Source organism: Photorhabdus aegyptia, from assembly GCF_000612035.1.
GTDB classification, from domain to species: Bacteria; Pseudomonadota; Gammaproteobacteria; order Enterobacterales; family Enterobacteriaceae; genus Photorhabdus; species Photorhabdus akhurstii.
On record NZ_JFGV01000005.1, the window covers coordinates 1 to 57,671 of the forward strand.

General features: G+C 50.7%; 11 protein-coding genes and 1 pseudogene (1 of these 12 running past the window's edge). 6 read left to right on the top strand and 6 right to left on the bottom strand.

Annotation, left to right across the window (positions count from 1 at the left end; genetic code table 11):
• Both BA1DRAFT_RS02475 and BA1DRAFT_RS02480 read right to left on the bottom strand, forming a co-directional pair.
• A partial coding sequence (locus BA1DRAFT_RS02475; RefSeq protein WP_036775846.1) for a DNA-binding protein occupies window positions 1-236 on the bottom strand: 236 nt, incomplete at its 3' end.
• A 39-nt stretch (window positions 237-275) separates the two neighbouring features.
• Complete coding sequence (locus tag BA1DRAFT_RS02480; RefSeq protein ID WP_036775847.1) at window positions 276-503, bottom strand: helix-turn-helix domain-containing protein; 228 nt, start codon at window positions 501-503, stop codon at window positions 276-278.
• A gap of 151 nt (window positions 504-654) precedes the next feature.
• Between BA1DRAFT_RS02480 and BA1DRAFT_RS21170 the strand changes: the two genes are divergently transcribed.
• Entirely contained in the window at window positions 655-1,302 is a 648-nt protein-coding gene (locus tag BA1DRAFT_RS21170) for a helix-turn-helix domain-containing protein (protein WP_051560624.1), read from the top strand.
• A gap of 192 nt (window positions 1,303-1,494) precedes the next feature.
• Here the strand turns inward: BA1DRAFT_RS21170 and BA1DRAFT_RS02490 are convergent, their stop codons facing one another.
• The 4 genes from BA1DRAFT_RS02490 to BA1DRAFT_RS02505 all read right to left on the bottom strand — a co-directional run bounded on the left by BA1DRAFT_RS02490 (window position 1,495) and on the right by BA1DRAFT_RS02505 (window position 11,488).
• Window positions 1,495-5,727 (bottom strand): TcdA/TcdB pore-forming domain-containing protein, encoded by a 4,233-nt coding sequence (locus BA1DRAFT_RS02490; RefSeq protein WP_235200947.1) that lies wholly within the window; start codon window positions 5,725-5,727, stop codon window positions 1,495-1,497.
• Window positions 5,728-5,793: 66 nt separating this feature from the next.
• Window positions 5,794-7,983 (bottom strand): type I secretion system permease/ATPase, encoded by a 2,190-nt coding sequence (locus BA1DRAFT_RS02495; protein ID WP_036775849.1) that lies wholly within the window; start codon window positions 7,981-7,983, stop codon window positions 5,794-5,796.
• Window positions 7,983-9,368, bottom strand: coding sequence for an HlyD family type I secretion periplasmic adaptor subunit (locus BA1DRAFT_RS02500; protein WP_152544263.1), 1,386 nt, complete (start codon window positions 9,366-9,368; stop codon window positions 7,983-7,985). The genes BA1DRAFT_RS02495 and BA1DRAFT_RS02500 overlap by 1 nt, the downstream gene beginning before the upstream one ends.
• Window positions 9,368-11,488 (bottom strand): type I secretion system permease/ATPase, encoded by a 2,121-nt coding sequence (locus tag BA1DRAFT_RS02505; protein ID WP_036775852.1) that lies wholly within the window; start codon window positions 11,486-11,488, stop codon window positions 9,368-9,370. Before BA1DRAFT_RS02505 ends, BA1DRAFT_RS02500 begins: the two co-directional genes overlap by 1 nt.
• Before the next feature lie 720 nt (window positions 11,489-12,208).
• Between BA1DRAFT_RS02505 and BA1DRAFT_RS23415 the strand changes: the two genes are divergently transcribed.
• The 5 genes and pseudogenes from BA1DRAFT_RS23415 to BA1DRAFT_RS02525 all read left to right on the top strand — a co-directional run.
• Window positions 12,209-12,376: a hypothetical protein gene (locus BA1DRAFT_RS23415; RefSeq protein WP_157297547.1), complete on the top strand. Its 168-nt coding sequence runs from the start codon at window positions 12,209-12,211 to the stop codon at window positions 12,374-12,376.
• 1,596 nt (window positions 12,377-13,972) lie between these two features.
• A pseudogene (locus tag BA1DRAFT_RS24775) lies at window positions 13,973-19,066 on the top strand (amino acid adenylation domain-containing protein); the annotation flags it as partial.
• Complete coding sequence (locus BA1DRAFT_RS02510; RefSeq protein WP_477707058.1) at window positions 19,052-36,028, top strand: non-ribosomal peptide synthetase; 16,977 nt, start codon at window positions 19,052-19,054, stop codon at window positions 36,026-36,028. The pseudogene BA1DRAFT_RS24775 and the gene BA1DRAFT_RS02510, both read left to right, overlap by 15 nt.
• Window positions 36,029-37,306: 1,278 nt before the next feature.
• Window positions 37,307-53,677: a non-ribosomal peptide synthetase gene (locus BA1DRAFT_RS02515; protein WP_036775855.1), complete on the top strand. Its 16,371-nt coding sequence runs from the start codon at window positions 37,307-37,309 to the stop codon at window positions 53,675-53,677.
• 1,074 nt (window positions 53,678-54,751) lie between these two features.
• On the top strand, window positions 54,752-57,671 hold the 5' end (the start) of the coding sequence (locus BA1DRAFT_RS02525) for a non-ribosomal peptide synthase/polyketide synthase (RefSeq protein ID WP_036775858.1). Its footprint extends 33,476 nt past the window's final position; the window shows 2,920 of its 36,396 coding nt (coding positions 1-2,920); its start codon is at window positions 54,752-54,754; the stop codon falls past the right edge of the window.

Consider the following 57,671-nt stretch of genomic DNA (forward strand, 5'->3'; position numbering starts at 1 on the left):
TGACGTTGTTTTATTTCAAACTGGCGATCGTTAATTTCTATCGTGCCTTGTTTTTTCAGTATTGCGGCACGGGCCACGGGAGGCAGGCAATTTATCGGGTATTCAAATGATTTTGAACCTGAGCGTGTGCGACGCTTCTCGCCTGCCAGCTTATCCAGATTTGCACGAATGTTATGTTGCATGCTGGGAAAGCCAGGCAAACCAATACACTCTTTAGCAGTAACCCAAATATCCATCAGTTCACACTCCCAAAATGAAGAGGATTGCTCCCGTAATTATTCTTTTGCATGGTTATAGCGACTCGGCCAGATAACTGAGGGGTCAACCCCAATTGCCTGGGCAATCAATCTTTCTCCCTTGGGCCAAGGGCGAACTAGCGCATTACGTAAAGTATCCTTAGCCAAACCAGCGCTGACAGACAATGCGCGTAGATTTGTGCCGCGTTTTTCTAATGCCGCGCGGATATCTGCGCGATGCCAATCTGCTTGCTTGCTTGTCTGCATTGTGAAATCCTTATAGGTTTATCGGCGCGGATAATCGCTATTGATTATCGGTGTGAGTATGAATATAAGGCATAAAAAACCGAATGTAAAGCCAAGTTCGGTTTTTTATGCAAATTGGTTTTTATAGAGCTTTTTCAGGGGGAACAGTTCAATGGTCGGCTCTTACAAAGAAAAAACTGACGATAAAGAGAATAAACTGAATCGGATTATTCCAGATGAGCGAATAATCCGTTTTGGTGAGCGTTTACGTGAAGCTATGAAAGGAGAGTCGAACAATTCATTTGCAAAGCGTTGCGGCATGTCCGAAAGGGTAATTAGGAATTATTTAGATGGTTCAACGTATCCATCAATTGACAGATTGGCTGTTCTTGCCAAGGCAAGTAACACCTCATTGGAGTGGTTAGCAACAGGACAAGATAATTCGATTAAAAATACCGATTCGGTTTTATGTACGAAGCGTAATGAGCAATCATCTCCTTCGCCAAAACAACAGCAGGCATGGTCTGAGATTTTAGAAAGAATGACTCCAGAAGAAAGAGAATCAATTATTGACAGGGTTTTCAGACAAGGCATTAGCACACTACTAGTACCTCCCCAGACAAGTACTCAACAACAAGAATCGCAATTTCCTTGGCCGGAAGATCTGCCTACTAAACTGGGGGTGTCTAACCACTCATTGGCGTTTGCTCAACTGTATGCATCTTTAACTGATGAACAACGACAGAGATTTTTGGAGTCTATCAATGACAAAGAACACATCCCGGCAAACCACAACAAGATGAGCAGCAAAGCAGGTTAACATGGGCTAAAGTAGCCTATGTTTTAAAACGTATTTAAAGATGTTTTAAATGGCTGATAGGGCGTATCCTGGTTTTATTAAAATAAGTGGCGCAAAAGCAACAATCACAAAAATTTTCTCATCTTAGTTAGTCTGCCCGTTAGGGCAGGAATAAACTTATCACACTCACTCAACACCGCACCAGCGCTGAATTTACACCCGTGAATTCCCGTTTATTTTGACCAATTCCCTATTCTTTTTGTTTCTCATTACTTGTGGTTCAATACACCGGGAGGCATCCTTGTAACCAATGCCGCTGCGCACCTCGATCGCCTGACTACGGTCATGGACCATCTTTGGAAAGTCGCCGATCCAGAAGAAGTAATTGATTCTCCCTGAGCCGGTAGAGCCAGAATGGGTGCGGTAAATATATTGACTGTCGAAGTCGATCTGATTCTTGCGCAGATCTAGGGTTTTGATCACAGCCCCGGGCAGGGGTACCAGCACTTTCTTCTCGTTGTCATACCGATAGCCATTGCCTTTGTAGGCATCGTCGAGCGTGTTGAAGTAACGGCCTACTGCCTTGGCATCCTCGGCGACCGCGCCAAAGGCTTGCGCCAGTGCCGTAAAGCCTACCGCCAGCCCGCCAAGGATCACGCCAGCCCCACCGAGTACCGCCCCAGCTGTCGAAGCGCCCATCAACCCGGCGCCCACTCCGGCGGTACCGGTGACGAAGCTGGCTGAGTCGAACGCTAGCTGGGTACCGAATACGGCCTTCTGCACATCGTTCTCAGCATGGGCCAGCTCATAAGCATCCAGACCGACCATAGCGCCTCCAAACAGCACCCCTGCGCCTTCGTTAACGGTGTGCCCCAGGATGGAGGTAAAGTCCTTGAGTGAGGTTTCGGCGGCCATCACTTCACCGCGCAGCGCCGTGCGCACCAGCGCAGTGACCTTGGCTATATCCTGCACGCTACCATGAGCCATCTGGACAAAGTTGAGGTAGCTGTGGACCTTGAGCGCAGTGGCTAGATCAGGCGAAGCGATCCCACGTGCCGCATCGTTGCGGTTCTTGTCGGCAAACCATTGGATCAGCGTCTGTATTGCAAACCCGGCGTTCAGCCCATCAACTGGAGCTGCCTCGCCGACACTGTTTTTTGGCCGTATCTGGCCATGTTCGAAGGTGAAATGTTGGCTTAGAGTGAGCATATGTTCATCAACGAAGCGGCGGAATTCGGTAAAGGTGGCATCGCCGCTGCTCACCCAACGGGTCTCCTCGGGTTGGTCGCGATTGATGAACTGGACTCGGTAGCGGCCTTCGCCTTGGTCTTCGGTATTACTAATCACTGGCATCCAGCGCTGGTCAAGGTTGTTTTCTTGGGCGAGCTGTGTACTAGCCTCGGCGAACCTTGCTCCCCACTGTTCGGCATCGAGGGTCGCCAATGCAGTGTGCAACCGAGCGTCCTTGGCAATCCGTACTTGGGCGTTAACCGCCTGTTCAACCTGCCGCCGTTGCTCTATGACCGTGGTTAGTTCATCGGGGCGGGTCAGGTCGGCCACGTTCAGGTCGTTGCCCACCGGCACTTCGGCCATCTTGCCGGTATCGATCTCCACCAGGTTGAAGATAGGGGTCAACTCGCCGCCAGGCGAACCGTAGTGGGCGGCCAGTTTGCGCCCCACCAAGTGATTCTTCATGGCCCGGAAGAAGCTGACTGCATCGTTGAAGGCAAAAATCCCGACATTTGGGTCATAGAAATAGTAACGGTGTCCTTCGGGTCCGACCGTACTTCCCACCATCATCGAGTGATTTGGGGTATTGAGCGCGAACATTGAGGTCTTGGTTGCCCCTTTTAGCAGGGAAACTACTTCGGACAATTTAAACTGTCCCTTTGCTGTTGACGCCTGTACGGCTTCAATATTATTGGAGTGTAGTTTGATCAGGCTGTTTTTCAGCAGTGTGGAACTGCTTGCGTGGGGATCGGCGGCAGCCAAAAAGAGTTTTTCCACCAGATTGTTGATACCCGCTTCGCCGCTGTTAGCCAGCGCCACCGCCATCGCTCTGACCAAGGGATAGCAACGGCCGCCGGATTTGTCGCCGACCAGCGACAGGTAAAAGTCCTGTGGCGCCAGACGGTCGAAGCTACTACCGATGCGATGAAAGTCCTCGCTGTACACCGCCGTCCACTTCAATACTTTGTCGATATACTCTGCCTGGCTGGTTTCAGTGATGTGAACGCTCAAAGCGCCTTGCTGCTCGGGAGTGAGCTGGCCTTTGAGAAACAGGCTCTTCATCTCCAGGGCTGACATTCTGTCGTACAGCCCGGGGATGTTGATATCGCGGAAGTGGCGCTGACCATTGGTAAACGCGGTGCCGTGCACACGATGTTGGTAAGTTTCGGCGATCGCATAACGCTCGCCCACGCTACTGGTATGTTCCGGTCCACTGTTCTGGACGGGTGTATTGTCGATCCGCACCACGGCAGCCATGCCGTCCTTGGACTTGATCTGCTGCCATAACCAGCTTTGTTCGACGAAGCCCGCTTCACGCAGAATCGTATCGTATTGCGCTTTGTAGTACTCCAGAGTGATATTGATCTGTTTTATCTGTTGGTCAATCAGGTCGTGCCGAGAGCTAGTGCGCCGCTCTTCATAAAGTTTGTCTCGCTTGTCTGCCAACTGTTTGGTATCAGCGTTCATCTTGTCGTAAACTTCGGCGCGTAGTTTGCTCCATGCAGCAATTGCAGGATGATCAGGAGAAAACTCACCCTCTGTGTATACACCATCGGTGATCCCTTCGACTGATACCCCGAATTGGGCAGCTACTTTTTTTAGTCGTTGGTGAATTTGTTCACGGTAAGTGACGAACTGAGTTTGGTTGCGTTCAATCACTTGACTGTCTGCGACTTGAATCGAGAGTGGCTCCTCGTTGTCGCGTAACTTTAGCCGAAGCATCTGGCCGTCTTGCCGATACTCTTGGCGCTGGAGCGCCAGCTGCCATTCGTCATTGACGTACTGCATGTACGCCACGGCGAGGTTTTCGGTGGTGGCTGCTGCTTGGTAATCTTTGTAGTCCACTGCCATCACCACGTTATCGTATAGCAGCGAACTGTTGATTCGACCGTCGTGGTAGACCCGGTAGGTATTGGCATCGAGGTTGGTCACTACTACCGAACCGCCCGATAGCGTTCCGGTAAACAGAAAGCTTCCTGCGATCGCATGTTTAGGAATGTCTACGTAGGCTGGTGACGCATTGGCTTGGTTGGCGCTGTCGTAGCCGAGAAAATACGCGGGTATGCTGTTAGCGCCTTCTGTTGCTACATCATTATTAGCGCTTCGATCGGTGTAGTCGAGCTCGTACAAGCCTGATCCGATTTTCACTAGCTGGACGTTCCCTTCTGCCGGGAGGTTCCCCGACCTGATCAATGTCTCGGCATTGATGATGTTGGATTTGGCGAACAACACAGGATCGGCGGCGAACTGATGGATATCGGCGCTGCCTCGACGAGGCTCAGAATCGCCATTCATGGGCACCAGCTTCCCTTTGAGTTCACTATCCCGTAGCGCTTGTGAGAGCAGCGCCGGGTTGTGTACATCGTATCCGCGCGTCTGCAAAGTATGCGCCAGGGCCTTCTCGATCGGAATATCGGTCAGCAAGGACTGTGTACCTGCTGCCGCAATCAGTTGTGCTCGGGACTGACCATGACTGCTCGATCCGCCCGCGGCCGTTTCAGAGTAGGAAATGCCTTTGCCCACGCGATACATACCAGTTGGAGTGTGTTCGACAAAGGCTGTCGCCGGTAACAGTTCGTTAAGCTTTTTACTGATAGTTTGGGCATGCTCGATCCCGGCTCTGGAAAGGTAGATAACGGCTTGGTCGGTACGGCTGCCCAGATTTTTCGGCCCCATGATCTTGGCCTGTTCCAGCCAGCCGCGATTGTCATCATTGAACAATTGGGTCAATGCCCGGGCAAGCACGTTGAAATGCACCTTGCTAACGTTGATGGTCAGCCGCGCACCAAGCTTGCCGCGGGCGCTATAACGTTGCGCAAAATCCTTGGGCAGCATTCGGAAAGCTTCAGCATTGTCCAAGGCGTCATCAGTTTGCGAAGCCAGAGCTGTTTTCTCATTGCCTTGTACCAAGATGTCGACTGTCGTGGCGCGTGTCGCCAGTGCCTTGATATAACCGACAAATGCCTGTTGCTCGCTTTTATCGAGGCTACTGATACCGACCGGCCTGTCATTACTGTAGCGCCGATAAGCGTTGCCCTCTAGCGTCTGTTCCAGCGTTTTCTGTTGCTGGAGAAGCTGAGGACTCCACTTGCGACCGTTTTCACGGAACCCTTTCTTGATCTCTTGGATCAGCATTTGGATCTTCGGTTTGCTCTTCATCTCTTTAAAGGTCGCCTGCGCAGATGCAAGCAGCGACTGGTAGCTGTTACTAGGCATGATGGTTCTCCTTAGGAAAATCCTACTTTGGTATTTACGGGTTACAACGCTTCATGAATGGCTGGATTACGGTGGACACGGTTGGTCGTTTGCGAGCTGAGAATCTTTCATCTGTAAGGTCCACAGCCGGGTATAGAGTCCGTCTAGAGCGAGTAGTTGCTCGTGGCTGCCCTGTTCGACCACTTGACCTTGGTCGATCACCAGAATCCGCTGGGCATGGCGCAGGGTATTAAGACGATGGGCGACGCTGATCACTGTACGGCCCTGAGCAATGCGCTGTAGGTTAGCCATCACCGCTGCTTCCGACTCGTAGTCCAGGGCGCTAGTGGCCTCATCCAGTAGCAGTATCCCCGGATTGGTCAGCAACGCTCGGGCCAGGGCGATGCGTTGGCGTTGCCCACCGGAAAGCTGGCCGCCACGTTCGCCGACTTGGGTTTCATAGCCTCGGTCCAGCGCGTTGATAAAACTATCGGCGCCGGCCAGAGTCGCTGCTTCATACACCTCCGCATCGCTGGCTTGGGGTCGGCACAAGCGGATGTTCTCGGCGATGGTGCCGGCAAACAGCACGCTTTCTTGCAGTACTATGCTCATGTTGCGGCGCAACGCTGCCGGATCTGCGATCGCCAAATCGATTCCATCCACCAACACTTGGCCGTGTTGGGGCACATAGAGGCGCTGCAACAACCGGGCCAGGGTGGATTTACCTGAGCCGGACGGACCTGTGATGCCGACGAATTCGCCGGGATGAATTTCGATGTTGAGGTTGCGTAACACCTCCTGACCATCCTTGTCATAGCGAAAGCGCACGCCCTTGAAGCTCACTCCTCCCTGTAACTTGGGTACGGAGGCCAGGCCGCCATTGCCACTTTCCCCCTCCTCATCAAGAATGTCGCCAATCCTGCGCATTGAGATCAGGGTGTGCTGGAAATCCTGACAGATCTGGGCCAGACGCAGAATCGGTTGGGTCACGTGTTCTGAAAGCATGTTGAAAGCTACCAGCTCCCCTGGGCTGAGTTTGCCCTCCATGACCAGAGTAACGCCCCACCACAGCAGCAGGGCGGAGGTTAGCTTCTGGATTAGGTCGATCCCCTGACCGGCCAGAATCCCTACCACTTTGGCGCGGAATGAGGCGCGGACGAAAGCGGATAGCTGCCGCTCCCAGCGGTGTAGGAAGCCGGCTTCGGTGGCGCTGGTTTTGATGGTTTCGATGCCGGTGACCGACTCGGTAAGGAAGGCGGTGTTGTCGGCCCCTAACTCGTATTCCCGTAATACCCGGGTACGCAGTATGGGTCCGATACATAGCCAGAACAGGAAGTAGAGCGCCAGGGAACCGAGTACCAGCCAGGTTAGCTCGGTGGCGTAGAGGAACATCACGGCTACAAACAGGCCAACAAAGGCCAGATCCAGTACCATAGTCAGCGCCGAACCGGTGAGGAATTGACGGATCTGGTTCATCTCGCGCACCCGGGCGATGATCTCACCGGTTTGACGTTGCTGGAAATAGCTCATAGGCAGGGATGTTAGGTGCTGATAAAGGCGGCTGGATAGCTCGGAGTTGACCTTGCTGGCGAGGTTGGCGAATAGCCAGGAACGAAGGAAACCATAAACGGGCTCGAACAAAGCTAGGGTCAACATGGCGATTCCTAGTACTTGTAGGCTGGATAGACTACGGCTGACCAATACCCGATCGATCACGTTTTCGAACAGTATGGGAGTCACTAGGGCGATCACTTGTAGCATCAGAGACACCAGGATCACGCTCCTGAACTGGCTGACATGCTTACGGATGGAAGGCACGAACCAGCCGAAGCCAAATTTCTGCCGTTTCGGCGGTTCGGTCGCTTCCGCCAGCAGCACGGCGCCGCCTTGCCAATGGCTAACGAGGACGGACCGGGGATAGCGACATGTCTTGCTCGCGCTTGGCTGATACAAGGTAACTAACTCGCCCTCGACTTTTTCTAGCACCAGCCAGCCCTGTTCCGTATCCAGCAGGATAGGAAGAGGCAGAGTGTTGAGACGGCTCATATCTGTGGTGATGTGGCGTGCCCTCAGGCCGATCCACTGGGCGCAGCGACACAGGTCCTGGCTGTTCGAAACCCCTTGGGCGCGTCCGAGACGGTGGCTCAGTTGTTCCGGTTCCACCGCCAAGTTGAAATGGCGGGCGGCATGAGCCAGAGCCAGTAGGCCGCCATCCGTTACAGCCTTGGATTTGTCGACGATGATCGGTTCCGACAGAATAGATTCGATGGTTGACATTATCGTTCCCTCAATGCTTCAGACTGGTACTGTTGCAGTGGGCTGAGTAGGTAGTCGATCACCCGCCGCTCACCAGTGCGGATTTCGGCGGTGATACTCATGCCTGCTTGGAGCGGTACCTCATGTTCGTCCATTGCGATGGAGGAGCGTTCCATCTGGATCTGTGCGGGGAATATCAAGCCTAGTTGTTCATCCTTGACCGCATCCTTGGAGACGTGGGCGACCTTACCCCGTATAGTGCCATAGCGGGTATAGGGAAATGAGTCGACTTTAATCTCCACCGGCTGGCCCGCGTGCACGAACCCCACATCTTTGTTCAACACCATCACCTCGGCCTCCAGGGGGGTATCATCGGGCACGATCACCATTAGCTGTTGGGCCGATTGCACTACGCCTCCCAGCGTGTGGATCGCTAACTGTTGCACCACGCCGTCGACCGGCGCCCGCAGGCTCTGTAACCGCTGTTTTTCGCCGGCCTTTATCAATTGCTGTGTCATGACCGCGACGGCGGTTTGAGCTTCGTTCAACTGGTCGTAGTATTCCCGGCGGGTCTTGGTCAGGTAGCGGTTCCGGCTCTCCTCTAGTACCTGATATTGCGCCTTGAGGACGGCCAACTCGGCGTACTGTTGAGAAAGGATGCGTTCGATCTCTAGTTTCTCCTTCTCCTGTTCTAGTAGCTCGACTTTTGGCAGTAGCTTGTTGGCGGCCAGGGTACGACGAGCCTCAAGACGCACTTTGATATTGGTTAGTAGTTTCTCCAGCTCAGTGATATCGGCGTTACGCGCACTCTGGTTCGCTTGGTTGACGTTCATCTCTCCGTCCAGACTTTCTAAATTGGCGACCATCTCTTTCCAGATGCTGACCAAGTGCTCTCTAGCTAGCTCGACCTGTGCCTGCGGTATACTTTCCTGTACGGCGAAATGCTCAGTAGGGGTTTCGGTTAGCAGGGCCTGTAGTCTGGCCAGCTCCAACCGCTTGAAGTTTAGTTGCTCCTGCCGCTCTTTCAGCTCGGCCTCGACTCCTATGGGGTTGAGTTTGATCAGTACATCTCCGGCCTTAACCTTTTGTCCGTCACGTACATGAATCGCCACAATCTCGCCGGGCTCAAGGGACTGGATCACCTTAGAGTGGCTGGACACCAGCAGCCGGCCAGTGGCGTTGGCATGAATATCTAGGCGACCGACAATGGACCAGAGTAGAACCACCAGCAGAAATAGGGTCAATGCTATCGCTGTGCACCTTGCCCAAGGAGCGGGAGGGCGTTCAACGATCTCCAGATAGCCGGGCTGAAACTCGTACTCGTCGCGGGTGCGTTTCATCGCTTTGGGGGCGTTACGCTCCTGACGCCAGGCTCGGAGGACGGTTTTTAGGTGCTTGAATGACATCATGCCGTCTCCTTTCGTAATTCTTGTTGCATCTGCCACAGCTTGGCATAGCAGCCTCCCTTAGCCAGCAACTGGTGATGGTTGCCTGATTCGGTGATAAGGCCCTGTTCCAAAGTAATGATGCGGTCGCAGTGACGCACCGTGGACAGGCGGTGGGCAATGATGATGACGGTACGCCCTAGAGCGATCTCGGCCATGTTGGCTTGGATCAGCGCCTGGGATTCGTCATCAAGGGCGCTGGTCGCCTCGTCGAAGATCAATATCTTGGGGTCGGCCATTAGCGCTCGGGCGATGGCAATGCGCTGGCGCTGTCCTCCCGATAGGGAGCTGCCAGCCTCGGCCAGAACTGTGTCATAACCCAAAGGTAGTTGCAGGATAAAGTCATGTGCGCCTGCCAGTTTAGCGACTGTCATCACCTTCTCCAGCGAGGCGGAAGGATCTTTGAGTGCTATGTTGTGGCGCACGCTACGGTTGAACAGATAGTTCTCCTGTAGTACCACCCCAATCTGGCCGCGCAGGTAGCCGGGATCTAGCTGGTGTAGAGGAATGCCGTCGATTAAGATCTCCCCTTCGTCCGGAGCGTAGAGCTTCTGTAATAAGCAGGTCAGCGTACTCTTACCCGAACCGGAAGGGCCGACTATGCCTAAGTTCTCGCCGGATCTGATATGCAGGGTAACACCCTGCAACACTGGGGCTTGATGGGGCTGGTAGCGGAACACTAGGTTGCGTATTTGTAGATCGCCAGAGAGTGGTTGTTGAGGACGGATGTTCCCCTGCTCCTGCTCGACGGGCAGGTTGAGTATGTCGCCGAGCTTATCGACAGCGACCCGGGTTTGGACAAACTGTTGCCACAGGTCGATGAGTTTGGCGATGGGTTGGTTGACGTGGGATACCATCATGTTGAAAGCGATCAGTTGGCCTATGGTGAGTTCCAGAGAGATCACCATGTTGGCGCCCAGCCAGATAATCCCGACGCCGGTCGTCTTCTGTAGCAGCATAACTCCGTGGCTGATAAAACTATTAAGGGTCTGGGTGCGGAAACCGGCTTCGACCATGTTCGCAGTCTGGGATTCCCAGCGCCGTTGCATCCTGGGTTCTACCGCCAGGCTCTTGATGGTTTCAGCGCCGCTGACGGACTCGTTCAGGAATGAGGTATTGAGGGCTGCCGTTTGGAACTGTTGTTCGATGCGCTGTTGCAGTGGTTTGGAGCTCAGCCAAGCTAGCAGAAAATAGAGTGGCAACACCGCCAGTACCACACAGGTTAGGGACGGCGATAGCCAGGCCATTACCCCGAAGAAGACAAAGGTGGAGGCTAGGTCCACGCACAGGGTTAGCATGGAGCCGGTCAGGAAGTCACGAATGTTGTCGAGCTCTTGCACTCGGGTGATGATAGCGCCTACCTGACGGTGTTTGAAGTAGAGAAGGGGCAGGCCGAGTAGGTGCTGGAACAGCTTGATCCCCAAGGTGATATCGATGCGGTTGGCGGTGTGGGCAAAAAGATATTCGCGCAGTCCCCGGAGCACCACTTCGAACAGCCCAACCACCACCAGCACGATTACTAGTACGTCCAGGGTAGATAACGCCTTGTGCACCAACACCTTGTCCATCACCACTTGGAAAAACAGGGGAGTGACTAGGGCAAGTAATTGAAGCATCAGGGAAAAAAGCAGCACCTCGCCGAGGAGGCGGCGATGATGGATAAACGCAGGTATAAACCAAGAGACATCGAACCGGAGGGAAGCTTCCCCTAACCGGATCACTTCTCCGCTCCATCTGGCTTCTAGCTCGTTGATGGGGAGTATTTCGGGTGAAACGGCATGAGGAGATTGGATCAGGGCCTGATCAGTGGAAAGGCGAGCTAATACAACAAATCCTCCCTGTTTGTCGCGAAAGGCCAGAGGCAGGAGCTTGGGAGTTAATCTGGAGAATTTTAAGCGGCACAATGCCAGATCAACATCATGTGCCTTACCGTACTCTTTTATTGCAGGTTTCAGTTTGCCGTGAGAGAGCAAAGGCTGTGGTTCCTGAGCCTCACCTTTAGCTAATTGTAATAATAATCGGCAGCAGTTAAGAGCCGATGGCAATGTATCGGCATTGCCGGATATATTTTCCCTATTCATTATAATTTTCCCTCACGTGATACCGTTCTCACGTTATTGGCATAAAAAAAATCTCTCCGCAAGATGATGTATTGCAGAGTCAATTAATAATAATCTGTATTAATAGCACGGGCTTTAATTCGACTATATGTCATTTCCATAGGTGGGTGCAAGTTAAAGCTAATGAAAGTTGCGATTAATTAATTGATATTATATTAAAAAATAGGAATGAAAATAAAATATCTCATTTTGGATCATAAGATGAATTATTTATTTCATTGTGGGAAAATTAGTGTCAAAAAAATGTTAATTGCTCGTTGCTAATTTCTCGTTATTAATCTGGCCTATAGCATTCAGTGTCTGAATATATTGAATTGATATTAAACATATCCGTTTTTATTTTCTATGGAGAGCGAAAATTAAGAAAGAAATATTGGTGATGGCTGTCAGGAATGACCATTTTCAAATTTCTAATAAATTCGTTTAGGTTATAAATGACCCTTTACTACTAACTGTTTTGCAACCTCCTCAGTTACCTTGTCGAAACAGCCAGAGAGTGAACAGAACTCAGTTGGGTAATGAATCAGCAGATTTGCATGCTGATCTGGTCACACGCAAAAATTGGAAGTAGACGAGCATCATTCATAACGTTGCATCAGAATCTTCTCCCGCTGTTTTTTTGTAATGGATGAAAAGCCAGAGTCTGTGAGCATAGAGTCGTCGTTGGGCTGGAAACGGGTAATGCCTGATACTTCTCTTGAGCTGATTGCGATACCCGGTAGCTATTTTAGTTTGTTAGAGAATAATGAGAATAAAACTGTTTTAGTTCAGGCTTTGAATAAGGCGTTAGCAATTAGTTATTCAGTTGTAAAGCGGAAGTGTAATACTGATATTAGTCAGGAATATTGAATAATTTAACCTTGATATGATAATCCAGTACATGTTGTTTATACCGGATTTTTCTTAAAACAGAATAATGAAAGAGATTATTTTAATAATCCTGTTTAACCAGAAAAAGCATCAGGGAAACACCAATGCTGCACCATATTTTTTCCATTCCCAATAATAATTGTCTTTTGAAAACTATCTATTTTATTATTTTTCTGATTAGTCAGATTGTTATTGAGAAAACAACTTATAGAAAATAAGACAAGTCTGAAAATGCGTTTTAATTGTAATGTCAACTTTGTTACTTTGTTGTTAAATACAAACACTTAAGTAATAAAATGAAAATATATAGTATTATGCTGTAGGTTGAGGCTATTGCATTTGAAGGACATTTGTGAGAGTTTGTTTTTTAATTGATATAGAGGGAGTTTTGAATAATCATTTAAATGCATAACAGTATATTATCTACCTATTCCATATTCATAATAATGACCTGAAATAATACTTATTATGATGGAGCTAATTTGGTTTTAATTTATATTGATCTGTTTTTGGCATTTGCCTTAACAGTTACATCTTTGGTTGTATAATTTAGTATCGTCCAATAAAAATTTCAGAGATTAATTTAATTTATCTAAGGAAATAGGAAGGATTAAATATCTTATTTCAGATAATAAGATGAATTATTTATTCCGTTGTCAGGAAAATTAGCATTGAAGAATTGTTAATTAATAGTAATTAGCCGGGCTATGACATCCAATATCTGAGAATTTTGAATTGATGTCAGGCATGCCGGTTTTTATTTCTTGGGAGCAAGAAATAAAAGAAAAACTCTTGCGATAACTGTCATTCAAGACAGTTTCCAAATTCCGAACAGGTTCGTTGAGGTAGTAGTAAATGAAAGATAGCGTTGTTAAACAAGAAAAAATTGTTAAAGCTGAATTCCTCTCTCAGACATTAGAAAACATAACCAGTGCGAATGATATTTCACAACAGACTCAGAACGTGAAGAATATCCCCAAGGCATTGACACCGAGTGAATTATTCTGGTGCGAACGTCTTACTATGTTTGAGCCCCTTCAATTACCTTTTGAAAGCGCCGGGAACCAGACAGAACCCAGATGGGTAATGAGTCCTTGGCAGCCACCACTACCCAAAAACGATGAAGGGGACGCATGGCGGACCCTATTACAAGCATTCGTTATTTATCTTGCGCGTTTGACTCAGCAGACTGAATTCCAAATTGGTTGGTGTGTGAATGAGACAAAAGATAAACCGGATATGTTGACGGATTTGTCACCGGTGGCGCCGATGGTTGTTGAGGTGGCGTTTGATAAGCCTTGGTGCGCGGTAGCTGACAGGGTTGATGATGAACTTGCCCGGTTGGCGCAGCACCATACATTTAGTTGTGATCTCCTTTCTCACTCTCCCGCACTACGAACTATTCCTGAGTTAACAACAAGTCGACCGTGGCGGATCGCTGTCTCTGTGATACAGGATGACAGCCAGTATGATCAGAAGGCGCGCGGTGAATTGCTAACTCTCCAGATAAATGCTCAGGGCGGTTTTCGCTGGATCTATGATGTAAATCGTCTGAGCGCCGAAATTGTTCAGCGAATGAGCGAACATTTACAGGTGTTGATATCGTCGAAAGTGAAGGGGGATGAAACTCCTATCAGGCAGCTTAATTTGTTGCCTGAGGCTGAACGTACGTTGTTACTGGAAACCTGGAACTCGACGGAAACCGCGTATCCTGACACGTTATGTATTCATCAGTTGTTTGAACAACAGGTAGAGAAAACTCCTGACGCGATAGCGTTAGTGCATGAAGAGCAAACCCTTAGCTATGCTGAGTTAAATGCCCGCGCCAACCGACTGGCTCATCAGTTGATTGCATTGGGTGTCGTACCGGACCAACGGGTGGCGATTTGTGTGTCACGTTCACCGGCAATGGTGGTGGCATTGTTGGCGGTGCTGAAAGCGGGTGGAGCTTATGTGCCGCTGGACCCGGTTTATACGGGTGAGCGTCTGGCACATATTCTGACTGATGCTACTCCGGCTATTTTACTGGCGGATAACACCGGATGTGATGTACTGGGAGAGGCGGTGTTGGCAGGCTTGACGGTACTTGATCCGAATATCCTGCCTGATAGACCGGACAGTAACCCACAAGTACCGGCATTGACCGCACAGCATTTGGCCTATGTGATTTACACCTCCGGCTCAACCGGCACGCCGAAAGGGGTGATGGTGGAACATCGTAATATCCAGCGTTTATTTGACGCGACTGAATCCTGGTATCACTTTAACCAGCAAGATGTTTGGTGCCTGTTCCATTCCATTGCGTTTGACTTCTCGGTGTGGGAATTATGGGGAGCTTTACGCTACGGCGCTAAACTGGTTTTGGTACCGCACGCGATTGCCCGTTCACCTCAAGAACTGCATCAATTCGTGTGTCAGCACGGTATCACGGTGTTGAATCAGACTCCTAGTGCTTTCAAAGCTTTTATTGCTAGTTATGTCGCCAATCCATTACCGGACTGCTTGCGTTATATCATCTTTGGCGGGGAAGCCCTCGATCCCAGTATTCTGAAGCCGTGGTATGCCCTGCGTGAAGAGAAATCACCTCAGTTGGTGAATATGTACGGCATCACGGAGACCACAGTTCACGTCACTTACCGGGAATTGGATCACCATGATGTCGCGCGGGTAGTAAGTCCTGTTGGCACCCGTATTCCCGATTTAACACTCTATTTGTTAGATAAATATGGTCAGCCGGTGCCGTTGGGGGCGGAGGGGGAGTTATATGTTGGTGGTGCTGGTGTGGCCCGTGGTTACCTTAATCGCCCTGAATTGACCGCTGAACGTTTCCTTATCAATCCGTTTAGTGATAAACCCGATACACGCATGTACCGCACTGGGGATTTGGCTCGTTATCTGCCGGATGGCGATTTGGAATTTATTGGTCGCAATGACCAGCAAGTGAAAATTCGTGGCTTCCGTATTGAACCAGGGGAAATTGAAGCCCGATTGATGGAATATCCTGCGGTAAGTGAATCTGTAGTACTGGCGATGGGAGACGGGCAGGACAAGCGTTTGGTTGCCTATGTGGTAGCGCGGGCTGATGATGAGTTGGTCAATAGTTTGCGTGAACATTTGCGTGTTCGGTTGCCTGACTACATGGTACCGTCGGCTTTTGTACGTCTGGATGCTTTTCCGTTGACCCCGAACGGTAAGTTGGATCGCCGGGCGTTACCGGTGCCGGGAGTGGAAGCTTTTGCTCGTCAGGTTTATGAGGCGCCACAAGGTGAGATGGAAATTACGCTGGCCGCTATCTGGCGTGAGTTGCTAGGGATCGAGCAGATAAGTCGCCATGACAGTTTTTTTGCGTTAGGTGGTCATTCATTGCTCGGTGTGCAGATGATTGAACGTTTGCGTAGTTTGGGACTAACACTGGCCGCGCGTGACCTATTCCAATTCCCTGTACTATCAGAATTGACCCAAACATTAGGACAGCATCAGGCCGTGGTGGTGCCGTCGAACGTTATTACTTCGACGACGACGGAACTCACACCGGCGATGTTGCCGTTGATTGATCTGACTCAGACTGACATTGACCATATTGTTGAACAAGTACCGGGCGGGATCGCCAATATTCAGGATATCTATGCTCTGTCGCCGTTGCAGGACGGCATTTTGTTTCATCATCTACTGGCAAAGGAAGGCGATCCCTATCAGTTGGCTTATCCGATGATTTTTGCTGACCGGGAATTGTTGGACCACTATCTGGCCGCGGTACAACAAGTCATTGATCGCCATGATATCCTGCGGACCGCGTTTATCTGGCAGGGATTATCCGCACCGGTTCAGGTGGTTTGGCGTCAAGCGCCTTTATCAGTTACTGAACTGACATTGAACCCGGCTGATGGCCCAGCCGGTGAGCAATTGGCTCAACGTTTTGACCCGCGTCGGTATCGCTTTGAACTGAGTCAGGCCCCGTTGTTGCGGTTTGCGGTGGCGCAGGAAACCGATGGTCGCTGGCATGTACTGCAATTACAGCATCATTTGATTGGTGACCATACCACGATGGAAGTGATGAAGCGGGAAATTCAAGCGTATCTTGCCGGACAGGGGGATGACCTACCTGTTCCCGCACCTTTCCGCAATTTGGTGGCTCAGGCTCGGTTGGGAGTAAGTCAGCAAGAGCATATTCATTTCTTTACTGACATGCTGGCTGAGGTAGATGAACCGACGTTACCTTTCGGGTTGACGGAGGTACATCGTGATGGTTCGTTGGTGATGGAGTCGCACCGGATGCTGACGCCTGAACTGAATGACCGTTTGCGTCGTCAGGCGAGACGTTTGGAGGTGAGTCTGGCGGCGTTGTGTCATCTGGCTTGGGCGCAGGTGTTGTCGCGTGCTAGTGGTCAAAAGAAAGTGGTGTTTGGTACCGTACTATTTGGACGGATGCAAGCGGGGGAAGGTGTTGACAGTGGAATGGGGCTATTTATCAATACCTTGCCATTGCTGCTAGATATCGATGATACCCCTGTATGGGACAGTGTACGGACAGCACATAGCCGGTTGGCCGGGTTATTGGATCATGAACACGCTTCGTTGGCACTGGCTCAACGGTGTAGTGGTGTACAAAATGGCGTTCCACTTTTTAGTTCTCTACTCAACTACCGGCATAACACATTACCCGTGGTTTCGGGTGAAATCATCAGTGGCATCGAATTCCTTGGGGAACAGGAGAGGACTAACTATCCGTTAGCGCTATCGATAGAGGATTTTGGTGACGCACTGGGGCTGACCGCTCAGGTAGTTCAATCGTTTAGTCCAGAAAGAATATGTGGTTATATGCAACAGGCGTTGGAAAGTTTGGTGGAAGCCCTTGAGCAGGCTCCGGAGACACAGGTACGGACCCTGAACATCTTGCCGGAAACGGAGCGCACACTGTTACTGGAAACCTGGAATGCCACGGAATCCACCTATCCTGATACGTTATGTATTCATCAGTTATTTGAACAACAGGCGGAGAAAAACCCGGATGCCACCGCATTGGTGTATGAAAATCAAACTCTTAGTTATGTGGAGCTGAATGCTTGTGCTAACCGACTGGCTCATCAACTGATTGCACTAGGGGTAGAGCCGGATCAGCGAGTGGCGATTTGCGTGTCTCGTTCACCGGCGATGGTGGTGGGATTGTTGGCGGTACTAAAAGCCGGTGGAGCCTATGTTCCGCTGGACCCGGCTTATCCGGGCGAGCGCCTGGCGCATATTCTGACGGATGCCGCCCCAACTATTTTGCTGGCGGATGATACTGGGCGTATAGCGTTGGGTGAGAAAGCACTGGCAGAACGAACTGTGCTCGATCCAAATACCCTGTTTGATCGGCTGGACAGTAACCCACAGATACCGACATTAACTTCACAGCATTTGGCGTATGTGATTTACACCTCCGGTTCGACCGGTACGCCGAAAGGGGTGATGATCGAGCATCGTGGTGTGGTTAATCTGGCTTTGGCACAGGTGACTCGGCTTGATGTTCGGGTAACCAGCCGGATGTTGCAGTTTGCCTCATTTGGCTTTGATGCCAGTGTCTGGGAAATCATGATAACGCTGAGCAGTGGAGCCGGTTTGATTATCCCTACTGACTTGGTTCGTCAGGACCCTCATCGTCTCTGGCGTTACTTGGAAGAACAAGCGGTGACGCACGCTTGCCTGACACCGGCCCTGCTTCGTGATGGTACGGATTTGCCGACGATAACAACCATGCCGACATTGGTACTGGCGGGTGAAGCACTCAGTGCGGCGTTGTTCCAGACTCTGCGTGGTCGGGTAAACTTGTTCAATGCGTATGGACCGACAGAGATGACGGTTTGTGCCACAACTTGGCATTGTCCGTCAGACTATACGGATACAGAGGTGCCTATCGGGCGCCCAACGGCCAACACGCGGGTTTATCTGCTGGATGCTTGTGGGCAGCCAGTACCATTGGGAGGTGTGGGTGAGCTGTATATTGGCGGAGTAGGTATTGCCCGCGGCTATCTGAACCGACCTGAACTGACTGCTGAGCGTTTCCTTACCGATCCATTTAGTGATGCGTTGGATGCGCGGATGTACCGTACCGGAGACTTGGCTCGTTACTTGCCGGACGGCAATCTGGCGTTCCTGGGCCGTAATGATCAGCAGATTAAAATCCGGGGTTTCCGGATCGAGCCGGGGGAAATTGAGACGCGTCTGGCAGAGCATCCGGCGGTGCGTGAGGTTACTGTGTTGGCGCTGGGGGAAGGGCAAGATAAACGGCTGGTGGCTTATGTGGCGGCGGAAGCGGCTGACGGGCTGGTGAACAGCCTGCGTACTCATCTGAGTGGAATGTTGCCTGACTATATGGTACCGGCGGCTTTTGTGCGTCTCGATGCGTTCCCACTGACCCCGAACGGTAAGCTAGATCGTCGTGCGCTACCGGCACCGGACAATAAAGCTTTTGCCCGTCAAGTTTACGCCGCGCCCCAGGGAGAAATGGAAATAGCGCTGGCGGCCATTTGGCGTGAATTACTGGGGATTGAACAGGTCAGCCGGTATGACAGCTTTTTTGCCTTGGGTGGTCATTCACTGATGGCGATACGAATGGTTGAACGCCTGCGTCATCTTGGGTTGACGTTAGCGGTGCGTGATCTATTCCAGTCACCGGTGCTGTCTGAACTGGCGCAAACCCTGGGGCAGCATCAGGCTGTCGTGGCGCCAACGAATATGATTACACCAGAGGCAACGCAAATCACGCCGGCGATGTTGCCGCTGATTAATCTGACCCAGCCTGAAATTGATCTGATTGTCGAACAGGTACCGGGTGGTCTCGCTAATATTCAGGATATCTACGCCTTGTCGCCGTTGCAGGATGGTATTTTGTTTCATCACCTGTTGGCAAATGAAGGTGACCCGTATCTGTTGATAGGTCAGATGGCTTTTGCTGACCGGGCTCTGTTGGATCGTTATCTGACGGCGGTGCAACAGGTGGTTGATCGGCACGATATCTTACGGACGGCTTTTATCTGGCAGGGATTATCCGTACCCGCTCAGGTGGTTTTGCGTCGAGCCGCCTTATCCGTGACGGAACTGACATTAAACCCGGCTGACGGTCCGGTCAGTCAGCAGTTAACCCGGCGTTTTGATCCGCGTCAACATCGTCTCGATCTGAGTGAAGCGCCGTTATTGCGTTTTGTGGTGGCACAGGAAACCGATGGTTGTTGGTTCCTGCTGCAACTGCTGCATCACCTGATTGGCGACCATACCACGCTAGATGTGATGAACCATGAAGTACGGGCATACCTTGCCGACCAAGGAAACCGTCTGCCAGCGCCAGTCCCTTTCCGTAATCTGGTGGCTCAGGTCCGGTTGGGTATCAGTCAGGAAGCACATACTCGTTTCTTTACTGATATGTTAGCGGAGGTAGATGAACCGACCTTACCGTTTGGTTTGGCGGAAGTGCATCGTGATGGCTCACAGGTGACGGAATCGCACCGGATGCTGACGGCAGCCTTGAATGACCGTCTGCGTAATCAGGCAAGACATTTGGGGGTCAGCCTGGCGGCGTTGTGTCATTTGGCTTGGGCGCAGGTGTTATCACGTACCAGTGGTCAGGAAAAAGTAGTGTTCGGCACCGTGCTGTTTGGGCGGATGCAAGCGGGAGAGGGGGCAGACAATGGCATGGGACTGTTTATTAATACCTTGCCGTTACGGTTGGATATCAATGATACGCCAGTACGTGACAGTGTACAGGCAGCGCACACCCGACTCGCCGGACTACTAGCACATGAACATGCCTCACTGGCGCTGGCTCAGCGTTGTAGTGGTGTGAAGGGTGAGATCCCCCTTTTTAATAGCTTGTTGAACTATCGGCATAATACCTTACCGGCAATGTTGGATGACAGCATCAGCGGTATTGAATTTCTGGGTGGACAGGAGCGGACTAACTATCCGTTTATGCTGTCGGTGGAGGATTTTGGTGACGCACTGGGGCTGACTGCTCAGGTGGTACAACCGTTTGATCCGGAAAGGTTATGCGGTTATATGCAACAGGCGTTGGAGAGTCTGGCGGAGGCCCTTGAGCAAGCACCGGACATGCCTGTTCGGGCGTTGGAAATCCTGCCAAAAGTGGAGCGCACGCTGTTACTGGAAACTTGGAACGCCACGGAAACAGTCTATCCTGAGGTGTTATGTATTCATCAGTTGTTTGAACAACAGGTGGAGGCAAACCCGGATGCGACAGCATTGATGTATGAAAATCAGACTCTCAGCTATGCGGAATTAAATGCCCGCGCTAACCGACTGGCCCACCAATTGATTGCTCTGGGTGTTGTACCGGACCAACAGGTGGCGATTTGCGTGTCTCGTTCACCGGCAATGGTGGTGGCGTTGTTAGCGGTGTTGAAAGCGGGTGGAGCCTATGTACCGTTGGACCCAGCCTATACGGGGGAACGTCTGGCGCATATCCTGCGTGATGCTGCTCCGACTGTTGTACTGGCGGATAATGTCGGACGTACGACATTGGGTGAGAAGGCATTGGCAGAACGGGTTGTACTTGACCCGAATGCCCTACCTAGCCAGCCGGATAGCAACCCGCAGATTCCTGGGTTGACCTCCCGTCATTTAGCGTATGTGATTTACACCTCCGGCTCTACGGGTGTACCTAAAGGGGTGATGATTGAGCACCGCAATACAGTTAACTTCCTGCACTGGGCACAACAGGCTTTTGTGGCCGAAGAAAGCCGAGAAACGCTTTTTTCAACGTCGATAAATTTCGATCTGTCCGTTTTTGAATGTTTTATGCCGTTATCTCGTGGTACGGCAATTCATTTGGTCGATAATGCCTTGTCATTGATACGGCATGTTTTGCCGATAACATTGCTCAACTCAGTACCGTCTGCGATGAAGCCTTTATTGCAGGCTCAGGCGCTGATAGCGTCGGTTCATACCGTCAATCTGGCAGGTGAACCGCTTAAAAGCGCCTTAATTGAACAGATCTTCGAAGAAACTCAAGTACAGCGGTTATGTAATCTCTACGGGCCTTCCGAAACGACAACGTACTCTACTTGGTTGCCAATATGGCGGGGTGACAGGGTTGTTGAAAGTATTGGGCGTCCGATAGCCAACACCTGCCTTTACTTGCTCGATAGGCATGGTCAACCTGTGCCATTGGGCGTGGTAGGTGAAATTTATATCGGGGGCGCGGGAGTAGCGCGCGGCTACCTCAATCGCCCTGACTTGACGGCTGAACGTTTCCTTATCGATCCGTTTAGTGATGTACCGGATGCCCGCATGTACCGCACCGGCGATTTGGCCCGCTATCTGCCGGATGGCAACCTGGAATTTCTGGGGCGTAATGACCAGCAGGTTAAAATCCGCGGTTTCCGTATTGAACTGGGTGAAATTGAGGCTCGGTTGGTGGAACATCCCGCAGTGAGTGAATCTGTGGTGTTGGTACAAAATGAAGGGCAGGATAAGCGGCTGGTTGCCTATGTGGTGGCAGAAGCTCATGACGGGCTGGTAAATAGCCTACGTACTCATCTGAAAGCCACTTTACCTGACTATATGGTGCCAACGGCTTTTGTGCGTCTGGATGTCTTTCCGTTAACCCCGAACGGTAAATTGGATCGTCTGGCGCTGCCGACACCGAACAACGAGGCTTTTGCCCGTCAGGTTTATGTAGCGCCGCAAGGAGAAATGGAAACTACATTGGCGGCTATCTGGCGAGAGATACTGGGGATTGAACAGATCGGCCGATACGATAGCTTCTTTGCACTGGGTGGTCATTCTCTACTGGTGGTACGAATGATTGAAAGCTTGCGTAAATTGGGATTGACGCTGGCGGTGCGTGACTTATTCCAGTCTCCGGTACTGTCTGAACTGGCGCAAACACTGGGGCGGCATCAGGTCGTAGTGGTGCCACCGAATGTCATTACGCCAGCGGCAACGAAAATCACGCCGACAATGTTGCCACTGATCAATCTGACCCAGCCTGAAATTGATCTTATCGTCGGGCAGGTGCCACGCGGTATTGCCAATATTCAGGATATCTATGCGTTGTCGCCGTTGCAGGATGGTATTTTGTTTCATCACTTGTTAACGAAGAAAGGTGATCCGTATCTGTTGATGGGTCAGATGGCCTTTGCTGATCGGTCTCTGTTGGATCGTTATTTGGAGGCTGTTCAACAGGTGGTTGATCGGCACGATATCTTACGTACCGCCTTTATCTGGCAAGGATTGTCAGTCCCGGTACAGGTGGTTTTACGCCAGGCCACCTTGTCGGTGACTGAACTGACATTAAACCCGGCTGACGGTCCGGTCAGTGACCAGTTAACCCGGCGCTTTGATCCACGTCAGCATCGTCTTGACTTGGGGGAAGCGCCGTTATTGCGCTTCGTGGTGGCGCAGGAAACCGATGGTCGTTGGCTCCTGTTACAACTACTGCATCACCTGATTGGCGACCATACCACGTTGGACATAATGAATCGTGAAGTGCGGGTCTATCTTGCCGGACAAGGGAATCGCCTGCCGGCGCCAGTCCCTTTCCGTAATCTGGTGGCTCAGGTCCAGTTGGGTATCAGCCAGGAAGAACACGCTCGTTTCTTTACGGGCATGTTAGCGGAGGTAGATGAACCGACTTTACCGTTTGGTTTGACGGAGGTGCGTCGTGATGGCTCGCAGGTGACGGAATCGCACCGGATGCTAACGGTTGCCTTGAATGACCGTCTGCGCAGTCAGGCCCGGTGTTTGGGTGTTAGTGTGGCGGCGTTGTGCCATTTGGCTTGGGCGCAGGTGTTAGCGCGTACCAGCGGTCGGGAAAAAGTGGTATTCGGCACCGTGCTGTTTGGGCGGATGCAGGCAGGTGAAGGGGCAGACAATGGTATGGGGCTGTTTATTAATACCTTGCCGTTGCGGCTGGATATCAATGATACGTCGGTACGGGATAGCGTAAGAGCAGCCCATAGCCGGTTGGCGGGATTGTTGGTGCATGAGCACGCGTCACTGGCGCTGGCCCAGCGTTGCAGTGGTGTGCAAGGGGAGATCCCTCTCTTTAGTAGCTTGTTGAATTATCGACATAATACATTGTCAACAACGTCAGATGAACTGATAAACGGTGTTGAATTTATTGGTGGACAGGAGCGGACTAACTATCCGTTTGTGTTGTCGGTAGAGGATTTTGGTGATGCATTGGGGCTGACCGCTCAGGTGGTACAACCTTTTGATCCGGAAAGCCTATGCGGTTATATGCAACAGGCGCTGGAAAGTTTGGTGGAAGCGCTGGAGCAAGTTCCAGACATGCCTGTTCGGGCATTGGAAATCCTGCCGGATGCGGAACGTACGATGTTGTTAACAACCTGGAACGCGACGGAAACCGTGTATCCTGAGGCGTTATGTATCCATCAGTTGTTTGAACAACAAGTGGAGAAAACCCCGGAAGCGACGGCATTGATAGCGGCAGACAAAATCCTGAGTTATACGGAACTGAATACCCGCGCTAATCGGTTGGCTCGTCAGCTCATCGAACACGGGGTGTGTCCCGGTGATCATGTTGCGCTCCTGTTAGAGCGTTCGATGGAACTGGTGGTGGCCCAATTGGCGATTCTCAAAGCCGGCGCTGTTTATGTGCCGGTTGATCCCAGTGTGCCGGATGAGCGGAAAAACTGGCTGATAAGTGATTGTTCCGCTAGGTTGCTAATCACCGATATACAGACTGATATTCCGGCTAATCTGGCTGTGCCGCTACTTCGTCTTTCGGATGAATCAGGCACTGACAGAGAGCAGGAGTGTCTCAACCTTGAATTACCGCATTCCAGCGCCGAGTTAGCGTATATCATGTACACCTCCGGTTCTACCGGTACACCTAAAGGAGTCTTGGTGCCGCATCGTGCGGTGGTCCGACTGGTCATCAATAATGGTTATGCCGACATCGGACCGGATGATCGGGTTGCCTTTACAGCTAATCCCGCTTTCGACGCCAGCACGTTTGAAGTTTGGGCTCCGTTGCTCAACGGTGGTGCTTTGGTGGTGATTGACCGCGCCACGTTATTAACACCTCAGGAGTTAGTACGAGTTTTACAAGCTGATCGCATTACGGTTCTGTGGTTGACTATCGGATTGTTTAACCGGTTGGTAATAGAGTTATCTCCGGTTCTGCCGCAGATTAAGATCTTGATTTTCGGGGGAGATATACCCGATTTACATGTGATTGCTCAGGTTCTGGATAATCGTCCGCCACAACAATTATTACAAGCTTATGGCCCGAGTGAGGGAACCACCTTTACCACGATATATCCTATTGAGGCGTTAGCGCAGGGAACGACTCGGATCCCTATTGGCCGGCCGATAGCCAACACGCGAGTTTATTTGTTGGATGCGTATGGTCAGCCGGTACCATTGGGGGCGACCGGAGAGATTTATGTCGGGGGAGATGGCGTAGCCTTGGGTTATTTCAATCGCCCTGAATTAACCGCTGAACGTTTCCTTATTGATCCGTTTAGTGATAATCCAGATGCGCGCATGTATCGCACCGGGGATTTAGCCCGCTATTTGCAGGATGGCAATCTGGAATTTTTGGGGCGTAACGATCAACAAGTTAAAATTCGCGGTTTCCGCATTGAACCGGGAGAAATTGAAGTCCGGTTGACAGAGTATGCATCGGTGCGTGAAGCGGCTGTGCTGGTCTTAGGTGATGGGCCGGAAAAACGGCTAGTGGCCTATGTGGCGGCGGAAGCTCAGGAGGGGCTGGTGAACAGCCTGCGTGCTCACCTACAAGCTACTTTGCCTGATTATATGGTGCCGACGGCTTTTGTGCGGCTGGATGGTTTTCCGTTAACCCCTAATGGTAAGTTGGATCGTCGTGCGCTACCGGCACCGGATAGTGAAGCCGTTGCCCGTCAGGTTTACGCAGCGCCCCAAGGGGAAACGGAAATGATATTGGCAGCGATTTGGCGTGAATTGCTGGGTATAGAACAGATTAGCCGGCACGATAGCTTCTTTGCTCTGGGCGGTCATTCTCTGCTTGCTGTGCGCATGATTGAACGCCTGCGTCACTTGGGGTTGACCCTAGCGGTGCGTGACTTGTTCCAGTCTCCGGTGCTGTCTGAACTGGCGCAAACCTTGGGGCAACATCAGGTTGTAGTGGTGCCGCCGAATGTCATTACGCCAGCGGCGACGAAAATCACCCCGACGATGTTGCCGCTGATTAACCTGACTCAGCCTGAAATTGATCTTATTGTTGGGCAGGTGCCGGGCGGTATCGCCAATATTCAGGATATCTATGCGTTGTCGCCGTTACAGGATGGTATTTTGTTTCATCATCTGTTGGCAAACGAAGGTGACCCGTATCTGTTGATGGGTCAGATGGCCTTTGCTGATCGGTCTCTGTTGGATCGTTATTTGGAGGCTGTTCAACAGGTGGTTGATCGGCACGATATCTTACGTACCGCCTTTATCTGGCAAGGATTGTCAGTTCAGGCACAAGTGGTCTTACGTCAGGCCACCTTATCGGTAACTGAACTGACACTAAACTCGATTGACGGTCCGATCAGCGACCAACTAGCTCAGCGTTTTGATCCCCGTCATTATCGTCTTGACCTGAGCGAAGCCCCGTTGTTGCGCTTTGTAGTGGCACAGGAAACTGATGGTCGTTGGATCCTGTTGCAACTACTGCATCACCTGATTGGCGACCATACCACGCTGGAAGTGATGAATCGTGAAGTACAAACTTATCTGGACGGACAGGAGGACAGTTTGCCTGTACCGGCCCCTTTCCGCAATTTGATAGCGCAGGCCCGGCTGGGTGTCAGTCAAGCGGAACATATCCGCTTCTTTACCGATATGTTAGCGGAGGTGGATGAACCGACCTTGCCATTTGGTTTGACGGAAGTGCATCGTGATGGCTCGCAAGTGACGGAATCGAACCGGATGTTGACGGCCGGGTTAAATGGCCGTTTGCGTAATCAAGCGAGACATTTGGGCGTCAGTCTGGCAGCGCTGTGCCATTTGGCTTGGGCGCAGGTGTTGTCGCGTACCAGCGGTCAGGAGAAAGTGGTGTTCGGCACGGTGCTGTTTGGACGGATGCAAGCAGGGGACGGTGCTGACAACGGCATGGGGTTGTTTATCAATACCTTACCGTTGAGGCTGGATATCAATGATACGCCGGTACGGGACAGTGTGCAGGCAGCCCATACCCGACTGGCCGGGTTGTTAGAACATGAACATGCTTCACTGGCGCTGGCTCAGCGTTGTAGTGGCGTGCAGGGTGAGATCCCCCTCTTTAGTAGCCTGTTGAATTATCGACATAATGCATTGTCAACAACGTCAGATGAACTGATAAACGGTGTCGAGTTTCTTGGCGGACAGGAGCGGACTAATTATCCGTTTATGTTGTCGGTGGAGGATTTTGGTGACGCATTGGGGCTGACCGCTCAGGCGGTACAACCATTTGATCCGGAAAGCTTATGCGGTTATATGCAGCAGGCACTGGAAAGTTTGGTGGATGCCCTTGAGCAAGCCCCGGACATGCCCGTTCGGGCATTGGAAATCTTGCCGGAAGCGGAACGCACGTTGTTATTGAAAACCTGGAACGCCACGGAAACCGTATACCCTAATCAGTTATGTATTCATCATTTGTTTGAACAACAGGTGGAGAAAACCCCTGACTCGATAGCGTTAGTGTATGAAGAGCAGACCTTCAGTTATACCGAATTAAATACCCGCGCCAACCGGTTGGCTCATCAACTTATTGCGTTGGGCGTCGTACCGGACCAGCGAGTGGCGATTTGCGTGTCTCGTTCACCGGCAATGGTGGTGGCGTTGTTAGCGGTGCTGAAAGCCGGCGGGGCTTATGTACCATTAGATCCGGCCTATCCGGGTGAACGTCTGGCGCATATCCTGCATGATGCCGCACCGTCAGTGGTACTGGCGGATGAGGAAGGATGCGTTGCACTGGGCGAAGAAGCGCTTGCTGGATTGACGGTACTGGACCCCAATATTTTGCCTGATCAAGTGGACAATAATCCTCAGCTACCTGCGCTGACTTCCCGGCATCTGGCCTATGTGATTTACACCTCCGGCTCCACTGGGATGCCAAAAGGGGTGATGATTGAGCACCGGAATACGGTTAACTTCCTGCACTGGGCACAACAGGCTTTTGTGGCCGAAGAAATCCGAGAGACGCTTTTTTCAACATCGATGAACTTCGACTTGTCCATTTTTGAATGTTTTATGCCGTTATTCCGTGGTGCGGCGATTCATTTGGTGGATGATGTCTTGGCATTGATGCAGCGTGTTCTGCCGGTGACCTTGCTCAATTCAGTCCCCTCTGCGATGAAACCATTATTGCAGGTTCAGGCACTGATGGCGTCGGTTCATACCGTTAATCTGGCGGGTGAACCGCTTAAAAGCGCTTTAATTGAACAGATTTTCGAAGAAACGCAAGTACAGCGGTTATGTAATCTCTATGGGCCTTCCGAAACAACAACCTATTCTACTTGGTTGCCGATACAGCGGGATGACAGGATTATTGAGAGTATCGGCCGTCCTATAGCCAACACCTGCCTTTACTTGCTCGATAGGCATGGTCAACCTGTGCCATTGGGCGTGGTGGGGGAAATTTATATTGGGGGCGCGGGAGTGGCGCGTGGTTACCTCAATCGCCCTGACTTGACGGCTGAACGTTTCCTGAACGATCCCTTTAATGATAAACCCGATGCACGAATGTACCGTACCGGAGATTTAGCCCGCTACTTGCCGGACGGCAACTTGGAATTCTTGGGCCGTAACGACCAGCAGGTTAAAATCCGTGGTTTCCGCATTGAACCGGGTGAAATTGAATCCCGGTTGGTGGAACACCCGGCGGTAAGTGAATCAGTGGTATTGGCACAAGGGGAAGGGCAGGAGAAACGGTTAGTCGCTTATGTGGTAGCGGAAGCCCATGAGGAGCTGGTGAATAGTCTGCGTACCCATTTGAAGGCCACTTTACCTGACTATATGGTGCCATCAGCCTTTGTGCGGTTGGATGCGTTTCCATTAACACCGAATGGCAAGTTGGATCGTCAGGCGCTGCCGGCACCGAACAACGAGGCTTTTGCCCGTCAGATCTATGAGGTGCCGCAAGGAGAAATGGAAACTACATTGGCGGCCATTTGGTGTGAATTACTGGGCATTGAACAGATCAGCAGGTACGATAACTTCTTCACTCTGGGCGGTCATTCTCTTCTATCAGTACGGATGATTGAAAGCCTGCGTAAATTGGGGCTGACGTTAGCGGTGCGTGACCTATTCCAGTCGCCGGTGTTGGCTGATTTGGCGCAAACATTGGGGCAGCATCAGGTTGTGGTGGTACCGCCGAATATGATTACACCAGTAACGACGGTACTCACGCCGGCGATGTTGCCGCTAATTAACCTGACCCAGCCTGAAATTGATCTTATCGTCGGACAGGTGCCATTCGGTATCGCCAATATTCAGGATATCTATGCGTTGTCACCGTTGCAGGACGGTATTTTGTTTCATCATTTGTTGGCGAATCAGGGGGACCCGTATCTGCTGGTTGAACAGATGATTTTTACTGATCGGTCTCTGTTAAATCGTTATTTGTCCGCGGTTCAATGGGTAGTTGATCGTCATGATATCTTACGTACGGCTTTTATCTGGCAAGGATTATCTGTACCGGCTCAGATAGTTTGGCGTCAAGCCACTGTCTCCGTGACGGAACTGGCCTTGGATCCGACTGACGGTCCGGTCAGTGAGCAGTTAACCCGGCGCTTTGATCCACGTCATTATCGTCTCGACCTGAACGAAGCACCGTTATTGCGCTTTGTAGTGGCGCAGGAAACCGATGGCCGTTGGACCCTGTTGCAACTGCTGCATCATCTGATTGGCGACCATACCACGTTGGACGTAATGAATCGTGAAGTGCAAGCGTACCTTGCTGGACAAGAGAATCGCCTGCCGGCGCCAGTCCCTTTCCGTAATCTGGTGGCTCAGGTTCGGCTGGGGATGAGTCAGGAAGAACACGCCTGTTTCTTTACTGACATGTTAGCGGAGGTAGATGAGCCGACCTTGCCGTTTGGTTTGACGGAGGTACATCATGATGGCTCGCAAGTGACGGAATCTCACCGGATGCTGACGGCTGCCTTGAATGATCGTCTGCGCAGTCAGGCCCGGTGTTTGGGTGTTAGTGTAGCGGCGTTGTGCCATCTGGCCTGGGCACAGGTGTTGTCGCGTACCAGTGGACAGGAAAAAGTGGTATTTGGCACTGTGCTGTTTGGACGGATGCAGGCAGGTGAAGGGGCAGACAATGGCATGGGGCTGTTTATTAATACCTTGCCGTTGCGGCTGGATATCAATGATACACCGATACAGGATAGCGTAAGAGCAGCGCATGGCCGGTTGGCGGAATTGTTGGTGCATGAGCACGCATCGCTGGCGCTGGCTCAGCGTTGTAGTGGGGTGCAGGGTGATATCCCCCTCTTTAGTAGCTTGCTGAATTATCGACATAATGCATTGTTAACAATGTCAGATGAACTGATAAGCGGTATTGAGTTTATTAGTGGACAGGAGCGAACTAACTATCCGTTCGTGCTGTCGGTGGAGGATTTTGGTGACGCACTGGGGCTGACCGCTCAGGTAGTACAACCGTTTGATCCGGAAAGGCTATGCGGCTATATGCAACAGGCGCTGGAAAGTTTGGTAGAAGCGCTTGAGCAAGCTCCGGGAATGCCCGTTCGGGCCCTGAATATTTTGCCGGAAACGGAATGTTCATTGCTGTTAAGAACCTGGAACGCAACGGAAACCGAATATCCTGACCAATTGTGTATCCATCAGTTGTTTGAACAACAGGTGGAGAAAAACCCGGATGCCACAGCATTGGTGTATGAAAATCAAACTCTCAGCTATGCCGAACTGAATGCCCGCGCCAACCGACTGGCCCATCAGCTGATTGCGCTAGGTGTAGAGCCGGACCAGCGGGTGGCGATTTGTGTGTCACGTTCTCCGGCAATGGTAGTGGGATTGTTGGCGGTGTTGAAAGCGGGTGGCGCTTATGTGCCGTTGGACCTAACTTATCCTGACGAGCGTCTGGCGTATATTCTGATGGATGCCGCGCCGACTATTTTACTGGCGGATAATGCTGGACGTACAGCATTGGGTGAGAAGGTACTGGCAAAACAGGTTGTGCTCGACCCAAACACCCTGTTTGACCAACCGGGCGGCAACCCAAAGAGATCAATGCTAACCTCACGGCATCTGGCGTATGTGATTTACACTTCTGGTTCGACTGGTGTGCCGAAAGGGGTAATGGTTGAACATCGAGGGCTGGTCAATCTTATCCGGGATAAAATCACCCAATTCGCTATTCACTCTGGTAGCCGGATGTTGCAGTTTGCTTCATTTGGCTTTGATGCCAGTGTCTGGGAAATCATGATGGCGCTGTGCGGTGGCGCTACTTTGGCTATTTCTGTTGATATCGTTCGTCAGGACCCGCGCCGCCTCTGGTGTTATCTGGAGGAACAGGCGATAACACACGCCTGTTTAACACCGGCCCTGCTTCGGGATGGTGCTGATTTACCGATGATAACGATAAAACCGACCTTGATTCTGGGAGGTGAAGCCCCCAGTGTGGCGCTGCTCCGGGCATTGTGTGGTCGGGCAACGCTATTCAACGCGTATGGGCCGACAGAGATAACGGTTTGTGCCACAACCTGGCATTGTCCGTCAGACTATATGGATACAGAGGTGCTTATCGGGCGTCCAACGGCCAATACGTGGGTTTATCTGTTGGATGCTGATGGTCAGCCGGTTCCGTTAGGATGTGTGGGAGAGCTGTATATTGGCGGCGCAGGTGTTGCCCGTGGCTATCTGAATCGCCCTGAATTAACTATTGAGCGTTTCTTGGCGGATCCGTTTAGTGATATGCCGGATGCTCGGATGTATCGCACCGGCGATTTAGCTCGTTACCTGCCGGATGGCAATTTACTGTTTGTCGGTCGTAATGATCAGCAAATTAAGATCCGCGGCTTCCGGATTGAGCCGGGGGAAATCGAAGCTCGGCTGATAGAACATTCGATGGTGCGAGAAGCCACAGTGTTAGCGTTAGGTGATGGTCATGACAAGCGTCTAGTTGCCTATATGGTAGCACCAGAGGATGACGGGCTGGCGAACAACCTGCGTACTCACCTGCAAACTATTTTGCCAGACTATATGGTGCCGGCAGCTTTTGTGCGTCTCGATGCGTTCCCACTAACCCCGAACGGTAAGTTAGATCGTCGTGCGCTACCGGCACCGGACAGTAAAGCGTTTGCCCGTCAGGTTTACGCCACTCCCCAGGGAGAAACGGAAATGGCGCTGGCCGCGATTTGGTGTGAATTGCTGGGGGTTGAACAGATAAGCCGGTATGACAGCTTTTTTGCCCTGGGAGGGCATTCGTTGCTTGCTGTACGTATGATTGAACGCCTACGTCACTTAGGGTTGACATTGGCGGTGCGTGATCTATTCCAGTCGCCGGTGCTGTCTGACTTGGCGCAAACCTTGGGGCAGCATCGGGTTGTCGTGGTGCCGCCGAATGTGATTACGCCAGCGACGACGGTACTCACACCGGTGATGTTGCCATTGATTAATTTGAACCAGCCTGAAATTGATCTTATCGTCGGGCAGATACCGGGCGGTATTGCCAATATTCAGGATATCTACGCGTTGTCGCCGTTGCAGGATGGCATTTTGTTTCATCACCTGTTGGCAAATGAAGGTGACCCGTATCTATTGATAGGTCAGATGGCTTTTGCTAACCGGTCTCTATTAGATCGTTATCTAGTGGCTGTTCAGCAGGTGGTTGATCGGCACGATATCTTACGGACGGCTTTTATCTGGCAGGGATTATCCGCACCCGCTCAGGTGGTTTTGCGTCAAGCCGCCTTATCCGTGACGGAACTGACATTAAACCCGGCTGACGGTCCGGTCAGCCAGCAGTTAACCCGGCGTTTTGATCCGCGTCAACATCGTCTCGATCTGAGTGAAGCGCCGTTATTGCGTTTTGTGGTGGCACAGGAAACCGATGGTCGTTGGTTCCTGCTGCAACTGCTGCATCACCTGATTGGCGACCATACCACGCTGGAGGTGATGGACCGTGAAGTACACGCTTATCTGGAAGGACAAGAGGGCAACCTGCCTGGCCCGACACCTTTCCGCAATTTGATAGCGCAGGCCCGTCTGGGTGTCAGTCAAGCGGAACATATTCGCTTCTTTACCGATATGTTAGCGGAGGTGGATGAACCGACCTTGCCGTTTGGTTTAACGGAAGTGCATCGTGATGGCTCGCAAGTGACGGAATCGCACCGGATGCTGACGGCAGCCTTGAATGACCGTCTGCGTAGTCAGGCTCGACGTTTGGGGGTCAGTCTGGCGGCGCTGTGCCACTTGGCTTGGGCGCAGGTGTTGTCGCGTACCAGCGGTCAGGAAAAAGTGGTGTTCGGCACCGTGCTGTTTGGACGGATGCAGGCAAGCGAAGGTGCTGACAATAGTATGGGACTGTTTATCAATACCTTGCCGTTACGGTTGGATATGGATGATACCCCGGTACGGGACACTGTACAGGCAGCGCATACCCGACTCGCCGGACTATTAGAGCATGAACATGCCTCACTGGCGTTGGCTCAGCGTTGTAGTGGCGTGCCGGGTGAGAGTCCTCTCTTTAGTAGTTTGTTGAATTATCGACATAATGCATTGTCAGCAACGTCAGATGAACTGATAAATGATCTTGAATTTATTAGCGGACAGGAGCGGACCAACTATCCGTTAGCGCTATCGGTGGAGGATTTTGGAGACGCTCTGGGACTGACTGCTCAGGTGGTACAACCGTTTGATCCGGCAAGGCTATGTGGTTATATGCAACAGGCGTTGGAAAGTCTGGTAGAAGCGCTTGAACAGGCGCCAGAGACACCGGTGAGGGCATTAAATATTCTGCCGGAAGCTGAGCGTACGTTATTGTTAACAACCTGGAACGCTACGGAAACAGTCTATCCTGAGGCGCTATGTATTCATCAGTTGTTTGAACAACAGGTGGAGAAAAATCCGGATGCGATAGCGTTGGTGTATGAAGATCAGACCCTCAGTTATACTGAATTAAATGCCCTCGCTAACCGACTGGCCCATCAATTGATTGCTCTGGGTGTTGTACCGGACCAGCGGGTAGCGATTTGCGTGTCACGTTCTCCGGCAATGGTGGTGGGATTGTTGGCGGTATTAAAAGCCGGAGGAGCTTATGTGCCGCTAGATCCGGCCTATCCGGGTGAACGTCTGGCGCATATCTTGATTGATTCCACTCCTGTAGTCGTGTTGGCTGATGGTATTGGACGGGAGGCACTCAGTGAAACAGGAGTGGCGGAACGGATTGTACTCGACCCGAATATCCAATTTAATCAACCGGACAGAAACCCACAGGTTACGGCGTTGACGCCACAGCATCTGGCGTATGTGATTTACACCTCCGGCTCAACCGGGCAACCGAAAGGCGTAATGGTAGAACATCAGGCTGTTTATCAGCGTAGTTTGGGTTTTAGTGAGACCTATGCAGTGACGGCGCAAGACCGGGTACTACAATTTTCCTCTTTTGCGTTTGATGCTTCAGTAGAAGAATTCTTTTCGTCATTATGTCATGGCGCCACGCTGGTTATCCGGAATGATAGTTGGCTGACTTCGGTGCCGGTATTTATCTCTTTAATCCGGCAACATGGTATTACAGTGATGTCTCTACCGACTCTATTTTTGTCTGAATTGGCGGTTGTCGGCGGTACATCACGGCTTCCTGAGTGCCTCCGGTTAGTCATTATTGGTGGCGAGGCGGTGAAAAAAAGCGTCATTCAGGCGTGGTTTGCTCAAGAAACCTACCATCCACGGTTGTTAAATACGTATGGCCCAACGGAAAGTACTGTAATTGCAACCAGTCGGGAGATATTATCACCAGAAAATGATCGTTCAATTGGTCGGCCGGTTAAAAATACCTGTATTTACCTGTTGGACAGATACGGCCAACCGGTGCCATTAGGTAGTATTGGCGAGATATATATTGGTGGTGTTGGCGTGGCGCGTGGTTATCTGAACCGACCTGAATTGACCGCTGAACGTTTCCTTATCGATCCATTTAGTGATAAGCCGGGTGCACGAATGTACCGTACTGGGGATTTGGCCCGTTACCTGCCGGATGGCAATTTGGAATTCTTGGGGCGTAACGACCATCAGGTGAAAATCCGCGGTTTCCGCATTGAACCCGGTGAAATTGAGGCTCGGTTGGTGGAGCACCCGGCGGTGAGTGAATCTGTGGTATTGGCGCAAGGGGAAGGGCAGGAGAAACGGTTGATTGCTTATGTTGTGGCACAGGCGGATGAAGGACTGGCTAACAGCCTACGTACTCACTTGAGCGCTATTTTGCCTGATTATATGGTGCCGTCGGCTTTTGTGCGTCTGGATGCCTTCCCGCTAATGCCGAACGGTAAGCTGGATCGTCGTGCGCTGCCGACACCGGACAATGAAGCGTTTGCTCATCAGGTTTTCGAAGCGCCACAAGGCGAAACGGAAACTGTATTAGCGGCGATTTGGTGTGAATTGCTAGGGGTTGAGCAGATTAGCCGGCATGACAGCTTCTTCGCGTTGGGCGGTCATTCCTTGCTCGCTATGCGAATGGTAAACCTTGCCGCGGGTCGTGGTTTAGTTTGTACATTGAATGCTGTGTTCCAATTCCCGGTGCTGACTGAACTGGCTGCAAAAATCACTTCAGATTTATTATCTCAGCCACAAAGTGAGGCTATATCGGTGCGACCTGACGGAACAGGGCTGCCGTTGTTCTTTGTTCCCAGTGGCATGGGTGACCACTCCTATGTCTTTGGGTTAGCTCAGCATATCCAGTCAGGTTATCCAATTTATGCTTTGCCTTGGCCGTCCATCCATGAGGAGCCGATGTCAACGATGGAGGAGCAAGCTGCCAGAATGGTCACTTTGATGAAAACTGTTCAACCGGTAGGCCCGTACCAGATATGCGGTTACTCTTCTGGTGGGATATTGGCTTACGCTATTGCTCAACAGCTTTTGAATGCCGGAGAAACGGTTAATTTCCTGGGCTTGATTGATACGCCTGCGCCTCATTATTTTAGGAAAGAGTCCATACAGCCCAAATATCACTTCTTTACTGATCTGGCCCGGCGGTCAGGGGAGGAATTCCCAGAAGAGATTGCGGCGTTGTATCGGCAAATTGATGAGTTGAATTTGGTGCAGTTTATTGCAGCGGCGCAGGAACTGGCGTTATACCCTGCAAATCTGTGTGCTGATGTGATCGCAAAACGTTGGGAACAGATCGCGCGTTATGCACAAATAGTTGCCAATTATGAGCCGTCGACATTAGCAATAACGTTGCATCAATTCTATGCGGTAGACCCTTCCCCTGCGATTTCTTTTGTGACGGATGAAAAACCAAAGTCCATAAGCATAGAACCGTCGTTGGGCTGGGAACGGATAATGCCTAATACTTCTCTTGAGTTGATTGCGATGCCGGGTAACCATTTTAGTTTATTAGAGGATAATGAGAATAAAACTGTTTTAGCTCAAGCTTTGAATAGGGTGCTGGCAATCAGTTTTGAAAAGGAGGTGGCGTGATACTAATAAGTAAGGAATATTGGATAATTTAACGTTGGTGTGACAATCCGGTATATATTGTTTATACCGGATTGTTTTTGTTTTAAAACAGAATAATAGAATTGATAATTTCCATATGGGTTATTTAATCAAGTTTTTTCTGTCATCGATAGTAATTTAATCTAATCTGGCTTTGTTTTTTACTGATTTTCTTTGCTATATATAAAAATATATTTCATTGTTGTTTTCATGAATGATTAAGAATAATTAATGTAAAATATTGAAAATAGTCATATATTTTCCATTGTTAATATTGACCAATATCATGTCTATATATTTCTTTGATATGTTGAAATTAAACTATAAATTAATAAATGTCGCAGGGGTAAAGTAAATTACCGTGTAGAACGATTTACTTGGGGGATATTGTCCTGTAATGAATGATTCATTACATAGCTTATTGTTTTATAGCATTAATGTTTATTGTAAGATAGTGTGTAATAAAGCCATTTCTAGTTTTAAATTGTTTCTTTATGGTATTAAACATAGTCATATTTATATCGGCTTTATAATCTTATTATTATAAAACAATATAATGAATTTAATTTGAATTTGTATTGGTTCGTTTACGATATTTACATTAACGATATTATTTATTTGTTGAAAAATAGTGCGTTATGAATTACTTTAACCCAGACTTATATCTTCAAATAATTGAATATATAGGAAGGCTTGTAAATGTTGAATAAGTTACATTTGTAATTGAAATATTAGTTAATTATTAAGGTAAAGAATTTATTTTATAGGTAATTATCAAAGTAAACTTTTTTGATAATTGAAGGTTAATTTATTCATTTTATCTTTATAATTTTTTAATTTATTTTTGAAATGATTTTAATTAGATATTAATAGAGAATTAGATAAAATACAGGAGTGATTTAGTATTTATCCATAATTAAATAAAGTTAACGATTCCATCTTAAATGATGGAATTCAATGTCAGCCAATTAAAATTGCAGTCAATTAATAGAATTTATCTAAAAAACAGGGACAAAAATAAAATATTTTATTCCGGATTATAAGATGAATTATTTACTCCGTTGTCAGGAAAATTAGTGTCAAAAAATTGTTAATTAGTTGTTGTCAACCGGACTGTAGCATCCCGTATTTGAATGTCTTGAATTGATGTCAGATGTGTCCGTTTTTATTTCTTGGGGGCAAGAAGTAAGAAAGAAATATTGGTAATGGTTGTCAGAAATGACAGTTTTCAAATTTCTAACAGATTCGTTGAGGTAGTAAATGAAAGATAGCATTACTCAAGCAGGAAGTGCTTTTAAAGCTGAACTCCTCTCTCAAACATCAGAAAATATAACCAACGTAAATAACATTTTGCCACCGACTCAGAATGTAAAGAATATTCCCCAGACGTTTACATTCAGTGAATCATTTTGGTGTGAACGTCTTGCTGCTTTGCAACCCCTCCAATTACCTTTTGAAACCGCCGGAGAACAAGCGGAACCCAGTTGGGTAATCAGTGACTGGCAGCCGCCGTTGCCAAAAAATGGTGAAGAAGAGCCACTACGAACGTTGTTGCAGGCATTCGTTATCTATCTTGCGCGTCTGACTCAACAGACGACATTCCAAATTGGTTGGTGCGTGGATGGAGTAAACGATAAGTCGGCAGATTTGGTGCCGGTGGTGCCAATGGTCGTTGAGATGGAGTTTGATAAGCCCTGGCATGTGGCAGCGAACGGGTTGGATGGTGAGTTGGCCCGGTTGAGCCGGTACCACACATTTAGTCGAGATCTCCTCGCGCGCGCTCCTTCATTGTGGGCTATTCCGGTGTTGACAACTCATTGTCCGTGGCGGATAGCCGTTTCTGTCATAGCGGAAGATAGGCCGTGTGATCAGGTGCCACAGGGCGAATTACTGACGCTGCAAATCAATGCGCAGGGCGGTTTTCGTTGGATCTACGATGAAAATCGCCTGAGTACGGAAGTGGTTCTGCGCATGGGTGAACATTTACAGGTGCTGGCAGCGTCACAAAGACAGGGAGAGGAAATCCCTATCTGGCAGCTTAATTTGTTATCTGAAGCTGAGCGTACCTTGCTACTGGAAACCTGGAACGCCACGGAGACCCCTTATCCTGATCCATTATGTATTCATCAATTATTTGAGCAACAGGCAGAACAAGCCCCGCACGCCACGGCGTTGGAATATCAACAACAGACCCTCAGTTATGCGGAATTGAATACCCGTGCTAACCGATTGGCTCATCAACTGATTGCATTGGGCGTCACACCGGACCGGCGGGTAGCGATTTGTGTGGAGCGTTCCCCGATGATGGTGGTGGCATTGCTGGCAGTGCTGAAAGCCGGTGGGGCTTATGTGCCGCTGGATTCGACTTATCCGCGGGAACGTCTGGCATATATCCTGAGTGACAGTGCGCCGTCAGTGGTGCTGGTTGATGAAGCTGGCCGGGCGGCGCTGGGCGAACAGGCGCTGGTAGGCATGACGATACTGGACCCGAATATCCAACTTAACCAGCCTGACAGCAACCCGCAGATCCCGGCGTTGACGCCACAGCATCTGGCCTATGTGATTTACACCTCCGGCTCTACTGGGCAGCCGAAAGGGGTGATGGTGGAACATCAGGCAATTTACCAACGTTATCTGGGTTTTAATGACACCTATGCCGTCACTGCGCAAGACCGGCTATTGCAGTTTGCCGCGTTTGCGTTTGATGTTTCAGTGGAAGATTTCTTTTCGTCATTATGCAACGGGGCCACACTGGTTATCCGGGATGATAGCTGGCTGGCTTCGATACCAGAATTTGTGGCCTTAACCCGGCAATATCGTATCACGGTGATGTCACTGCCGACTTTATTCTGGTCTGAACTGGCAGCCAGAGATCCTGGATTACCGCTGCCGGATTGTCTCCGGCTCATCATCATTGGGGGTGAGGCGGTGAAAAAGAGCGCCATTCAGGGGTGGTTTAAACAGGCAGGCCACCGGCCCCGGTTATTGAATGGTTATGGCCCGACAGAAAACACCGTGACGGTAACTTATAAGGATGTGCTATCCCCGGAAGATGCCCGTTCTATCGGCCGACCGGCTAAAAATGCCCGTATCTACCTGTTGGGCAAATATGGCGAACTGGTACCCGTAGGTTGCGTGGGCGAGATGTACATTGGCGGCGTGGGTGTGGCTCGGGGTTATCTCAACCGGCCAGCGTTGAGCGTGGAACGTTTTATGCTGGATACTTTTAGTCCGGTATCCGGCGAACGTATGTATCGTTCTGGGGATTTGGCCCGCTATCTGCCGGATGGTGACCTTGAATTTCTGGGCCGTAACGATGAGCAGGTTAAAATCCGTGGTTTCCGAATTGAACTGGGGGAAATTGAAACCCGCCTGACGGAACATCCGGCGGTACAAGAGGCGGCGGTGCTGGCATTGGATGGCGATCAAGGCAAACGGCTGGTGGCCTATGTGGAGGCGGAAGCGAATGAGAGATTAGCGGCTGATTTGCGTGAATACCTGAGCGCCATTTTACCTGACTATATGGTGCCGGCGGCTTTTGTGCGTCTGGATACCTTCCCGCAAACTCCGAGTGGCAAGTTAGATCGCCGGGCGTTGCCAGCGCCAGGGGAAGACGATTTTGCCCGTCAGATTTATGAAGCTCCACAAGGGAGGGCTGAAATCACCTTGGCGGCTATCTGGCGTGAATTATTGGGCATTGAACAAATTAGTCGGCATGACAGTTTCTTTGCGTTGGGTGGTCATTCCCTACTCGGCGTGCAGATGATTGAGCGTTTGCGTCACTTGGGTTTGACGCTGACGGCGCGTGATCTGTTCCAGTCGCCGGTGCTGTCAGCATTGGCTCAAACGTTGGGACAGCATCAGGCTGTGATAGTGCCGCCTAACGTCATCACGCCAGCCACCACGGCTCTAACGCCGGAGATGTTGCCGCTGATTGATTTGATTCAGACTGACATTGACCGCATCGTCGAGCAGGTACCGGGGGGAATGACGAATATTCAGGATATCTATGCGTTGTCGCCGTTACAGGACGGTATCCTGTTCCACCACCTGTTGGAACAGGAAGGCGACCCCTATTTGGTGCTCTATCCGGTGGCTTTTGCTAACCGCTCTTTGCTGGATCGTTATCTGACGGCAGTACAACAGGCGATTGATCGCCATGATATCTTGCGGACGGCTTTTATCTGGCAAGGATTGTCAGTCCCGGCGCAGGTGGTCTTGCGCCGGGCACGGTTGTCTGTGGCAGAGCTAACCTTAGATCCGGCTGACGGCCCAGTCATTGACCAGTTAACCCGGCGTTTTGATCCCGCGCAGTATCGTCTTGACTTGCGTCAGGCGCCGCTACTGCATTTTGTTATCGCCCAAGAAACCGATGGCCGTTGGTTCTTACTGGAATTACAACATCACTTGATCGGTGACCATGAAACGATGGAAGTGATGCACCGTGAAGTGCGGGCCTATTTTGCCGGACAGGGGGAGCATCTGCCGGCGCCGGTGCCGTTCCGTAATCTGGTGGCCGAGGCCCGGTTGGGAGTGAGTCAGGCAGCGCATACCCATTTCTTCACCGATATGTTGGCGGCAGTGGATGAGCCAACGTTGCCGTTTGGGCTGACAGGTGTGCATCGTGATGGATCTCAGAAGACCGAATCTCACCGGATGTTAGCTCCTGAGTTAAATGATCGTCTGCGCAGTCAGGCTCGGAGTTTGGGCGTCAGTCTGGCGGCGTTGTGTCATCTGGCCTGGGCGCAAGTGTTATCGCGTACCAGCGGACAGGAAAAAGTGGTGTTTGGTACCGTCCTGTTTGGACGCATGGCCGTGGGGGAAGGAATGGGGTTGTTCATCAATACCCTGCCGCTGCGGCTGGATATGGATGAGACCCCGGTACAGGACAGTGTGCGGGAGGCGCATCTGTGGCTGGCTGAATTGTTGGAGCATGAGCATGCACCGTTGGCGCTGGCTCAACGTTGCAGTGGAGTTGATAGCGGTACGCCGCTCTTTAGCGCCCTGTTGAACTATCGCCATAATGAGCAGCCCGATCCTTTGGATGAAACAATGGCCGGAATTGAATTCTTGGGCGAACAGGAGCGAACTAACTATCCGTTTGTGCTGTCGGTAGAGGATGGCGGTTCTACTCTGGGGCTGACGGCTCAGGTCGTGCAACCGTTTGATCCGGAAAGCCTATGCGGTTATATGCAACAGTCACTGGAGAGTTTGGCGGCAGCGCTGGAGCAAACCCCGGAAATGCCCGTTCGGGTATTGGATATCCTGCCGGAAGCGGAGCGTACCTTGTTGTTAGAAACCTGGAACGCCACGGAAACCGTCTATCCTGAACAGTTATGTATCCAGCAGTTGTTTGAACAACAGGTGGAGAAAACCCCAACGGCGACGGCGCTGATAGCCGGAGATAAAACCCTGAGCTATACAGAACTGAATACCCGTGCTAACCGGCTAGCTCGTCAGTTAATCGAACAAGGGATTTGTCCCGGTGATCATATTGCGCTTTTGCTAGAGCGATCGATAGAACTGGTGGTAGCTCAATTGGCTATTCTTAAAGCCGGTGCCGTTTACGTGCCGGTTGATCCCAGTGTGCCGGATGATCGGAAGAATTGGCTGATAAATGACTGTTCAGCTAAGTTGCTGATTACTGATGAACAATCTGAGATTCCTGTCGGCCTTTTGGTTCCGTTGTTTCGTTTCTCGGATGAGACAGACACGAGCAAAGAGGCAGATTCCCTCAACCCTGATTTACCGCATTCCAGCGCCGATTTAGCGTATATCATGTACACCTCCGGTTCTACCGGTACACCTAAAGGGGTATTGGTACCCCATCGTGCAGTGGCACGGTTGGTTATCAATAATGGTTATGCCGAAATCGGTCAGGATGATCGGGTTGCTTTTACAGCTAATCCTGCTTTCGATGCCAGCACATTTGAAGTCTGGGCGCCGTTACTCAATGGCGGAGCATTAGTGGTTATTGACCGCGCCACGTTATTAACACCACAGGAGTTAGTGCGGGTTTTACAGGCCCACCAGATCACGCTTCTGTGGCTGACTATCGGGTTGTTTAACCGGCTGGCGGCAGAGTTATCTCCGGTTCTGCCGCAGATTAAGATCCTGATTTTCGGGGGAGACATACCCGATTTACATGTGATTGCTCAGGTTCTGGATAATCGTCCGCCACAACAATTATTGCAGGCTTATGGTCCGAGTGAGGGAACCACTTTTACCACCATGTATCCTATTGCGGCATTAGCGCAGGGAGTGACTCGCATCCCCATTGGTCGGCCGATAGCCAATACACGTATTTATCTGCTGGATGCTTATGGTCAGCCGGTACCGTCAGGTGCAATTGGTGAGATTTATGTAGGGGGAGATGGAGTGGCCTGCGGTTATCTTAATCGCCCTGACCAAACTGCTGAACGTTTCCTGACAGATCCATTTAGTGATCAACCGGATGCGCGTATGTATCGGACCGGGGATTTGGCCCGTTATCTGCCGGATGGCAATCTGGAATTTCTGGGCCGTAATGACCAACAGGTTAAAATCCGCGGCTTCCGTATTGAACCGGGGGAAATTGAGAATCGTCTAGTGGAGCATCCGGCGGTGCGAGAGGCGGCGGTGTTGGCGTTAGGCGATGGGCCGGAAAAACGGCTGGTGGCCTATGTGGCGGCAGAAGCCCATGAGGGGCTGGCGATGAGTCTACGTGATCACCTGAGCGCCATTTTACCGGATTACATGGTGCCGACAGCCTTTGTGCGTCTGGATGGGTTTCCACTGACTCCGAACGGTAAACTGGATCGCCGAGCGCTCCCAGCACCGGACAATGAAGCTTTGGCCCGTCAGGTTTATGCTGCGCCGCAAGGCGAAATGGAAATGGTTCTGACAGCGATTTGGCGTGAATTACTGGGGATTGAACAGGTCAGCCGGTATGACAGTTTCTTTGCACTGGGCGGCCACTCGTTGTTGGCTGTGCGGATGGTTGAACGCTTGCGTTACTTGGGGTTGACGCTGGCAGTGCGCGACCTGTTCCAGTCGCCAGTGTTGTTTGAATTAGCACAAACACTGGGGCAGCAACCGGTTATGGCGGTGCCGCCGAATGTGATTACGCCAGCGACGACGAAAATTACCCCAGAAATGTTGCCGCTGATTGATCTGACTCAGGCTGAGATTGACCGTATCGTCGGGCAGGTGCCGGGCGGGATGACTAATATTCAGGATATCTATGCCTTGTCGCCGTTGCAGGACGGTATTTTGTTCCACCATTTATTGGCAAACGAAGGCGATCCCTATCTGGTGGTCAGTCAGATGGCCTTTGCTGATCGCTCTCTGCTAGACCGTTATTTGGCGGCGGTGCGACAGGTGATTGATCGTCACGATATTCTGCGTACCGCCTTTATCTGGCAAGAGTTGTCAGTACCGGCTCAGGTAGTCTGGCGTCAGGCATCCTTGTCGGTGACTGAGCTGGCGCTGAACCCGGCTGATGGCCCGATTTGTGATCAACTGGTTCAACGTTTTAACCCCCGTCATTATCGTCTCGATTTGAGTCAGGCCCCGCTGTTGTGTTTTGTGGCGGCACAGGAGACCGATGGCCGCTGGTTGTTACTGGAATTGCAGCACCACCTGATTGGCGACCATACCGCAATGAAAGTGATGAACCGTGAAGTGCAGGCGTACCTTGCCGGACAAGGGAATAGCCTGCCTGACCCGGTACCGTTCCGCAATCTGGTGGCGCAGGCCCGGTTAGGAGGGTATCAGGAAGCGCATACCCGTTTCTTTACCGAGATGCTAGCGGAGGTGGATGAGCCAACGCTGCCGTTCGGGCTGACGGATGTGCATCGTGATGGATCTCAGGAGATAGCGTCCCATCGGCTGTTGACGGCCAGCTTGAATGATCGTCTGCGTAGTCAGGCTCGGCGTTTGGGAGTCAGTCTGGCGGCGTTGTGTCATTTGGCCTGGGCGCGGGTATTGTCGTGTACCAGTGGTCAGGAGAAAGTGGTGTTTGGCACCGTGCTGTTTGGGCGCATGGCGGCGGGAGAAGGGGCAGACAATGGCATGGGGTTATTTATTAATACCCTGCCGCTACGGCTGGACATCGATGATACGTCGGTACGAGACAGCGTACAGGCAGTACATACCCGGCTGGCGGGATTGTTGGAACATGAACATGCTTCACTGGCGCTGGCTCAACGATGCAGTGGGGTTGCCAGCGGTACGCCGCTCTTTAGCGCCCTGATGAACTACCGCCATAATGATCAGTCGGCTTCCTTGGATAAAATGATGGAGGGGGTTGAATTCCTGGGCGAACAGGAGAGCACTAACTACCCCTTTGGGATGTCGGTGGAGGACGATGGCGCTACATTGGGGTTGATCGCTCATGTGGTGCAACCGTTTGATCCGGGAAGTCTATGCAATTATATGCAGCAGGCGCTGGAGAGTTTGGCAGAGGCCCTTGAGCAGGCTCCAGAGACACCAGTATGGGCACTGAATATCCTGCCGGAAACTGAACGCACATTATTACTGGAAACTTGGAACGCTACGGAGACCCCATATCCAGAGGCGTTATGCATTCATCAGTTATTTGAACAACAGGTGGAGAAAACCCCGGAGGCCACGGCACTGGTGTATCAAGAGCAGACACTGAGTTATGCCGAGTTAAATGCCTGCGCCAACCGGTTGGCCCATCAACTGATTGCATGTGGTGTAACGCCGGAACAACCGGTGGCGATTTGCGTGGCCCGCTCACCGGCGATGGTGGTGGCGTTGTTGGCGGTGTTGAAAGCCGGTGGAGCCTATGTGCCGTTGGATTCAACTTACCCGGCGGAGCGTCTGACGTATATCCTGAATGACACTGCCCCATCAGTGGTCTTGGCTGATGCGATCGGACAGGCCGCACTGGGTGACGAGGCATTGGCCGGGCTGACGGTAATTGACCCGACTATCCAGCCTGACCAACCGGACAGCAATCCATCAGTGGCTGGATTAACGCCACAGCATCTGGCTTATGTGATTTACACCTCCGGTTCAACCGGGCAGCCGAAAGGGGTGATGGTAGAACATCAGGCGGTGTATCAACGTTATCTGGGGGTTAATGAACCCTATGCCATCACCGCGCAAGACCGGGTATTGCAATTTGCCGCGTTTGCGTTTGATGTTTCAGTGGAAGAGTGTTTCTCGTCATTATGCAGCGGCGCCACGCTAGTGATTCGCGATGATAGCTGGCTGGCTTCAATGGCGGAATTTATTGCTTTAGCCCGGCAAAGCCGTATTACGGTAATGTTTTTGCCGACCTTATTCTGGTCTGAACTGGCGGTCCGAGACAACGGATTACCGCTGCCGGAGTGTCTCAGACTGATCATCATTGGCAGTGAGGCGGTTAAAAAGAACGCTATTCAGGATTGGTTTAGGCAGGAAGGCCACCGACCTCGGCTATTGAACGCTTATGGTCCGACGGAAAATACCGTGACGGCGACCTGTAAAGAAATCTTATCCCCGGCAGATGATCGTTCTATCGGTCGACCGATTAGAAATACTCGTGTCTATCTGTTGGACAAATACAGCCAACCTGTGCCATTGGGCTGCGTGGGCGAAATGTATATTGGGGGCGTAGGTGTGGCACGGGGTTATCTGAACCGGCTGACATTGAGCGAAGAACGTTTTATGCCAGATTCCTTTAGTCCGGTGTCCAATGCGCGAATGTATCGCACCGGAGATTTAGCGCGTTATCTGCCGGACGGTGAGTTGGAATTCTTCGGTCGTAACGACCAACAGGTTAAAATTCGCGGCTTCCGGGTTGAACTGGGGGAAATTGAAACTTGGCTGGTGGAACATCCGGCGGTACAGGAAGCGGCGGTGCTGGCGCAGGATGATGAGCTGGGCAAACGGCTGGTTGCTTATGTAGCGGCACAAGCGCATGAGAAATTGACGGCTGATTTACGCGAACACCTGTGCGCAGTTTTACCTGACTATATGATACCGGCGGCCTTTGTGCGACTGGATAGCTTCCCGCAAACGCCGAATGGCAAGCTGGATCGCCGGGCGTTGCCGGCACCGGGGGAGGCGGCGTTTGCCCGTCAAGTTTATGAAGCCCCGCAAGGGAAGATAGAAACGATGTTGGCGGCTGTTTGGTGTGAGTTACTGGGCGTTGAACAGATTAGCCGACATGACAGCTTCTTTGCATTGGGCGGCCACTCCTTACTCGCCGTGCGTATGATTGAACGATTGCGGCGTGTCGGTCTGGGTGTATCAGTACAAATGCTATTTCAGCATCCAACACTCCGTGTTCTGGCACAGTCTCTGGTTCAGCATGATGAAATCCGCGTGCCTGACAACGGTATTACATCGGATACAACGGTGCTGACACCTGAAATGTTGCCGCTGATTGATTTAACTCAGGCTGATATTGACCGCATCGTCGGACAGGTACCGGGTGGGATGGCGAATATTCAGGATATCTATGCACTGTCGCCATTGCAGGATGGTATTTTGTTCCACCATTTGTTGGAGAATGAAGGTGATACGTATCTGTTAGTCAGCCAGATGGTCTTTGCTGATCGGGCGCTGTTGGATCGCTATTTGGCGGCGATTCAACAGACCATTGATCGGCACGATATCTTACGTACCGCCTTTATCTGGCAAGGATTGTCAATGCCGGCGCAGGTGGTCTGGCGTCAGGCTCCATTGTCAGTGACTGAATTGACGCTAAACCCGGCTGACGGTCCGGTCAGTGACCAGTTAACCCGGCGTTTTGATCCCGCTCACTATCGTCTTGACCTGAGTCAAGCCCCGTTACTGCGTTTTGTTATCGCGCAGGAAACGGATGGTCGTTGGTTGTTACTGGAATTGCACCATCACTTGATTGGCGACCATGAAACGATGGAAGTGATGCACCGCGAAGTGCAGGCGTATCTGACAGGGCAAGAGGAGCGCTTGCCGACGCCGGTTCCTTTCCGCAATCTGGTGGCGCAGGCTCGGTTGGGTGTCAGTCAGGAAGAACACACCCGCTTCTTTACCGAGATGTTGGCAGAGGTGGAGGAATCGACGCTACCGTTCGGGTTGACGGAGGTACATCGTGATGGTTCGCAGGTGACGGAATCCCACCGGATGTTGGTTCCTGAGCTAAATGATCGTTTGCGTCGTCAGGCTCGATGTTTGGGCGTCAGTCTGGCGGCGTTGTGTCATCTGGCTTGGGCGCAGGTGTTGTCCTGTACCAGTGGTCAGCCGAGTGTCGTATTTGGTACGGTGCTGTTTGGCCGTATGCAGGCGGGAAGCGGTGCTGACAGTGGCATGGGGTTGTTTATCAATACCTTGCCGTTGCGGCTGGATATCGATGAGACCCCAGTGCGGGATAGCGTACAGACTGCACATATCCGACTGGCCGGATTATTGGCGCATGAGCATGCTTCACTGGCGCTGGCTCAACGTTGCAGTGGGGTTGCCAGCGGTACGCCACTGTTTAGCGCACTGTTGAACTATCGGCACAATGCTTTGTCGGCAATGTCAGATGAACTGATCAGCGGTATTGAATTTCTTGACGCACAGGAGCGAACTAACTACCCATTTGTGCTGTCAGTGGAGGATTTTGGCGAATCTCTGGGGTTGACGGCTCAGGTCGTGCAACCGTTTAAGCCGGAGAGCCTATGCGGTTATATGCAACAGGCGCTGGAGAGTCTGGCGGAAGTTTTGGAGCAAGCGCCGGAGACACCGATACGAGCGTTGAATATCCTGCCTGAAACGGAACGCACACGGTTGCTGGAAACCTGGAACGCTACGGAAACCGCCTATCCTGATGCGTTATGTATTCATCAATTGTTTGAGCGGCAGGTAGAGAAGACCCCGGAGGCGACGGCGCTGATAGCGGGAGATAAAACCTTAAGCTATACGGAACTGAATACATGCGCTAACCGATTGGCTCATCAGCTAATCGAACAGGGAATTCGTCCGAATGACCATGTTGCGATCCTGTTAGAGCGCTCGATGGAGCTGGTGGTGGCCCAATTGGCGATTCTTAAAGCCGGTGCTGTTTACGTGCCGGTTGATCCCAGTATGCCGGATGAACGGAAAAATTGGCTGATAAGTGATTGTTCCGCTCGGTTGCTGCTTACCGATACACGGACTGATATTCCGGCTAACTTGACTGTTCCGCTATTGCGTCTCTCGGATGAGAAAAGTGCGAACAGAGAACAAGATCGTATCAACCCTGATTTGCCGCGTTCCAGCACCGAGTTAGCGTATATCATGTATACCTCCGGTTCGACCGGCACACCCAAAGGGGTTTTAGTGCAGCATCGTGCTATGGTTCGGTTGGTCATTAATAATGGCTATACCAACATCGGGCCGGAGGATCGGGTGGCCTTTACGGCTAATCCGGCTTTCGATGCCAGCACGTTTGAAGTTTGGGCGCCGTTGCTTAATGGTGGTGTTTTAGTGGTTATCGACCGCGCCACCTTATTAACGCCACAGGAGTTAGTACTGACGTTACAGGAGCGCCGCATCACAGTTTTATGGCTGACTATCGGGTTATTTAACCGGTTGGTGGCAGAGTTATCTCCCATTCTGCCGCAAATTAAGATCCTGATTTTCGGAGGAGATATCCCCGATTTACAGGTGATTGCTCAAGTTCTGGATAATCGACCGCCACAACAACTCTTGCAAGCCTATGGTCCGAGTGAAGGGACCACTTTTACCACCATGTATCCTATCGAGGCGTTACCGCAGGGAGCGAGCCGGATACCTATTGGTCGGCCAATAGCGAATACACGGGTTTATGTGCTGGATGCGTATGGTCAGCCGGTACCGCCGGGTGTGATCGGTGAAATTTATGTCGGTGGCGATGGGGTCGCTCAAGGTTATTTGAATCGCCCTGAGTTAACCGCCGAACGTTTCCTGATCGATCCATTCAGTGATGAATCTGATGCTCGTATGTATCGCACCGGGGATTTGGCCCGTTACCTACCGGACGGTAATCTGGAGTTCCTGGGCCGAAATGACCAGCAGGTGAAAATCCGAGGGTTCCGCATTGAACCGGGAGAAATTGAGGCGCGTCTGGTGGAGCATCCGGCGGTGCGTGAGGCGGCTGTATCGGCGCTAGGTGATGGGTCGGATAAACGGCTGGTGGCCTATGTGGTCGCGCCCGAGGATGACGGGCTGGTGAATAGTTTGCGTGATTACCTGAGCAAAATTTTGCCTGACTATATGGTGCCGTCAGCTTTTGTACGTCTGGATACGTTTCCATTGACGCCGAACGGTAAGTTGGATCGTCGGGCGCTACCGGCACCGGACAGTGAAGCCGTTGCTCGTCAGGCTTACGTAGCGCCGCAAGGCGAAACGGAAATGACGCTAGCGGCGATTTGGCGTGAATTACTGGGGATTGAACAGGTTAGCCGGTATGACAGCTTCTTTGCGTTGGGCGGCCATTCACTACTCGCTGTACGTATGATTGAACGCCTGCGTCACTTGGGGTTGACGCTGGCGGCGCGTGATCTGTTCCAGTCTCCGGTGCTGTCAGATCTGGCGCAAACGTTGGGACAGCATCAGGCCGTAATCGTGCCGGGTAACGTGATCACCCCGGCAACTACGATGCTGACACCGGCAATGTTGCCGCTAATTGATTTGACCCAAACTGACATTGACCGCATCGTCGGGCAAGTGCCGGGCGGGGTTGCCAATATTCAGGATATCTATGCCCTGTCGCCATTGCAGGACGGTATTTTGTTCCATCACCTATTGGCAAACAAAGGGGACCCCTATTTATTAACCGGTCAGATGGTCTTTACTGAGCGGACTTTGCTGGACCGTTATCTGGCGGCGGTGCAACAGGTGGTTAATAGACACGATATCCTGCGTACAGCCTTTATCTGGCAAGGATTGTCAGTGCCCGCCCAAGTAGTTTGGCGTCAGGCATCTTTGTCGGTGATTGAGCTGACACTAAACCCAGCCGATGGACCGGTTAGCGGGCAATTGGCTGAGCGTTTTGATCCCCGTCACCATCGTTTAGACCTGAACGAAGCCCCGTTATTACGCTTTGTGATAGCACAGGAAACCGATGGCCGTTGGATTGTACTGCAATTATTGCATCATTTGATTGGCGACCATACCACGTTGGACGTGATGAATCGTGAAGTCCAGGCTTATCTGGACGGGCAGGAGGAGAGCCTGCTAACGCCGACGCCTTTCCGCAATTTGGTGGCGCAGGCCCGGTTGGGGGTAAGTCAGGAAGCGCATATCCGTTTCTTTACTGACATGTTAGCCGGGGTGGATGAACCTACGCTGCCGTTCGGATTGACGGAGGTGCATCGTGATGGCTCGCAGGTGACGGAATCGCAGCGGATGTTGGCGACTGAGCTGAATGACCGTCTGCGTGGTCAAGCCCGACGTTTGGGGGTGAGTCTGGCGGCTTTATGTCATTTGGCTTGGGCGCAGGTGTTGTCGCGTACCAGCGGACAGGAACAGGTGGTGTTCGGTACCGTAATATTTGGGCGTATGGCGGTGGGGAAAGGGGTTGATAGCGGTATGGGGCTATTTATCAATACCTTGCCGTTGCGGCTGGATATGAATGATACGCCGGTGCGTGATAGTGTACAGGCAGTGCATAGCCGGTTAGCGGGATTGTTGGAACATGAACATGCCTCACTGGCGCTGGCCCAGCGTTGTAGTGGGGTGCTGGATGGCATTCCATTGTTCAGCGCCTTGTTGAACTACCGGCATAATGATCAGCCAGATCCTTTGGATGGAACGATGGACGGTATTGAATTCCTTGGGGCGCAGGAGTTTACCAACTATCCGTTTGCCTTATCGGTGGAAGATTTTGGTGACGCACTGGGGCTGACGGCTCAAGTTATCCAGCCGTTTGAGCCTGAACGGGTATGTGGCTATATGCAGCAGGCACTGGAGAGCTTGGCGGCGGCACTGGAACAGACCCCGGAAACGCCGGTACGGACATTGAACATTCTGCCTGAAACAGAGAGTACGTTACTGTTGAACACCTGGAATGCGATGGAAACCTCGTATCTTAACCCGTTATGTATTCATCAATTGTTTGAACAACAGGTAGAGCAAAGCCCGGACGCGACAGCGTTAGTGTATGAGGCGCAAACGTTCAGTTATGCCGAATTAAATGCCCGCGCTAATCGGTTGGCCCATCAGCTCATTGCGCTAGGTGTAGAACCGGACCAGCGGGTGGCGATTTGCGTGACACGTTCACCGGCGATGGTCGTGGGATTATTGGCGGTGCTGAAAGCGGGCGCGGCTTATGTGCCGCTGGACCCGGAGTATCCGGGCGAACGTCTATCACATATTTTGATCGATGTCTCACCGGTTATTTTACTGGCTGATGCCGTTGGGCGTACTGTGTTGGGCGAAAACGTGCTGACCGGGCTGACAGTGCTTGATCCGAATAGATTGCCTGACCTGCCAGACAGCAATCCACAGATACCGGAATTGACCTCACGACATCTGGCGTATGTGATTTACACCTCCGGTTCGACCGGTACGCCAAAGGGGGTGATGGTTGAACATCGGCAACTGGTCAGTCAAATTACTTCTTTGAACATGAAGTGGTCGCTTAACGCATCTGACCGTATATTACAATTTTGCAACCCCTCTTTTGATGTTTGCGCATCAGAAATATTTTGCGCAATAACCTTGGGGGCACAATTAGTTTTGAGAACAGATCAGTGGCTCCTGAGCGCGCAGGAGTTCTGGCGTCTGTGCGAGTGTTATAAAATTACCTACCTTGCGATACCAGCCCAATTCTGGCGGATAATCTCAAATGTTAATGAAGGCGATATCTATCAGGGCCTAAGAATTATCTGCATTGGTGGGGAAGCGATACCTGATCATGAGTTACAACGCTGGCTATCGGTTCACGGTGAATACCCTGTTCTGGCTAATTGCTACGGTCCTACTGAGGCCACAATTACCACGACGACATCCTGCCTAAGCGAGGGGATGGGGCAGGCCAATATCATTGGTCGTCCGCTGCCGAATACCCGTGTTTACCTGCTCGACGTTCAGGAGCAGCCAGTACCGTTAGGCGCGGTGGGGGAATTGTATATTGGGGGAGCGGGTGTAGCGCGGGGTTATCTCAACCGTGCTGAACTGACTGCGGAATACTTCCTGACTGATCCGTTTGACGATAATCCAAATGCACGAATGTATCGCACCGGGGATTTGGTTCGCTATCTGCCGGATGGCAATCTGGAATTCCTGGGGCGTAATGATCATCAGGTGAAAATTCGCGGCTTCCGGGTTGAACCAGGTGAAATTGAGGCCCGGTTGGTGGAGCATCCTGCGGTAAGTCAATCTGTGGTGCTGGCGTTGGGGGAAGGGCAGGATAAACGCTTGGTTGCTTATGTAGTGGCGCAAGCGGATGAGAGGCTGGTGAATAACTTGCGTACCCACTTGAGTGTTATTTTACCTGACTATATGGTGCCGTCAGCCTTTGTGCGTTTGGACGCTTTTCCATTGACGCCAAACGGTAAGTTGAATCGTCATGCGTTACCGGAGCCGGGCAGTGAAGCGTTTGCTCGTCAGGCTTACGAGGCGCCACAAGGCGAAACGGAAACCGTATTAGCCGAGATTTGGTGTGAATTGCTAGGGGTTGAGCAGGTTAGCCGGTATGACAATTTCTTCGCGTTGGGCGGTCACTCGTTGCTTGCTATGCGAATGATGAATCTTGCCGCTGGCCGAGGGTTGATTTTTACACTGAATACTTTGTTCCAATTCCCGGTGCTGGCCGAATTGACCGCAAAAATCACCTCAGATTTATTGTCTCAGCCGCAAAGCAGCGCTATATCGGTGCGACCTGATGGAGCAGGATTGCCGCTGTTCTTTGTTCCCAGTGGCATGGGTGATTATTCTTATGTCTTCGGGCTGGCTCAACATATCCCGTCAGGCTACCCGATTTATGCGCTGCCTTGGCCATCGATCAGTGAAGAACCGATGTTAACGATGGAAGAGCAGGCAGCCAGAATGATCGCCTTGATGAAAGCCGTTCAACCGGCAGGCCCATACCAGATAAGCGGTTACTCTTCTGGTGGGATATTGGCTTATGCCATTGCTCAACAGCTTTTGAGTGCTGGCGAGCGGGTCAATTTCCTAGGGTTGATTGATACGCCTGCGCCTCATTATTTTGGTAAAGAGTCCATGCAGTCCAAACACCATTTCTTTACTGAGCTGGCCCGGCAGTCAGGGGAGGCGTGCAAAGAAGAGATTGCTGCGCTATACCGGCGAATTGATGAATTGGATTTGGTTCAGTTTATTGCTGCGGCGCAAGAATTGGCGTTGTATCCAGCAAATCAGCGTGCTGATGTGATTGCAAAATGTTGGCGGCAGATCGAACGTTACACACAAATCGTTGCCGATTATGAGCCGCCAGCATTAGCGATAACGCTGCATCAGTTCTATGCGGTAGAACCTTCTCCTGCTGTTTCTTTTGTGGTGGATGAAAAGCCAGAATCCGTGAACATAGAACCGTCGTTAGGTTGGGAGCGGGTAATGCCTGATACTTCACTTCAATTGATTGCTACTCCGGGTAACCATTTTAGTTTATTGGAGGATAATGAGAATAAAATCACTTTAGCTCAGATTTTGAATAGGGCGTTGGCAATCAACTATGACGAGGAGGCTTCGTAATACTGATATATTAAGGAAGTACTCAATTATTTAGTTCTAGTGTGATAATCCGGTATGTATTTATTATACCGGATTTTTTATGCATTAAAATAGAATAAGGGAAGTTATCATTCCCATATAAGTTATTTTTTTAGGTTTCTTTGTTATTATTGTTGCTATTTTATATTGTGTGAACTCAAACGGATTTGATTGTTGATTTTATTTTATTTTGTTGATTGACTTGATATCGAAATTATATTTTTAATTGTGGTGTTATTGTTGGGGATATTTATTGTAATAGATAATTATGAGAAGATAATTGAAGGTGTGATCATGGTAATGTGTTTTTTGGTGGTGATATAGGCTGGTTTAATTACCCTTAATTTCATGATCTCGCTTTGGAATATATCGGGTTTATTTTAAATGCTCGTGATAATTAAAGACCTTACCTATTAGGGGTAATTGTTGCGGGCCGTTTTTATAAATGAACAGCAAATACGGACGGTGCAGATAGCCCGGCGTATACACGTAATATGTGAAGGGTAATTCGCCTTGTTCTCTATGGCAAAGAATAGTAAGTAAAATAGTCATATTGGGAGGGGTATATAATTGAATAATATTAAATTTAATCCCATCTTGCACCGCGTGTTGATAAATATCTCTGGGCGTCAGAAAAATAACATCACAAAACGATCTAATTGGAATATATCTCGTTATAATCAATATTTTATTGAGTTTATTATTATGCATGTCACATTATCTTATTATTATGAAATAATATGTGGTGATGTTAATTGTAATTTGTAATGTTTCTTTATGGTATTGAATATAATAATGTCATTATAGTGACAAGAATAGACTGTTTTATTTGTGTAATTAAGGTCGATTATTTGTTCGGTTATTAGGGGAATTAGCGTGCAAAAATGACTAATTGGCCGTTATTAATCGAGCGATGGTACGATTTTTGAATATTTTGAATTGATGTCGGATACGTCCGATTTTATTTCTTGGGGGCAAGAAGTAAGAAAGAAATATTGGTGATGGCTGTCAGGTATGACAGTTTTCAAATTTCTAACAGATTCGTTGAGGTAATAGATGAAAGGTAACATTGCTACAGCGGGAAATGTTCTTAAAGACCAAGCTCTCTCTCAGATGTCATGTGAAAATATAACTCATAATACGTATGATACATCGATTCCATCACGAATATGCGTTGTGGTGGGGGGAACAACCCTTGCGGTGTTTTGCGCCGAGCAAATTTTGGCGGCTGGGCATACCATACAAGCAGTGCTACCTACTGATACTGTTCTACAAACATGGGCTGCCCAACAAGGGATTGTTTGTGTGAACTCGGTTGATGCATTACAAGAACAAATCACGTCACAGCCTGTCGATTGGCTTTTTTCAATCGTTAACCCAATCATCTTGCCGGTGGCGCTCATTGAACAAATTCGTGGCGGGGCTTTTAATTATCATAATAGCCCCCTGCCACGCTATGCGGGTAGTCATGCAACCTCTTGGGCGTTGTTAGCTCGGGAGACACATTACGCTATTTCTTGGCACTGTATTGAAGGCGGTGTGGATACCGGCGATATTGCCGTGCAATGGCCGGTATCGATTGAGGAACAGGATAATGCTTTCTCGTTGAATCTGAAATGTTATCAGGCGGCTCAGGAAGGATTTGTTGAACTACTGAAAAATCTGGGGCGCGACGCACTGGTGACTTATCCTCAGGATCTCTCGCAACGGAGTTTTTATGCTCAGTCGCGTCGTCCCGATTGGGGAGGATATTTGTGTTGGGAGCAGTCGGGAGAAGTCCTGTCAGCTTTAGTGCGAGCATTAGATTTTGGGGAGAATTATTTAAACCCATTGGGTTGCCCGAAACTGTTGCTGAGGCAGGGCCCGGTACAAATTTCCTGGCTTCAGCGGTTGAACACGTGCTCTGATGGTCTACCCGGTACGTTGATTAGTGTGGAGGAGGATGCCTGGCAGGTGACGACCGGCAGTGAGGATGTGCAGATTGGGGGATTCGCTACCCTTGAAGGTCATCCGTTGTCTGCCAGAGCGCTTGCCGATATATCGGAACTTAGACCGGGTAAACAGCTTCCTTTACTCTCCTCACAACAAGCGCAGAATGTAAAAGATACCCTTCAAACACTCGCACCTAGTGAACCATTTTGGTATGAGCGTCTTGCCTCGTTGCAACCACTCCAGTTGCCTTTTGAAATGATTGGAAAACAGGCGGAACCCCAATGGGGAATCAGCCCCTGGCAGCCTTCATTGCCAAAAAATGGTGGAGAAGACCCATTACAGACACTGTTGCAGGTATTCGTTATCTATCTTGCGCGTTTGACTCAGCAGACTGAGTTCCAAATCGGCTGGTGTGTGGACGAGGCAAAAGATAAACCAGATATATTGACAGGCTTGTCATCGGTGGCGCCGATGGTTGTTGAGGTGGCGTTTGATAAGCCGTGGTCTGTGGTAGCTGACTGGATGGATAACGAGTTTGTTCGATTGGCGCGGCACCGCACATTTAGTCGTGATCTTCTTTCCCGTTCTCCTTCACTGCGCTCTATCCCGGAATTAAGAACAAGCCGACCGTGGCAGATCGCCGTTTCTGTGATACAGGATGACAAATCGTGTGATCAGATAGTATCCGGCGAATTGCTGACGTTGCAGATCAATGCGCAGGGTGGTTTCCGCTGGATCTATGATGAAAATCGACTGAGCCCGGAAGTTATTCTGCGGATGAGTGAACATTTGCAGGTGCTGGCATCATCAAAAAGGATGAGTGATGAAATCCCCGTGGGGCAGCTTAATTTATTGCCTGAGACTGAACGTAGGTTGTTGCTGGAAACCTGGAACGCTACTGAAACCGCGTATCCAGAGGCGTTATGCATTCATCAGTTGTTTGAACAACAGGTGGAGAAAAACCCGGAGGCAATAGCACTGATAGCGGGAGATAACACTTTCAGTTATATGGAACTGAATGCCCGCGCCAATCGGTTAGCTCGTCAACTCATCGAACAAGGGGTGTGTCCCGGTGATCATGTCGCGTTTCTGCTAGCGCGCTCGATGGAGCTGGTGGTAGCCCAATTGGCGATTCTCAAAGCCGGCGCCGTTTATGTGCCGATTGATCCCAGTGTGCCGGATGAGCGGAAAAACTGGCTGATAAGTGATTGTTCCGCCAGATTATTGCTCACCGATACACAGGCGGATATTCCGGCTAACCTGGCTGTGCCGCTGTTTCTCCTCTCGGATGAGACAGACACGGGCCGCGAGGAAGATCATCTTAACCTTGACTTACCGCGTTCCAGCACCGAACTAGCGTATATCATGTACACCTCCGGTTCTACCGGGACACCCAAAGGGGTTTTGGTGCCGCATCGCGCGGTAATCCGGTTGGTTATCAATAATGGCTATGCTGAAATCGGGCCGGATGATCGGGTGGCTTTTGCCGCTAATCCGGCTTTTGACGCCAGCACGTTTGAAGTTTGGGCGCCGTTGCTTAATGGTGGCGCATTAGTGGTTGTTGATCACGCCACTTTGCTGACGCCGCAGGCGTTTGTAGAAGCTTTACAGATTCAGCGAATGACGGTTCTGTGGTTGAGCGTCGGGTTGTTTAACCGTCTGGCAGCGGAACTGTCTCCGGTTTTGCCGCAGATAAAGCTGCTAATTGTCGGCGGAGACGCCCTTGATCCCCATGTTATCGGCCAGGTACTGAACACCAGTCCGCCGCAACAGCTATTAAATGGTTACGGGCCAAGTGAAGGCACCACTTTTACGGCAACGTATCGAATCAATGCAGTCGCACCGGGAATGACTAATATCCCGATTGGTAGACCGGTAGCCAACACGCGGGTTTATCTGTTGGATGCCTATGGTCAGCCGGTGCCGTTAGGGGTGGTCGGAGAGATTTATGTGGGTGGAGATGGGGTGGCTTGTGGTTATCTTAACCGGCCTGAATTGACCGCCGAACGTTTCCTTACCGATCCGTTCAGTGATAACCCGGATG

Excerpts from the sequence above, each read along its gene's own strand:
- BA1DRAFT_RS02480 (WP_036775847.1), bottom strand. The coding sequence starts at position 503 with ATGCAGACAAGCAAGCAAGCAGATTGGCATCGCGCAGATATCCGCGCG.
- BA1DRAFT_RS02515 (WP_036775855.1), top strand. The coding sequence starts at position 37,307 with ATGAAAGATAGCATTACTCAAGCAGGAAGTGCTTTTAAAGCTGAACTC.
- BA1DRAFT_RS02505 (WP_036775852.1), bottom strand. The coding sequence starts at position 11,488 with ATGAATAGGGAAAATATATCCGGCAATGCCGATACATTGCCATCGGCT.
- BA1DRAFT_RS02495 (WP_036775849.1), bottom strand. The coding sequence starts at position 7,983 with ATGTCAACCATCGAATCTATTCTGTCGGAACCGATCATCGTCGACAAA.
- BA1DRAFT_RS21170 (WP_051560624.1), top strand. The coding sequence starts at position 655 with ATGGTCGGCTCTTACAAAGAAAAAACTGACGATAAAGAGAATAAACTG.
- BA1DRAFT_RS23415 (WP_157297547.1), top strand. The coding sequence starts at position 12,209 with ATGCCTGATACTTCTCTTGAGCTGATTGCGATACCCGGTAGCTATTTT.
- BA1DRAFT_RS02500 (WP_152544263.1), bottom strand. The coding sequence starts at position 9,368 with ATGTCATTCAAGCACCTAAAAACCGTCCTCCGAGCCTGGCGTCAGGAG.
- BA1DRAFT_RS02490 (WP_235200947.1), bottom strand. The coding sequence starts at position 5,727 with ATGCCTAGTAACAGCTACCAGTCGCTGCTTGCATCTGCGCAGGCGACC.